This is a genomic window from Hansschlegelia beijingensis, from assembly GCF_014196425.1.
GTDB classification, from domain to species: domain Bacteria; phylum Pseudomonadota; class Alphaproteobacteria; order Rhizobiales; family Methylopilaceae; genus Methylopila; species Methylopila beijingensis.
This window is the reverse complement of the sequence record NZ_JACIDR010000002.1, coordinates 57,309-114,505: the sequence shown is the minus strand read 5'-3', so window position 1 is coordinate 114,505 and position 57,197 is coordinate 57,309. Positions and strand designations below refer to the sequence as shown.

Sequence of the window (57,197 nt, the reverse complement as noted above, 5' to 3'; positions counted from 1 at the left end):
CGCTTTCCGGCGGCTCGTTCTCGCGCGGGGCGGAGGTCGCGACGCTGCGATGGGGGTAGGTGCGGCCGGTCAGATTGTTGTAGGCGACCGCGGAGGCGAGCAGCAGGACCGAGTTCGCCAGCACCGGCCACAGCACGAATTGGTAGCCGAGCTGGCTGATCGCGGGGCCGCCGACCACTGCGGTGAGCGCCACCGCGCCGCTCGGCGGATGGACGCAGCGGAGCGCGAGCATGACCGCGATCGCGCCGCTGACGCCGAGCGCGGCGGCGAGGAACAGGTCAGGCACGAATTTGGCGGCCGTGACGCCGATGACCGCCGCCACGATGTTGCCGCCGATCAGCGACCATGGCTGCGCCAGGGGGCTGGACGGAACCGCGAACAGCAGCACCGCCGAGGCTCCCATCGGGGCGATCAGCAGCGGCAGATTGGCCGCCCCGCCGCCCACCAGAGCGGAGCTCGCGAAGCCCGTGATCGCGATCCCGAGCAGCGCTCCGAACGTGGCGCGAAGCCGTTCCGTGCGGCTGACCGGGGCGAGCGAAGGCGCAAGGCGCCGCATGAGTTCCGCGAGCGGGGGCATCGCTCCTCCTGGAGGCCGCAGGCAGAGAGCCCACGCGGCGCGAGATCGGCGTGTGGCCGGACGGTCATGAGGCGCCGGCGCGGCCGGGCGCTGGACGGCTTCTGGAGAGCTCAGGCGGCGAGCAGTTCGTCGGCGGGACCGAAGAACTCGTAGTGGATCCGCGATGGGGGCACGCCGTGGCTGACGAGCCCGTTCACGAAGGCGCGCAGGAAGGCGCGGGGCCCGCACAGGAAATAGTCCGCGTCGTTCAGCGGCGTGTGGCGGGCCAGCCAGTCCGGCGTGACCAGGCCGGCTTCGTCATAGGCCTCGCCCTGCACGTCCTGCGCGCGCGGCTTCTCGTAGAAGAAGGTCGTGCGGATGCGGCCGCCGGAGGCTTTCGCCAGCGCCCGCACCTCGTCGCCGAGCGCGTGGGTCGCGCCCGACATGGCGCCATGGACGAAGTGGACGGCATGGCCGGCGCTCTGCCGGGCGAGCGCGCCCAGCATGCTGACCATCGGGGTGAGGCCCACGCCGCCGCTGACCAGCACGACGGGCCGCTCGGCGGTCTCCGGCAGCACGAACTCGCCTGCCGGGGCTGCAACCTTCAGCCGGTCGCCCGGCCGCGCTTCCTCATGCAGCCAGTTCGAAGCGGCGCCCTGAGGCTCGCGCTTGACCGAGATGCGGTACCCGTCATCGCCAGGCGCGGAGGAGATGGTGTAGTTCCGCTTCAGCGGCGCGCCGCCCGGAACCGCCAGCCACAGGGTCAGATACTGCCCGGGCCGGTGCGCAGCCGTCTTGCCGCCGTCGGCGGGCTTCAGCACGAACGAGGTGATGACGTCGCTCTCGCGACGCTTCTCGGCGACGACGAAATCGCGCCACCCGACCCAGCCGCCGGGCGCAGCGGCGTGCTCGGCATAGATCTGGCTCTCGCGCCCGATCAGGATCTCGGCGAGGAACCAGTAGGCCTCTCCCCACGCCGCCAGGATCTCGGGCGTGGCGGCTTCGCCGAGGACGTCCTTGATCGCGGCGAGCAGCGCCTCTGCGACATGCGGATAGTGCTCGGGCAGGATGTTCAGCCCGACATGCTTCTGGGCGATGCGCTCGACCGCGCCGGCCAGGGCGCCGAGATTGTCGATGTTCTGGGCATAGGCCAGCACGGCCCCCGCAAGCGCCTGCGGCTGCGAGCCGGTCTCGCCGTGATGCGACTGGTTGAAGAGCTCGCGGATCTCCGCGTTCTGGAACAGCCGCTCATACATCCGCCGGGTGATGTCGAGCCCATGCGCCTGCAGGGCCGGGACGGTCGCCTTGACGAGGCTGATCGTCGGCCCGCTGAGTTCTCTTGCCATTCGCTCCCCCGAAAGATGTGCCGCCCGCACATCTTCTAGAGGCTTGGATAAAAGGTGTAAAGCCAATATACCTTCAACAATGCGCCTCACGCTCCACACCGACTACGCCCTGCGCGCGCTGATCTATCTCGGCCTGCGCCACGATCGGCGCGTCTCGATCCGGGAGATCGCGGAGGCGCACCGGATTTCCGAGAACCACCTCGTCAAGGTGATCCACAAGCTCGGCCGCGGAGGCTTTGTTCAGACCGCGCGCGGCAAGGGCGGCGGCCTCCGGCTGGCGCGCGCTCCCGAGGAGATCAGGGTCGGCGACGTCGTTCGCTTCACCGAGGAGGACCTCGCCCTGGTGGCCTGCTTCCAGGCCGACGGTCCGGGCTGCGCGCTGATCAATGTCTGTCGGCTCCAGGGCCTTCTGTGCGAAGCGCTCGGCGCCTTCATGGCCGCACTGGACGGCAAGACGCTGGCGGACCTGATCGGGGGCGCGAACCGGCCCGCGATGGAGGCCCGTCTGAGCCTCGCGGCGTCGGTCGTGGAGACGCCTGCGCTGCACGCCGCGCCCTGACGACCGACCGTTGGGGGAGGCGTCAGCGCCGCCGCGCTGCGGCGATCGCGGCGCCGAGCCCCGCGAACAGCAGGGCGCCCGCGGCCACCACGCCGACCCGGACCGCATTGGCGGCCATGAGCGGCGCCCCTGCGGTCGCCTCCGCGGAGAACGATCCCTCCGTGCGATGGCGGCCCGGAACGGGCTCCTGCAGGTTGTCGCGGCGGTCCGGCGCGATCGGCTCGTCGCTCTGCTGGCCCTCGACGGCCCTGGCCAGATAGCGATCCATGAACCCCGGCAGGACCGCGTTGCCCAGAACCGTGAGCGCGGTCGTCCAGCCGATCCAGTAGTCGGAGCGGTTCCCGTGGGCGGCGCGGAACACCGCCTCGGCAATGAGTTCGGGCTGAGTGGGAGCGCCCATCGGCCGCGGCGCTTTCTCGAGATGGGCGCGGGCCCACCCGAACTGCGGCGTGTTGACGGCGGGGAGATCCACCATCACGAGCCGCACGGCGGACCTGTCGTGGATCAGTTCTGAGCGCACGGATTCGGTGAAGCCGCGGATCGCGTGCTTGGCGCCGCAATAGGCGGACTGCAGGGGGATGCCCCGATAGGCGAGGGCGGAGCCGATCTGGATGATCGTGCCCCGATCCCGCACGCGCATGCGCCGGAGCGCCGCCATCGTGCCGTGCACGAAGCCCAGATAGGTCACCTCGGTCACGCGCCGGAACTCCTCGGGCGTCATCTCGCCGAAGCGGGAGAACACCGTTTCCATCGCGTCGTTGATCCAGATGCGGATAGGGCCGAGCTCCGCCTCGATGCGCTCGGCGGCCGCGAACATCGCCGGGGCGTCTGCGACGTCCGCCGCGATCGGCAGGGCGTGTGCGCCGCGACGCGCGCATTCCTCGCGGAGGTCCTCGAGCGCTGTCGCGTCGCGCGCGATCAGCCCGAGCCGGAAGCCCGCTTCGGCGAACCGCACCGCGATCGCCCGCCCGACGCCTGCGCTCGCGCCCGTCACCACGACGACCGGCCCGTTTCCCTGGTTCATCACCGCCAACCCCGTTGCAAGAGGTTGGGGAACACCGTGACCGTCAGTCGGTTCCGGCGCTTCCGCCGTCCGGAAGCCCGGCGCCTTCGAGGAGCGGGCGGGCGGCCGCGAGTTCCGCGCCCATCAGGTCCATGAACGCCCGCACCCGCGGCGACTGCCGCAGATCGGGATGGGTCAGGATCCAGAGATCGGCCGCGAAGGCTGGGTCCGGCGGGGCGAGCCGGATCAAGGCGGGCCGCGTCTCGGCGATGAAGCATGGGATGTGGCCGACGCCGAGCCCGGCCTCGACCGCCTCGGCGAGGCCAAGCACCGTGTTGGTCCGGTAGCGCAGCCTGGCCTCCGGTATGTTTTCGCGTGCGAACCTGACGACCTTCAGCCCGGTCAGCTCCTCGCCGAGCGACACCCATGGCCGCATCTTGAGCGCGGCGAGGTCCGGCAGCGCGTCAGGGTCCGGGAAGTCGGCCGCCCGCCCGTAGAGCGCCCATGCGATGCGCGCCACCCGCCGCCCGACGAGGTTGTCAGGCGGGCTGTCAGTCGCCCGGATCGCGACGTCCGCGTCGCGCTTGGACAGGTTGAGCGCGGGGTTGCCGATCACGACGTCGAGGCGGATGTCCGGGCACGCCTGCTGGAAGCGCGCGAACAGCGGCGTCAGCAGGTGGATCAGCAAGGTGTCGTTGGTCGCGACCCGGAGATCGCCGGCCGGCGAGATCGCGCGGCCCTCGATGCGCCGGGAGAAGGCCGCGATGCGGTCCTCGACCTCGGCGGCGAGGCGCGTCATCTCCTCGCCCGCCGGGGTGAGCCCGTAGCCGTTGCGGCGCCGCTCGAACAGCGTGACCCCGAGCGTGGTCTCGATCTGGCCAAGCCTGCGAAACACGGTCGAGTGGTTGAGCCCGAGCGCCGCCGCCGCGCCCGGCATGCCGCGCGCCTCGGCGATCGCCTTGACCAGACGCAGATCATCCCAGGAGAGCGAGCGGAACAGGTCGGCCATCTGCGCACCAGTTGAGTTTTCAGCGGATGATTTGCATCAAAGCAGTATCATCACTCTACGCGCAATATGAATCTTGCGCATGATCAAGCTGGAAAGGATGCGAAGCGCGAGCGGCAGGGCCACCTTGCTTTGCACAGGCGCAGACGGCGCCACGACATCGGAGCGCTGCAATGGCTCACAACGGCATCCACCACGTCACCGCGATCGCCGGCTCCGCCCGGCGCAACGTCGACTTCTACACCCGCGTGCTGGGCATGCGGATGGTCAAGAAGACCGTCAATTTCGACGATCCCGGCACGTACCATCTCTACTATGGCGACCGGGACGGCTCCCCGGGCTCGATCCTGACCTTCTTCCCCTGGGCGCATGTCGCGCCCGGCAGGCTCGGCGTCGGCGAGACGCAGGAGACGGCGCTGCGCGTCCCGGAATCCGCGATCGGCTTCTGGACCCACCGCTTCGTCGCCCAGGGCGTGCGGCATGAGGCGCCCGAGACCCGCTTCGGCGAGACCGTGCTGCCGTTCCGGGACCCGGACGGCATGCGGCTCGCGCTCGTGGCGGTCCCGGGCGCCGAGGCGGAGCCCGCCTGGAGCGGCGGGGACGTGCCGGCCGAGCATGCGATCCGCGGCTTCCACGGCGTCAGCCTGCTGCTCGAGGACATCGCCGGAACGGCCGCGATCCTGACGGGCGTGTTCGGCTACGCCGAGGAGCGGGCCGAGGGAGCGACCACCAGGTTCCGGGCCGGCGACGGCATGGGCGACGTGATCGACCTCAGGGCCGCGCCGGGCTTCCTTCCCGGCAGGCCCGGCGCGGGCGCCGTCCACCACATCGCCTTCCGGGCGGCGGACGACGCCGAGCAGGCGGCGATGGCCGAGAAGCTCGCGCGGGTCCACGGCGTCCCGACCACGGAGCAGAAGGACCGCGACTACTTCCGGTCCGTCTACTTCCGGGAGCCCGGCGGCGTGCTGTTCGAGATCGCCACCGACGTTCCGGGCTTCGCGGTGGACGAGCCGGCGGACGAACTCGGGCGGTCGCTCAAGCTGCCGAAGTTCCTGGAGCCGCACCGGGCGCGCATCGAGGCGGCGCTTCCGCCGCTCGCCGACGCGGCGGCGGAGCCGGTCGGCTGAACGTTCCGGCGGGCGCGTCCTGCGCCCGCCGCCTTCTCTCCAGCTTGGGCCGCGGTCGCGGCCGGAGGTTCGCCATGACGGTCGCAGAGACCTTCCGTCACCTTCATCACTTCGTCCCCGCGACGGACCCGTCCCGCCCGCCGCTGCTCCTGCTGCACGGCACCGGCGGCGACGAGAACGACCTGCTCCCCCTAGGGCGGGCGCTGGCCCCCGGCTCGGCGCTTCTCGCGCCGCGCGGAAACGTGCTCGAAGGCGGCGCGCCGCGCTTCTTCCGACGACTGCGGGAGGGCGTGTTCGACGAGGACGATGTCCGCCGCCGCGCGCATGACCTCGCGGATTTCGTCGCCGAGGCGCGCGACGCCTACGGGCTGCAGAAGCCGGTCGCGCTCGGCTTCTCCAACGGCGCGAACATCGCCGCCGCGGTCCTGCTGCTTCGCCCGGAAGCGCTCGCGGGCGCGGCGCTGCTGCGCCCCATGAGCCCGCTCGCCGCCGCGCCGGCCGCGGATCTGTCGGGGACTCCCGTCCTGATGCTGTCGGGCGCGTTCGATCCGATCGTTCCGGGCGACGACGTCGGGAGGCTGGCCGGGACGCTGCGCGCCGCAGGCGCGGAGGTGGATCATCGCACCCTGCCGGCGGGGCACGGCCTGAGCCAGGCGGACATCGCGGCCACCACCGAGTGGCTGGCCCGCTTCTGAGGTCGGCTTCCTGCGGAGGCGCGCGGCCCCTCGGCCGGCGTCTCCGCCTCTTCGCCATGTAACGGAGGCGCGGGACGGCGCGTATCGTCTGAGCTATAATGCCGCGTTACGGGGAAGCCGTAACAGAGGCGACGCGAGATCGCCGCCCGGAGGAAGACATGACCAGAGACTTCGCGCCGCTCGCTGCGGCGTTGTTCGCCGCCGCGCTCGCCGTGACGCCGGCTCTTGCGGTCGATGACGAGGCGGCGCGCGACCAGCGCTGGACCAGTCTGCGTCAGGAAGTCTTCGGCGACCGCAAGGTCGAGGAGACCAAGGACGTCGTGTCGCTAGAGGCTCCGGCGCGGGCCGAGGACGCCTCGCTGGTGCCGATGGCCCTCAAGACAGCGGATCCGGCCTCCATCAAGGGGCTGACGCTGGTCATCGACGAGAATCCGGGCCCGGTCGCCGCGCGCGTCACGTTCGGGCCTGCGGGCGACGCCGGGCTGCTGAAGCTGCGGACCCGCGTCAACACCTACACGAACGTCCACGCCGTCGCGGAGACCACCGACGGCAAGCTGTTCCAGACCGCCCGCTTCGTGAAGGCGAGCGGCGGCTGCTCGGCGCCCGCGGGTACGAGCGAGGCGGAAGCGTTGCGCGGCATGGGCGAGATGCGGCTCAAGGTCCGGGACGAGGTCACGCCGGGCAAGAGCGCCCAGGCGACGCTGATGATCCGTCATCCGAACTTCAACGGCATGCAGATGGACCAGATCACCCGCGCCTACACGCCGGCGCGATACATCAAGGAAATCAAGGTCACCTATAACGACAAGGACGTCTTCACGCTGGAGAGCGACATCTCGCTCTCGACGGATCCGGTGATCGAGTTCGGCTTCAAGCCCGAGGCCAAGGGGCAGATCAAGGTCGCCGCGACCGACACCGAAGACGGCCATTGGGAAAAGACCTTCGACGTCCCGACGCAGAGCAACTGATGTCCGGCCTGTTGCGCGCAGCCCGGCTCGCGGGCGTCGCGCTGGCGATCGCGACGGCGGCGCACGCCGCAGGCGGGCCGGGCTCGGCGCCGGAGCCCGAGGGCCTCTGGACCGGGCCGATGCAGAGCTACACGCCCTCGACGCTCAAGGGCGCGGAGGTCGTGGATGTGGCCCGGGCGGCGGCGCTCATCGAGCAGGGCGCCGTGCTGATCGATGTCGGTCCCGCCGACCGGAAGCCGCCGACGCTGCCGAAGACCGCGGTCTGGGCGCCGCAGCATCGCTCGATCCCGGGCTCGGCCTGGTTTCCGGGCGCGGGGCCGGGAGATCTGTCGCCGGCTCAGGAGGCGACGCTCAAGGCGCGCGTGCTCGAACTCGCCGGCGGCCGGCTCGACCGGCCGATGGTGACGTTCTGCCAACCCGACTGCTGGGGCAGCTGGAACATGGGCAAGCGGCTGCTCGGGTGGGGATTCAAGAACGTGTTCTGGTTTCCGCAGGGTGTCCAGGGCTGGCAGGAGTCCGACCGGCCGACCGCGGTGATCAAGCCGGACTCTGTCTGGGCCGCCGCGGCCAAGGCCGAGGGCGCGCCCGCCGCGCGCCAGTGAGGCGGCTCAAGGAGCGACCCGAATGCTGACCCGCCGCGTGACGCTTCTGGGCGGCCTCTGCGCCGCCCTGTGGTCGGGCGCCGCTCACGCAGCCCCGATCGCGCCGTTCTCCGCCGAGGCGTTCGACGCCGCGCTGAAGCAGGGCGGCCCGGTGCTGGTCCATATCCACGCGGCCTGGTGCCCGATCTGCCGGGCGCAGAAGCCGATCCTCGCCAGCCTTCTGGCCGAGCCGCGCTTCGCCGCCATGAAGGGGTTCGAGATCGACTTCGACGGCGATCAGCCGAGCGTGCGGAAGGTGGAGGCGCGGGCGCAGAGCACGCTGATCGTCTTCAAGGAGGGGCGCGAGGTCGCCCGCTCGGTCGGCGAGAGGCAGCCGGAGTGGATCGAGGATCTGCTCGCGAAGGCGCTCTGACGCGTCATGCTCGCGACGCTCGCTCTCGCCTTCGGGGCAGGCGTGCTGTCGGTGCTGTCGCCCTGCGTTCTGCCGCTGCTGCCGATCGTGTTCGCCGCCGCGGCCTCCGAGCACAGGCTCGGGCCGCTGGCGCTCGCGGCGGGGCTGGCGCTCTCCTTCGTCGCGATCGGCCTGTTCGTCGCGACCATCGGCTTCGCGGCCGGCCTCGATTCCTCTGTGTTCAGATCGGTCGGCGCCGTCCTGCTGATCGCCATCGGCGTCGTGCTGCTGCTTCCGGCGGGCGGAAGGGCTTTCGCGCGCGCCGCCGCGCCGGCCGCCGACTGGGCTGGCGCGCGGCTCGACCGCATGCCCCGCACGGGCGCCGGCGCGCAGTTCGGCGTCGGCCTGCTGCTCGGCGCGGTGTGGAGCCCCTGCGTCGGCCCCACCCTCGGCGCCGCCTCGATGCTCGCGGCGCGCGCCGAGAGGCTGGGGGAGGTGGGGCTCACCATGACCGCGTTCGGCCTCGGCGCCGCCGCGCCGCTGCTGCTGATCGGCCTCGTCTCCAGGGAGGCGCTCATGCGTTGGCGTTCCCGCCTCGCTTCCGCCGGCCGCGGCGCGAGAGCCGTCCTGGGGGCGCTGCTGGTGCTGCTCGGCGCCGGCGTGCTGAGCGGCTACGACAAGACCCTCGAGACCGCCCTGCTGGACCGCTCTCCCGACTGGCTGACCGACCTCAGCACCCGGCTCTAGCGGCTGGAGCCGGCGGCTCCTGTAGCCGAGAAACCTGCCGACCTGGCCGGCTTCGTCGGCGCCACATCGGGAGCGCCGCCGGGCCGCTCGCCGCCCGCCGCCCGCCCTGCGGCGGCTGGGCGCACTAAGACATTGGCGGCATTGCGAAGCTTCGGACCGCTCTCTAGGCTCGCGCCTCATCCGCAAATCCAAGAAGCTTGCCTAACTTGGAATGCCATGACTGAGGCTGCCGAAGCTTAGGCTGCCGGAGGAACGCAGGGGCGCATGAAGAAGAACAAGGTCACCTCGGCCGCGGAGGCCATGGCGCTGATCCGGGACGGCGACGTCGTCACCACCACGGGCTTCGTCCAGAGCTGCATCCCGGAGGCGCTGCACGCGGCGCTCGAGAAGCGCTACGTCGAGACCGGCGCGCCCCGCGACCTGACCCTGATCATGACGGCCGGCGCCGGCGACAGCAAAGGCCTCGGCACCGGCCGGCTGCACCATGAAGGCCTGCTGAGCCGCGTCATCGCCGCGAATTTCGGACGCATGCCGAAGGTCGCCCAGGCCGCGAAGGAGAACCGCATCCGCGGCTACAACCTGCCGCAGGGGGTGATCTCGCAGCTCTACCGCGCCTGCGCGGCGGGCCAGCCGGGGCTGTTCTCGAAAGTGGGCCTACACACCTATGTCGACCCGCGCCATGGCGGCGGCAAGGTGAATACGCTGACCGACGAGGAGATCGTCAAGGTCGTCGACGTCGATGGCGAGGAGTGGCTGTTCTACAAGGCCACCAAGATCGACGTGGCCTTCATCCGCGGCACAAGCGCGGACCCTTCGGGCAACATCTCGATGGAGAAGGAGGCGCTGACGCTCGACTGCCTCGCCCAGGCGATGGCGGCCCACAATAATGGCGGCATCGTCATCGCGCAGGTCGAGCGCATCGTCGACGACGGCTTCCTGCTGCCGAAGGACGTGCGGATTCCGGGCATCCTGGTCGACTGCGTGGTGCTCGCCGACGCCGAGCACCACCGCATGAACTACGGGGTGCAGCACGATCCGGCGCTCGCCGGGCAGATCCGCGTGCCGGTGACCGGCATCGCGCGCATGAAGCTCGACGCCCGCAAGATCATTGCGCGCCGCGCGGCGTTCGAGCTGCCGCCGAACGGCGTCGTCAACCTCGGCGTCGGCGCGCCCGAAGGCATCTCTTCGGTCGCCAACGAGGAGAAGGTCACGCCCTACATCACGCTGACCACCGAGGCCGGCGCGGTCGGCGGCGTGCTGGCGTCCGGCTCAAGCTTCGGCGCGGCCACAAACGCCGACTGCGTGATCGACCAGAACCAGATGTTCGACTTCTACGACGGCGGCGGCCTCGACATGACCTGCCTCGGCATGGCCGAGTGCGACCAGGAGGGCAACGTCAACACCTCGAGCTTCGGCGGCAAGCTCAACGGCTGCGGCGGCTTCATCAACATCAGCCAGAACGCTCGCAGCGTCGTCTTCGCCGGGACCTTCACGGCCGGCGGCCTCGAGGTCGAGATCGAGAACGGCGAGCTGAAGATCCTCAAGGAGGGCCGCTCGCGCAAGTTCCTGAAGCTCGTCGAGCAGAACACGTTCAGCGGGCCCTACGCCAAGCAGCGCAGCCAGCCGGTGATCTACGTGACCGAGCGCTGCGTGTTCCAGCTCACCAAGGAGGGGCTGGAGCTGATCGAGGTCGCGCCGGGCGTCGACATCGAGCGGGACATCCTCCCGCACATGGATTTCCAGCCGATCATCAACAAGCCGATCCTGATGGACCGCCGGATCTTCCTCGACGAGCCGATGGACCTGCTGTCGGACCTGCTCAATCTCAAGCTGTGCGAGCGGGTCAGCTACGATTCCGACCGGAATATCCTGTTCCTCAATCTCGAGGGCTGGCAGGTCCGGCAGAAGAGCGACATCGACGATCTCCGCCGCGTGCTCGTGGAGGCCTGCGAAAAGGCCGGCAAACGCGTCAACTCCGTCGTCAATCATGACGGCTTCCGCATCAGCGAGGCGTTCTACGACGACTATGCGGAGATGATCGAATATCTGATGGAGCACCATTACGCGACGACCACCCGCTACACGACCAACGCCTTCCTGCGGCTTAAGATGCAGGAGGCGCTGAAGAAGCGGGGGCTCGCGCCTCACGTGTTCGAGCGCAAGGAAGACGCTCACGCCTTCCTCGAGCGGCACGACATGTTCAACGCCGCGATGGGCGAAGTCGAAGAGGACAACGAGGCGGCGGCGGCGGCCTGAGGCCGCCGCTCGCGCAAGCCTCAGTCCGGCAGGCCGAAGGCGATCACCGCGCCGCCCTGGCGGAAGCCCCAGATCTGGCTTCCGCCGGCCGCGACCGCGACATACTGCTTGCCGTCGACCATGAAGGCGATCGGCGGCGCGTTGACCCCGGCGCCGCAGTTGAAGCTCCACAGCTTCTCGCCGCTTCGGGCGTCGAAAGCCGAGAAGTCGCCATTGCCCTCGCCCGTGAAGGCGAGACCGCCGGCGGTCGCCAGCACGCCGCCGATCAGTGGCTCATCCGTCTTCTGCTGCCACAGCAGCTTGCCGCCGGCCCTGAGGTCGATCGCCGTCATCAGGCCGTACATGCCGGACTTCGCCGGCTCGATGTTGAAGTAGCGCACCGCAGGCTTGTCGGCGGTCGCCGGAATTTCCTGCGCCCGGTAGGTCGACGGCCAGTGCATCGCGGCCACGAAGGCGATCCCGTTCGCCTCGTCGATCGAGGCCGGCGACCAGTTCACGCCGCCGCCGACGCCCGGCGCGATGACGACGCCTTCCGGCGTGGGCGCCCGGAACATGTTGGACTGGGGGATGAAGGGCTCCGACCGGAACAGCAGTTCGCCGGTCGCGCGGTCATGCACGAAGTACCAGCCGAGCTTGCTCGCCTGTCCGACCACCTCGCGCTTCTTTCCATCCACGTCGAGGCTGAACAGCGAGGGCGGGCTCGCGACGTCGTAGCCCCACATGTCGTGCGGGGTCTGCTGATAGTGCCAGACCAGCTTGCCAGTACGGGCGTTCAGGGCGATGAGCGACGAGGTGTAGAGATTGTCGCCGGGCCGGCTTTCGCCGGCGGCCTGCGGCGAGGGGTTGCCGACCCCGAGGAACAGAACGCCGGTGTTCGGGTCGAGCGCAGGCGCGTGCCAGATCGAGCCGCCGCCATAGCGCCAGGCGTCCTTGTGCTCTGGCGCGGCCGCCTTCTCGGCGGCGATGTCGCGGTCCAGCGGAACGCCGTAGGGCGTGGTCTGGCGGAACGCGCCCTCCCATCCTTGCTGGGTGGTGTCGAACCGCCAGACCTCTGCGCCCGAGGAGGCGTCGAAGGCGGCGATGAAGCCGGGGCGGCCATAGCGACCCGCGACGCCCACCACGGCCCCGAGCGGCGCGCCGGGCCGGTCGCTGTCGAGATGCAGCCCGTAGCCGACGCCGGTGATGCCGATGATGACCTTGCCGTCGAAGACCAGCGGCGCCGAGTTCGCGCCGATGCCGGTCGAGCCTGACACCGCGCCTTTCAGCGCGGGATCGGCCTTGCCGAGCGACGCGCGGTCCTCGGTCGGCTCGGGCTCGCTCGAAGGATCGGCGAGGGACGCGTCCCACACGACCTTGCCGGTCGTCTGGTCGAGCGCGACCAGGCGGGCGTCGACGGTCGCGACGAAGATCTTGCCGTAGCCGATCGCGACGCCGCGGTTCGCCGGCCCGCAGCAGAGCTTCCTCGTCCGCGCCTTGTGCTCGTAACGCCAGATCTCGCGGCCGGTCTTCGCGTCGATGGCCATGACGTGGGAGAACGGCGCGGAGAGATACATGACCCCGTCAGCCACGATCGGCGACGTCTGGAAGGTCGCGGCCGTGCCTGTCTGGTAGATCCACTTCGGCGCCAGCCGCTTCACCGTGCTCGCGTCGATCTGCCGGAGCGGCGAGAAGCGCCGATCCGCGTAGTCGCGGCCGGGCAACAGCCAGTTCGCGGCGTCGGCGTCGGCGGCCAGCAGGCGTGCGTCATCGACTGGCGCGGCCGCCGCGGGCCCGAGCTGCGCGAGAGCGAACACCAGGGGCAGGAGGATCCGGGCGCGGCGACTCACAGACGGCTTCCCCCATTCGCGAACTGCGCAAACCATCGATCAACACGGGCGCCGCGCCAAGCGGGACCTTCGCGGTCCCGGTCGTCATGTGCGATGTTCTGCGGGAGCCAGCCGCAAGACCGCCGTTCAGGAGGCCTCCCGATGCTCACGCTGCTCGCCGCCTTGCTCATCGGCCTCGCGGCCACGTCCGTCGGAGCGCTGCCGTGAGCGCCCGGTTCGACGCCATCATCGTCGGCGCGGGCCAGGCCGGACCCGCGCTCGCCGGCCGGCTGACCTCCGCCGGCATGACGGTCGCTGTCGTCGAGCGAAACCTGTTCGGCGGCACCTGCGTGAACACCGGCTGCACGCCGACCAAGGCCATGGTGGCGAGCGCCTATGCGGCTCATCTCGCCCGCCGCGCCGCGGACTACGGCGTGCATGTGCCGGCCGGCGTGAGCGTCGACTTCGCGGCCGTGATGGCGCGCAAGGACGCCATCTCGGGCAAGTCCCGCGACGGCGTGGAGTCCTGGCTGCGTGGGATGGAGCGCTGCTCGGTCCACCAAGGCCACGCGCGCTTCGTGTCGCCGCGCGAGATCAGGGTCGGCGAGGAACTGCTCGCCGCCGATCGCATCTTCCTCAACGTGGGCGGCCGGGCGCTCACGCCGGACATGCCGGGCCTTGGCGAAATCCAGCACCTGACCAACAGCTCGATCCTGAGGCTGCAGCGCCTGCCCCGGCGGCTCGTGGTCATCGGCGGCAGCTATATCGGGCTCGAATTCGCGCAGATGTTCCGGCGCTTCGGCAGCGAGGTGGCGGTGATCGAAAAGGGGCCGCGGCTCGCAAGCCGCGAGGACGAGGACGTCTCCGACGCCATCACGGGCGTTCTCGAGCGCGAGGGCGTCGAAGTGCGGGTGGGGGCGGAGTGCATCCGCTTCGAGCGGCGCGGCGACGATGTCGCGGTCGGGCTCGACTGCGCGTCGGGCGCGACCGAGATCGTGGGCGACCAGGTGCTGCTCGCCATCGGCCGCCGCCCGAACACCGACGACCTCGACGTCGCGAACGCGGGGATCGAGCTTGATGGCCGAGGCTATGTGAAGGTCGACGACGAGCTCAGGACCACGGCCCCCAATGTCTGGGCGCTCGGCGACTGCAACGGCCGCGGCGCCTTCACGCATACGGCTTACAACGACTTCGAGATCGTGGCCGCGAACCTGCTCGACGGCGCTTCCCGCCGGCTAAGCGACCGCATTCCGGCCTATGCGCTCTACACCGATCCGCCTCTCGGCCGGGTCGGACTGACGGAGGCGCAGGCGCGGGCGACGGGGCGGACGATCAGGGTCGGGAAGCGGCCGATGACGCGGGTGGCGCGCGCCGTCGAGAAGGGAGAGACCGACGGCTTCATGAAGATCGTGCTCGACGCGGAGAGCGAGGAGATCCTGGGCGCCGCAATTCTCGGCGTCGGCGGCGACGAGGCGATCCATGGCGTTCTCGACGCGATGAATCTCGGCGCGCGCTACTCCGAGCTCGAGCGCGCCGTGCCGATTCACCCTACAGTGTCGGAGCTCATTCCGACGATCATTCAGGAAGCTTTGCCGTAGGCGGTTGCCAGATGTTCCCGGAACATCGGGAACGAGTTCCAAGGGAATGCGCCAGACCTGCCCGGCGATAATAATAATGTTGTAAATCAGCACCTTAACGTCAGGAATCCGACCTCGCCACATGCGTGTCGGATTGATGGCCACTCTGCGGTCGTTCTAAAAAAATCGTGACTGCCGGGGACAGGCAGGATTGTCGCGTGAGGGGGACTTCGGGGGATGGGGCTTAGAAGATCGGCCGCGCTGTTGGGGACAGTGAGTCTAGCGACGCTCGCGTCGCTTGGGCCTGTCCTGGCGCAGGATGTGGGCGCCACCGCGCTCGAGGAAATCGACGTGATCGGCACCACGCCGCTCGGCGGCGACGATCTGGACCGCGACAAGGTTCCGGCGAGCGTGACGACGCTCACGCAGAGCGACTTCTCCAACATTTCTCAGAGCTCGATCTCGGAAGCGATCGCGCGCAGGGCGCCGTCGGTCAATCTCAGCGACGTGCAGGGCAACCCGTACTTCAAGGACTTCTACTTCCGCGGCTTCGTCGCCTCGCCGCTGAACGGCATCCCGCAGGGAATCGCGGTCTACCAGAACGGCGTGCGTCAGAACGAGGCGTTCGGCGACACCGTGAACTTCGACCTCATTCCCGAGGTCGCGGTCGACCGTGTCGACATCTGGACCAACAATCCGGTGTTCGGCCTGAACGCGCTCGGCGGCGCGCTCAACATCAAGATGAAGAACGGCTTCACCTATCAGGGTCTGGAGACCGAGTTCCTCGCCGGCTCGTTCGGCAAGTTCTCCGGCAACGCCCAGTGGGGCCAGCAGTTCGGAAACTGGGCCACTTACCTCGCCCTGGAAGGCGAGCGTGACGGCGGCTGGCGCGACTATTCGAAGTCGGACGTCAAGCGGGTCTACGGCGACGTCGGCTACAAGGGCGACGCCGCGGAGATTCACCTGAACTTCTCGCTCGCGGACACGAATCTCGGCGTGGTGGGCCCGACGCCGCGCGAACTGCTGGAGCGCGGCGGCCGCAAGAGCGTCTACACCGGCCCGCAGACCACCGACAACCAGGCCGCCCAGCTCAACCTGACGGGCGACTTCGACCTCGGGAACAGCTGGGGGCTGCAGACCAACGTCTATTACCGTCGCTTCAAGCAGAAGCACGTCGACGGCAACGACACCGACGTGCGGCCGTGCGAAGACAATCCGGCGCTGCTCTGCCTCGAGGCCGACGACATCATCGATCCCGAGACCGGCCAGAACCCGGACGAGGATGATCCCCGCCTGATCGTGCGCGACCGCAACGGCAACCCGATCGCCACTCCCGCGGGCTTCGCCGCCCGCCCGGGCTCGATCGAGCGCTCGCGCACCAAGAACCAGACCGTCGGCGGCACCGCGCAGGTCACGAACACGGGTCAGCTGTTCGGCAAGACCAACCACTTCGTGGCCGGCGTCAGCTACGACCACGGCTGGAGCGACTTCAGCGGCTACAGCGAGCTCGGCATCATCCCCGACAACCTGCAGGTGATCGGGACCGGCGACATCTATCACACCACCATTCCGGGCGGCATCCTGCCGTCGGACGTGAAGACCTGGAACAACTATCTCGGCCTCTACGTCAGCGACACGCTCGACCTCACCGACCGGCTGTCGGCGACGCTCGGCGCGCGGCTGAACTACGCGCACATCAAGCTTCGCGACAAAGGCCAGTTCTTCAACGTCGACCTCAACGGCAATCCCGCCGGCGCGGGCCTCGACGGGTCGCACAACTTCACCCGCTTCAACCCGATGGCGGGCCTGACCTACAAGATCACTCCCGAAATGACCGCCTATGCGGGCTACTCGGAGAGCAACCGCGCTCCGACGCCGCTCGAACTCGGCTGCGCGGATCCGTCGAACCCCTGCCAGCTCGAGGGCTTCCTGGTCTCTGATCCGCCCCTGAAGCAGGTCGTGACCCGCACCGGCGAGATCGGCCTGCGCGGCCGCACCTCGAACTTCGGCGGCGTCATGAACTGGAAGATCGGCGGCTACTTCGCTCAGAACCACAACGACATTCTGACGGTTCCTAGCCCGCTGACCGGCCGCGGCTACTTCATCAACGGCGGCAACACCCGCCGCGCCGGCGTCGAGCTCTCGGCCGACTACCAGACCGAGACCTGGGGCCTCTACGCGAACTACAGCTACATCGACGCGACCTTCCGCAAGAACATGATCCTCGGTTCGCCGAACAGCCCCTCGGCTGACGGCCGCGGCGAGATCCGCGTGCGGAAGGGCGACAAGCTGCCCGGCATCCCCGAGCATCAGTTCAAGGCCGGCTTCGCCTTCAAGCCGCTGCCGAAGCTGACCCTGGGCGCCGACGTGGTCGCGATGTCGAGCCAGTACTTCGTGGGCGACGAGTCCAACCAGGAGAAGAAGCTGAAGGGCTACGTGGTCTTCAACGCCAACGCGTCCTATCAGGTCACCGACCAGATCCGGGTGTTCGGCCTCGTCGACAACGTCTTCAACAACAAGTACGCGACCTACGGGACGTTCTACGACAACGACGACATCGAGTTCCTGAACCTCAGGGGCAGCCGGAGCATCACGCCGGCCCGTCCGCGCGGCTTCTACGGCGGCATCGCCTACAAGTTCACCGCGGACGCCACGCCGGTGCTGACCACCAAGGACTGAGCCCAGGCTCACGACCAGCGATGACGAGGCCGGCCCCCTGGGGCCGGCCTTTTTCGTCCTGAACGCCGCGGGCGGCCGCACCTGCCGGCCGCTCCCGGCCTCGCTCCGCGAACACGCGGAGGCTCACAACTCGAGCAGGGCGTAGGGCCGGCCGCCCGGCTTCTCGATGTGGTGGGCGACGTTGAAAACCGGGACCCCGCCGGGGGTGCGCCCCTCGAAGACCCCGCGATGCGCGTGGCCGTGAACCACCGCCTTGACCGGAAACCGGTCGATGATCTCCGCGAGGCGGGACGACCCGAGAAACGGGAAGATCTCGAGCGGCTCGCCCGCGACCGTCTCGGGGATCGGCGCGTAGTGCAGCACGACGAGCGCGCGCTCTGACGAGACCTTGCGCATCGCGTTCTCGAGCCGCATGGCCTCGCCGAGGCTCTCGGCCACGATCGCCTTGATGGCCGGCTCGCCGAACGCGCCCAGCATCGCCTTCCCGAACCCGCCGACGAAGCCCTTCACGCCGACGAAGCCGACGCCCTCGATCTCGGTCGCCTGACCGTCCAGAAGCCGGACGCCCGCCTGCCGCAGGATCGTGGACACCTCATCGACCGCGTCGGACTCGAAGTCGTGATTGCCGAGGACGGCGACCACCGGCACGGAGCAAGCGCGCAGATCCTCGGCGAGCAGCTCCGCCTCGCGGGGCTTTCCGAGATCGGTGAGGTCGCCCGCGAGGACCAGCGCGTCCGCCTCGCGGGAGATTTCCGCGAACAACTCCCTGAAGGAGCTGGTCGCCTCCTCCTTCACGTGCAGGTCGCCGATCGCTGCGACTTTGAGAACGCCGTTGGCCGTCATCGCTTCTCCGCCCCGCTCAGTCGTTCCGCCAGTCGCCTTCGCCGCCGACGTCGGCGAAGCCCCATTCGGCGACGTCGATCGCGTAGTCCACGCGTGAGAACATGCGGCCGCGGCAGACCTTCATCTGCGGCCGCGGGAGCTCGCGCTGCCGCGCCATCCGGCCGAGCAGTTCATCCAGCAGCCAGTCCGGGATGGCGTCCCGCTCGGTCGGGTAACACCATCGGAAGTTGACCAGATGGGCGAGCAGCACCTCCCAGTGCAGCTCCATGTATTTGAGCAGGCGGGACCAATCGATGTCGTCGCGGGCCTTCAGGATGACATGGGCGATGTCAGGCCCGTCATAGCGATGCCGCAGCTGGATGAAGCATTTCGACCAGATCAGCTCTGTCGGGGAGACGATCTTGAGCTTCTGACCGAACAGCTCGACCTGGCGCGCGTGCTCGAACCAGGCGTCGCCGACCGGCATCGTGCCGTTGGCGGAGGCGAAGATCACGTCGAAGAACAGGTCGCCGCGGATCACCTTGCCCAGCCAGCGCTCATCCTCGACGACGATGTCGAAGCCGCGGTTCTTGAAGTGTCCGAGGATGCGCGGAAAGTCGCTCGCCTTGCAGAAAACGTCGAGATCCTTGGTCTCGCGGGTGATCCCCGTATAGGCGCTCACCGCATAGGTCCCCGCCAGCAGGAAGGGGATCGACGCGGCGTGCAGTTCGGCCAAAGCCTCTTCGTAGAACGCGGCCGCGCCGGGCTGCGACAGTTCGGGTTCGGCCTTGGCTACGATCTCACGCACGCGCTGCTCTCTCGTTCCTGTTCGTTCTGCCTGCATCGGGAACACCCGCGCTGCGGGCTGGTTCCCTGGCGCGAGGCGTCGGGCGCAGCCGCCGACGGCCTGCGGCTGTCACCCGCCTGTCAGGGAGCAGCCGTAGAACGCGGGGCGGCGTGGGGTCCGCTCGTCCCGGAGTCGATTTGGTCAGGGTCATCACCTACGGCACGTTCGACCTGCTGCGCGCCGTCCATCTGGACTTCCTGGAGCGAGCGGCCGCGCTCGGCGACGAACTCTATGTCGGCGTCTCGACCGACGCGTTCAGCCGTCTGAAGGGCGAGCGCTGCCTGATCGGCTTCGAGGCCCGCATCAGGCTGGTGGGCGCGCTGCGGTGCGTCAGCGGGGTCATCCCCGAACATGGCTGGGAGCAGAAGCCCGGCGACGTCCAACGGCTCGGCGTCGACATTCTCGGGGTCGGCGGCGAGTGGACCGGCCGGCTGGACTTCCTGCGGCCGTGGTGCAGGGTGGTCTACCTGCCGCGGCCCGGCAGCCTGAGCACGGCGGTCCCGGGCGAGAGGATCAGCCAGCGCGGATCAAGCCCGGTGGTGCTGCCGAAGCCGCAGGAACCTCGCGCGCCGGCATGACGGTCCGGCAGGCGAGCGGGCGGCCGGCGCGAGATCGCGGCTCGCGCTTGTGACGATTTCGTCATACGCACGACACTGCGGCTTGCTTATCTGCGGCCCAACGCATCGGAGAACCGCCAAATGAACGCTCCCGTCCAGAACCGCCCCGAGGCCGTCGTCGAAATCGGCTCGGCGCGTTTCGGCGCCGAGCTGCCGCTGGCGTTGATCGCGGGGCCGTGCCAGCTCGAGAGCCGCGACCATGCGCTGGAGGTGGCCTCCGCGCTGAAGGAGATGACGGACAAGCTCGGGATGGGGCTCGTCTTCAAGACCTCGTTCGACAAGGCCAACCGCACCAGCGCTTCCGCCCAGCGCGGCGTCGGCCTGAAGGCGGCGCTGCCGGTGTTCGCCGAGGTGCGCGAGCGGCTTGGCTTGCCGGTGCTCACCGACGTGCATGACGCGGCGCAGTGCGCGCCCGTCGCCGAGGCGGTCGACGTGCTGCAGATCCCCGCCTTCCTGTGCCGGCAGACGGACCTGCTGCTCGCCGCCGCGGCGACCGGACGGGCCGTCAACGTCAAGAAGGGCCAGTTCCTCGCGCCCTGGGACATGCGCAATGTCGTGGACAAGCTGACGGGCGCGGGCAACCGCCGCGTCCTGCTCACGGAGCGCGGCGTCTCCTTCGGCTACAACACGCTCGTCTCCGACATGCGCGCTCTGCCCGAGATGGCGAAGACCGGCGCGCCCGTGATCTTCGACGCCACCCATTCGGTGCAGCAGCCGGGCGGGCAGGGCACGTCCTCGGGCGGGCAGCGCGAGTTCGTCGCGGTGCTGGCCCGCGCCGCGGTCGCGGTGGGCGTCGCCGGCGTCTTCATCGAGACGCATCCGGATCCGGACCGGGCGCCCTCGGACGGCCCCAACATGCTGGCGCTCAAGGACATGCCGGCGCTGCTGGAGCGCCTGATGGCGTTCGACAGGCTCGCCAAGGCAGGCTGAGGCGCAGCCGGGCGCGGCGCCCGCCGTCTCGCCTCAGGCTTGTCGCAGCGCGAGTTCCGGTTCGACCGGGAGCAGCCGGCGGTCCCAGTCGACGTTCCGCCGGATGATCGCGGCCGGCGCCCCGGCGATGAGAACGTAAGGTTCGTGGAACGACTTGTTCACGAAGGACTTGGCGCCCACGATCGAATTGTCCGGGACCCGCACGCCCTTCGACACGACCGCCTCGAGCCCGATCCAGACATGGTCTCCGATCGTCACCGAGCCCGGCCGGTTGAGCCGCAGCCCGGTCGCCCGGTCGATGATGGAGTGCGAGTCCGAGGTGCGGATCTCGATGCGTTTCGAGAACATGCAGTCTTCGCCGATGGTCACGTCGCAGCCTTCGACGCTGTAGACGGAGACGTTCTGGAACGAGGTGCGCGCGCCGATCCGGACCGTCTGGGCGTCGCCCTTGATGATGATCCGCCCGTTGAGGATGCAGTCGTCGCCGATCATCAGCCGGTTGCGCGAGCCTTTGACGGTGACCTGGAGGCCGGCCAGCTTCCCGCCTGAGCCGAGGTCCAGACGGTTCGACTCTCCGGCGACCGAGATCGCGGAAGGCATCGCGGACCGTTCCCCGCAGAACGTGACCCTGTTGTTCCTCTGGTCGCACTCGTTCACGTGCTCAACGGTCACAGGCGTCTCCTCGAGGCAGGGCTGAAAGTCACTGCGCGCGGCTGCACGCGTCGGCATAGCCAAGCCCCTTGAACGGCATGACGCCGCCTGCGCAGCGCACAGCCGTCGGCGAGGCTTCCTGGCCGTTCAGTTCGTTCGCGGCGAACCCCGACGCCGGCGCCCCGAACGCGAACACATAGCCGTCCCGGCCGGACTGGCAGCGGTTACGGGCCACGACGACGTCGACGACCGGCCGGCCGAGCTTTTCCGAGCGGGGCCCGGTCCCGACCACGGCGCAGGAGCTGGCCGCGCCGCTGATGACGTTGTCGACGAAGCGGTTGCCGTCGTCCTCGATCACCGCCGCGACGCCGACGTCCGAGAAGACGTTCCGGGCGATGATGTTGTCCGGCGCCCGGTCCAGCACGTAGTTGCCGTCGCCGTAATATGGATCTCCGCAGTCCGATGAACTCAGGATGCGGCTTTGCCGCGACGCCGCCCAGACGCCGATCAGCGAGCCCTGGATCGTGTTGTCCTCGATCCGGTTCCGCTCGCTCGGCTTGGTGCGCTTGAAGTTCCTGCCGTGGCCCGACACCATCTCCTGGCAGTTCTTGTAGAGATAGACCGCGCCGCCATTGCCGCGAAACGTGTTGCGGCGGATGACATTGTCGCTCGAGGCGTCGATCGCCACGGCCTCGCGCCGGCCGAGGCCTCTGCGCTCGTGACGCGGGGAGCCCAGGCCGTTCGCGCCAAGTTCGCTGTCTTCGACCGTGGTCCGCATGGACTGCGGCCCGATATAGACTCCGACGCCCGCGTTCCGGCTAAGGTGAGAGCCGGTTATCCGCACGTCCTGAGAGTAGGCCAGGATATAAATCCCGGCGATGTCGTTGTCGGTTGAGGTGACGTTGTCGAGCGTGACCTTCCGGGTGGCCGCGGCGTAGCGCTCTTCCTCCGTATACGTCTTCTCCCGCACCGAGGCGGGAGCTTGCCAGCCGACCGCCACGCCGCTGCTGGCGGCGTTGGCGATGCGGCAGTTCCTGACTGTCACGTCCCGAACTCCGGCCTCCACGCCGATCTCGATGCCGAAGCGATGCCGCCGCCGCAGGTCGATCAGCGCGCCGCGGCAGTCCAGCGCGACGCCGCTCGTCTTCAGGACGATCGGCGCGTCGTAGACGCAGCCTTCGTCGAGCACGATGAGCCGGTCCGAGGTCTGCGGCGGCGGACATGGCGCGGCGTCCGCCGCCTCGGAATGGCCGCTTCGCTCCGCCTGTGCGGTCGCGGGCCAGGCCAGGGCGCACGCTGCGGCGAGGATGGCCGCCGTCGGTCCGCTCGCGACCGGACGGGCAGGCTGGCGATGCTGCGTCGCACCAGGGGTGAACAGATGGCCGGCCTTCATCCGCCCGCCCGCGTTTCCGTCATCAGGTATTTCGCTCCATCCCGCCTAGGATAGTCACGACAGGTTAGATCTCGTAGATGAACGATTTATGACAGTCATGGATATGTAATAAACGCGCCATCGACGACCTTTTCTGGCGTCTAGTCCGAATTGCGCTTGTTTGTGACAGCATCGCCATCTAGTGGGTGAATATAGGCGGTCGCCGAGTGGGTGCGCTTTGCAGCCTTCTCGCGGCGCCCGCCGCCCAGTTCCACCAAGGAGATGGCGCAATGGATATGGCAGTGCAGCAGCCGCTCAGCGCGCGGGCTCCGGGCCGGACGTTCGCTGCTTCCGTGGATTCCGCGCTGCGGACCGTCGACGTCGAGGTCGCGGGCGTCGCGCGCCTCCGGAAGTCTCTTGAAGGCGCGCTGGGGCGGAGCTTTGCGGAGGCGGTCGATCTGATCGGCGACGCCCCGGGCCGAACGATCGTCACCGGCATGGGCAAGAGCGGCCACATCGCGCGCAAGATCGCCGCGACGCTCGCCTCCACCGGAACGCCGGCTTTCTTCGTCCATCCGGCGGAGGCGAGCCATGGCGACCTCGGCATGATCACCACGAAGGACGTGGTGCTCGCCCTGTCCTGGTCGGGAGAGACCGCTGAGCTGCGCGATCTGGTGAACTATGCGGGCCGCTTCAGGGTGCCGCTGGTCGCGATCACGTCGAACGGCCGCAGCGCGCTCGGCAAGGCCGCGAACGTCGCGCTTGTGTTGCCGGCGGTCTCGGAGGCCTGCCCGCATGGGCTTGCGCCGACGACCTCGACGCTGATGCAGCTCGCGCTCGGCGACGCGCTTTCAGTGGCGCTGCTCGAGCGGCGCAGGTTCACGCCGCTCGAATTCAAGCGGTTCCACCCGGGCGGCAGGCTTGGCGGCGTGCTGACCCTCGTCAGGGACGTCATGCGATCGGGCGAGGCGGCGCCGGTGGTGCGCTCCGGCGCCGGCATGGCCGAGGCGCTGATCATGATGTCGGCCAAGAGCCTGGGCTGCGTGGCCGTCACGGACGCGTCGGGCGGGCTCATCGGCGTCATCACCGACGGCGACCTGCGCCGGCACATGGGTCCCCGACTCACAGACATGACGGTGGACGCCGTCATGACGCGGGCGCCGCAGACCATCTCGGGGGAGGAACTGGCCGCCACCGCCCTGAGCGAGATGCAGGCCAATGTGATCTCGGCTCTGTTCGTGGTCGACCAGGGCTCGGAAATCGGGGTCGTGCATATGCACGACCTGATCAAGCTGGGCGTCGCCTGAGCCGTGGCGGACGCTCTCCCAGCCCTGCGCGACTGGTCGGCGCAGGACGGCGCCTTTCCGCCGCCCGCCATGGCGGGACCGGACGCTCTCCGGCCGCAGCCTCGGCCCGCCCTCGTGGGAGCGGTCCCGGCAAGGCGCAGCCGGGCCTCCGCGGTCGCTCGGGCCCGGCTGGAATCGGGCGCCCTCGCGCTGATGAAGGCGAAGGACTTCGGCGCCGCGGAGCGAAGGATCGTCCGCCTCGCGCTGACCGGACCGATCAGCGACATCTGCTATATGGAGTACATCCAGAAGGTCGTTTATCCGCGGCACGCGACCAGGATTTCGGACCTCGCACGCAGTCATCACATGGGCGGTTTCCAATCGCGCATGACGAAAGCTTTCGTGCTGGCGGGACAGGGCGACGTCGCAGGCGCCCGGGATCAGCTGCACGAACTTCTGAAGACCACGGGCCCGAACGCCGATGTCTGGCGCGCTGTCTGGTTCATCTGCCGCTATGGCGGAATGGTCGAGGCCTCCGTGGACGCCGGCCGGCGCTATCTGGAGCTGACGCCCGGCGTCAAATTCCGCTTCGCCAAGGGCCTTGCGCTGGTCGCCGAGCGGATCGGCAAGTTCGGCGTGATGAAGTTCGCGCTGAAGCGCGCGATCAGGGACGCCAAGGAGTGCGAGAAGCAGCCGAAGCTGTTCAAGCGGGAGTATGTGCGGCTCGCGCGGTTCTGGCTCGACGTCTACGAAGTCGATCGCGCCGAGCGCGTGCTGGCGCTGGCGCGCAAACGCAAGCTTTCGGGTGTCGACGACCTCGCCGGGATGCTGGCGCTCGTGCGACGCGAGGCGGGCGGTTGGCTGGACCACGTCGAAGCGGCGCGGCTCGACCTCCAGAGGCGCATCCGGGGCGTGAAGTTGCCGACGCCGCCGGACGCGGTCGAGGTGGTGCTCTCCTCGGCGGCGCTCACCTTCAAGCCGGACGAGAACCGGCTGTTCAGGTCGACGCTGCGCTTCGCTCAGGGCGAGATTCTCGCCGCGGCGCGAGCGACGGGGCGGCCGATCCGTATCCGTTCGAAGCTCGACAGCCAGACCGTGGTCCCGGGCCGGAAGAACAGATGCCTGCTGTCCTATCACACGCAGGACGAGCCGGGTCTGAGCCTGCACTTCAAGGAGGCCTATCACCCCGGCTACATCACGCTCGATCCGAAAGGATATGCGGGCTGGTGTTCAGTCGCCGAACTCGGCCTCGATGATCTCAACCTCGGCGCGATCAGCCTTGAGAAAGCGGAGGCTTTCTTCCAGGAGCGCGCCGGCGCCCTGATCGCCAGGAACATCTCGAAATACGAGCAGCCCGACGCTGCCCGGCAGGAGCTGCCGACGCCGTATCTGTTCGTCGGCCTCCAGATCATCAACGACTCGGTCCAGCGCCTCGCCTATGTGCCGATGCTCGAGATGCTGCAGGAGGTCTCGGACTATTGCCGCGCGAACGGCATGAACCTTGTCGTGAAGCGGCATCCGCTCTGCACCTCGCCGGCGGTGGCGGAGCGCCTCAAGACAGGCGAGCGAACCGGCGAGTTCATCGTCTCCTCGGCCTCCGTCCATGACCTGATCCGCGGCGCGACCGCGGTCTGCGTGGTGAATTCCGGCGTCGGCTTCGAGGCGCTGTTCCACATGAAGCCGGTCTACCTGTTCGGGAAGAGCGACTACCGGCACGCCTGCTTCGAGGTTCGGTGCGCCGGCGATTTCGCGTCGATGTTCCGGGGCGAGCTTCCGTTGCTCACGTCAGCGACGTTGAAGCGCTATCTGTACTGGATCCACCATTCGCATTTCATCGATTGCAGCGACCGGATAACCGCAGGCGCCGAGATACGCGCCAGGGTCCTCGACTATATCGAAAGCAAAAAGAGCGTGAACTTCTTCGGCTCCCTGCGTCGCGCGTTCGCGTCGCGGTTCTTCTAGCCGGCGAAGGCAGTGAGGCGGGGCATCAAACGTGACGGGGAACGATATGATCCGGATGGTCTCCGAGGCGCCTCTCTACAGGCGCGTCCACCAGAAAGCGGATTTCGCGCGACCGACTTTCATCGTGTGCGACGTCGATGAAATGGAGAAGGCCAGCAAGTGGTTCAAAGCCGCGGCGGGCCGCAAGTCCGAGTTCATCGGCGGGCTGCAGGCCCAGCGGAACCTCACCGTGATCGGCAATGTCGACGTCGATCGTCTCCGCGAGCGGCCCGATCTCGCAGTGGTCGCGTTCGGCCGGCAGGTCCGACGCAAATGCATCGCGCTGGCGCTGAACGGGTTCCGTAACGTGCTGTTTCGCGAGGACCAGAAGTATCGCGGCGGCCGGACGCAGTACGATTATCTCGAAAAGAACAAGGCTGCGCTCTCCGAACTGTTCGGGTTGCTGGCGGATGACGAGAGCCGGCGGACCCTGGGCTCGGTGATCCGCCACCGGATTTCTGGCGATCACGGCTATCTGCGGATGGCCGAGTATCCGGAGTACAGCCACCCGCAGGTCCGCGCGCGCGACGGCTACGGCGTGATCGACGCGGGAGCCTATGACGGTCGGACGTCGCTCGACTTCGCGCGGCGCGTGGGGGCCGGCGGCAAGGTCTACGCCTTCGAGCCCGACAAATCGAACGTCAAGCGGATCGAGAAGGTGATCGCCGACGAGCTCACGCCCGAGCACGGCCAGATCGAGATCGTCGAGGCGGCGCTCACCGACAAGGAAGGCTTCGTGCGCCTCAAGGCGAGCGGGTCAGGTTCTTCGAACATCGACGACGACGGCGACGCGATCGTCCGCTCGACGTCGATCGACGGCTTCCTGGCGGAGGATGCTTCGCGCCGTTGCGACCTGATAAGCCTCGACGTCGAAGGGTTCGAGCAGGCGGTTCTGGAGGGCGCTCGCGACACGCTCAACAACAGGCGGCCGATGCTGCAGGTCAGCATCTACCACGCCATGGAGCACCTGTTCGAGATACCGCTGGCGCTCGCCCGGATGCTTCCGGACTACAGGTTCTATCTCGGTCACCACAACAGCTACAGCACGGAGACCGACCTCTACGCGGCGCCCGTCGAGCGGATCGCGAGCTGACCATGCCGAGACGGCTTTCGGGGCCCGCGCCGCTCGCCTTCCCGGCGGGGGTGAAGGCGCTGGTGATGGATTTCGACGGGGTGTTCACCGACGACCGCGTGCTGGTCGACCAGGACGGCCGCGAGGCGGTGTTCGCCAGCCGCTCCGACGGCATGGGGCTCGACCGGCTGCGCAAGCTGACCGCGATCCGCACGCTGATCCTGTCGAAGGAGGTCAACCCGGTGGTCTCGGCGCGGGCGCGCAAGCTGAAGATTGAGGCCCGCCAGGGCATCGAGGACAAGCTGCCCGAGCTCGACCGCTGGCTCGCCGAGAACGGCGTGACGCGCGCCGAGACGGCCTATATCGGCAATGACGTCAACGACCTCGACTGCCTGAACGCGGTCGGCTTCCCGGTCGCGCCGTGCGACGCGCGGCCGGAGGCGCTCGCGGTCGCGCGCCACGTCACCTCCGCGCCGGGCGGCCGCGGCGCGCTGCGCGAGCTCTGCGAGGCGCTGATCCGCGCAGGCGGCGGCGGGCCGGTCGCCGCCGGATCCGCCATGCGGCCTCTTGTGCTGATTCCTGCGCGGCTTGGGGCGACCCGGCTGCCGAACAAGCCGCTGGCGGAGATCGCCGGGGAGCCGATGATCGCGCATGTCTGGCGGCGGGCGAGCGAGGCCGGGGTCGGGCCGGTGGTGGTGGCGACCGATTCGCCGGAGGTCGCCGAGGCCGTCTCGCGCGTCGGCGGCCAGGCCGTGCTGACCCGCGCCGACCACGCCTCGGGCTCCGACCGCATCCACGAGGCCCTGACGGCGATCGACCCGGACCGCGACTTCAACCTCGTGGTCAACGTCCAGGGCGACCTGCCGACGCTCGACCCCGAGGCGATCCGCAGGAGCCTCGTGCCGCTCGAGGAGCCGGAGGTCGAGGTCGCCACGCTGGTCGCCGAGATCCGCCGCGAGGAGGAGAAGACCGCCCCGAGCGTGGTCAAGATGGTGGGCGCGGAGATCGCGCCCGGCCGCTTCCGCTGCCTGTATTTCACGCGCGCGACCGCGCCCGCCGGGCCCGGGGCGCTCTATCACCACATCGGCCTCTACTGTTACCGGCGGGAGGCGCTGGAGCGCTTCGTACGGCTCAAGCCGTCGCCGCTCGAGCTGCGCGAGAAGCTCGAGCAGCTGCGGGCGCTCGAGGCCGGCATGCGCATCGACGCGGTCGCGGTGGACGTCGTCCCGCTCGGCGTCGACACGCCGGAGGACCTCGAACGGGCGCGCGAGATCATGGCGGGAGCCCTGACGGCGTAGCCCGGAGAAGCGGAAGCCGCCGAGCATCGCGGGGGATTGAAGCGCTGACGTCTCCAGCTGATAGTGAAGGTCAGGTTGCTCGCGCCTCTCAGGGGATGCTCATGCTGCTGGATCCCGACGATCTGCGCGATCCGGTCGGCCGCGTCTGCGAGGCGGTCGCCGCGCTGGTCGGCATTTTCCTCATCGCGATCGGTCTCGACCTCGCGGTCCAGCTCGCCGAGATCTGGCTCAGCTGGGCCGCCGGTGAGGACCATCCGGGTGGCCTCTACCGCGCGCGGGGCGCGGCGGCCGAGCTCAGCTAGCGACGGCGGCCGCTCATCCGCCGTCGCTCGTGAGAGGCCGCCCGCGGCGGCTCTCTCGATGGCGGGTTCAGGCGGCCTGCTTGAGCGACTTCATGTCGATCACGAAGCGGTACTTCACGTCGCTCTTCAGCATGCGCTCATAGGCCTTCTCGATATCCTGGATCGGGATGAGCTCGATGTCGGACGTGATGCCGTGCTGCCCGCAGAAGTCGAGCATCTCCTGCGTCTCGGCGATGCCGCCGATCAGCGAACCGGCGAAGTTGCGCCGCGCGAGGATCAGGCTGAACACCGCGACCGCGAGCGGCTCCTCGGGCGCGCCGACCTGGCAGAGGGTCCCGTCGCGCTTCAGCAGCGCGATGTATTCGTTGATGTCGTGGTCGGCGGCGACGCAATCGAGGATGAAGTCGAAGCTCGAGGCGTGCGCGCCCATCTGCTCCTTGTCCTTCGAGATGACGACGTCGTTGGCGCCGAGCCTTTTGGCGTCCTCGACCTTTCCGGGCGAGGTCGTGAACAGGACGACATGGGCCCCCATGGCGTGGGCCAGCTTCACCGCCATGTGGCCGAGGCCGCCGAGACCCACGATCCCGACCTTCATCCCCGGGCCGACCTTCCAGCGCCGGAGCGGCGAGTAGGTGGTGATGCCCGCGCACAGCAGGGGAGCGGCGGCGGCGAGGTCGAGGTTCTCGGGCAGGCTCAGCACGAAGTCCTGATCGCAGACGATCGAGTCCGAGTAACCGCCGTAAGTGTTCTCGCCGGTCTTCTTGTCGACGCCGTTGTAGGTCGCGACGAACATGTTCTCGCAATACTGCTCAAGCCCCTCGCGGCAGCTCGCGCAGGTGCGGCAACTGTCCACCATGCAGCCGATGGCCGCGTTCTGGCCGACCTTGAAGCGCGTGACGTCCGAGCCGACCTCGACGACCTTGCCGACGATCTCGTGGCCCGGAACGCACGGATAGACGGTGTTCTTCCACTCGTCGCGAACCTGATGCAGGTCCGAATGGCACACCCCGCAATAGGCGATCTCGATCTTGACGTCGGCAGGACCGACATCGCGGCGGGAGAAGTCGAACGGCTGGAGCGGCTTGTCGGCGGCGTCGGCGGCGTATCCCGTGCAGGCGAACATGTCGGATCCCTCCGTTTCGTGTGAGCGGCGCGAGGCGTCGTGGGAGCATTATAGGGCGGCCGGCCCCGCCGGTTGTTCGGGCGATGCAAGCGGGTTGCGCGACCTTCGTCCGCGATGTGACGCGGCGGCGCCTTCAACCTCAGGCGGTTTCCAGCGCGTCGGCGTCGATCCGGCGGGGACGGATGATCCGGGACGTTAGCGGGCTTTCGCGAGAAGCGTCGCCCGGCGGTCTGGAGCAGCGAAGGCGGCGACCGCCATGGCGACCGCTGCGTTCGCTTCGGCGGGGAGGTCTTCATCCGTGACCTCGCCCGCGACCCAGAACGACAGGCAGCCGCGGAACACCAGGGCCACCTGATCCGGGAGGCGTTCGACGGCGCTCGTCCGCAGCGAAGGATCGAGCCCGTCGCCACCCCCCAGAGCGAGCGCCCAAAGCGCCCGGGAGCGCGCCCGAACGTCGCCGGGCTCCTCGGTCCATCCGCCGAGAGCCGCCATCATCGCCCTGTTCAGGACAGGCTCCTCGAGCAGGAGGCCGGCGGCGACCGCGACGGCCTGGAGGAGGCGTTCGATCGCGTCGCCGCCAAGCGGGCGGTCGCGCACGCGCTCTGTCATCTGCTCGATCCGCGCGACCGACAAGGCGCGCGCGATCGCGGCCTTGCTTCCGAACAGGTTGAACGGCGTGGCGAAGCTCACGCCCGCCTCGGCCGCGAGTTCCCGCATCGAGAACGACGATGAGGGGTCAGCCCGCATCAGCCGCTCGGCGGCGGCGAGGACTTTCGCCCGGGACGCCAGGGTCCGCGCCTGCGCGCGCGGCGCCTCACTCATTCGTTGTCACCATGGCTCCATCCATTGCAGAACTATATCATGATATAAATATCTCGCCAACGCGCACGGCGCGACCAGCCACTGCCGAGGAATTTTCCGATGTCCCATGAATGCAAGACCTTCCTGATCACCGGCGTCAGCTCCGGCCTCGGCCAGGCCTTCGCGACCGCAGCGTTGCGGGCCGGTCACCGCGTCGCCGGCACGGTGCGCTCCAGCGAGGCCGGGCAGGCCTTCGAGGCGCTCGCGCCTGGACGCACGCGCGCCATTCAGCTCGACATGTCTGATTTCGACGCGATGCCGGCGGCGGTCGCCGACGCCGAGCGCGCCCTCGGGCCGATCGACGTGCTGGTCAACAACGCCGGCTATGGCCACGAAGGCGCCCTGGAGGAATCCACGATCGAGGAGCTTCGCCGGCAGTTCGACGTCAACGTCTTCGGCCCGGTCGCGCTGATCAAGGCGGTTCTGCCGGGCATGCGGAGCCGGCGCCGCGGACGGATCGTCAACGTCACCTCCATGGGCGCCTTCATCACCATGCCGGGCATCAGCTTCTACTGCGGCAGCAAGTTCGCGCTCGACGGCATCTCGGAGACGCTGGGCAAGGAGGTCGCGCCGTTCAACGTGCATGTCACCTCTCTCGCGCCTGGTCAGTTCCGCACGGACTGGGCCGGTCGCTCGATGCAACGCACGCCGCGCAGCATCGCCGATTATGACGCGGTGATGGATCCGGTGCGCGCGGCCAGGCAAGCGAAGAGCGGGAACCAGCCGGGCGACCCGGCCAAGGCGGGCGAGGCTTTGCTCAAGCTCGTCGAGTGCGAGGCACCGCCCGTGCGGCTGTTCCTCGGCGAGGACGCGCTCGCGCTCGTCGCCGGCGAGATGGACCATATGAAGAAGGAGATCGCCGACTGGACGCCTGTCTCGCTCTCCACGAGTTTCGCCTGAGGCTGCGGGCCGAAGCCGGGTTGGACTCTCGGTCGGCGCCGCCGGCGGATTTCAGGGCGTCACCAGGCGCTGGCCGCGCCGTAAGGGTGCTCGAACTGCAGCGCGACCAGCCGGGCGGTCGGTTCTCCATAAGCCGCCCCGATCGGCTCGAAGGTCGCCGCCATCGGTCCGGAGTCCGGAACTGGAACCTCGCGGTCCAGTCGCGCCGGCGGCGAGGGGCTGGGGTGAAGCAGCAGACCGCGCCGCGAGACGACCGTGGCCGGACCGACCGCCCAGGCGGTGGAGAGATAGGTCCTCGACCAGGCGTCGAGGACTGCGCCGAGCGCCAGCTCGTCCACGCCGTCGGCGAGCGGGGCGGCGACCGCCTCGTGCCGCCAGAAGGACAGCCTGTTCCTCACGGTCAGGGCCGCGGCCGCGAACGTCAGGCGAAAGTCCTCGCCGTCGTGGCGCTGGTCCGGCGGCGGAAGCGCGAGTCGGCTCGCGGTCGCGCGCATGACCTCCTCCCCCGCGAGCTCCCGCAGCAGCTGAAGCGTGGCGGGCTCCGAGGCGCTGATCCCCGCGGTCGTGGTGATCGGCCCGTCGGAGATCCAGCGGACATCGCCGCGCCAGCGAACGGCCGGGTGTTTTCGGGCAAGTTCGTCGCGGCTGTACCAGTGGACGACGGCCTCGCGGCCGTCGAGCAGGCCGGCCGCAGCCAGCACTCTCGCGCCGTTGCAGATGGACATGAGGCGGGCGCCGTCCCGGACCCTCGCGCGCAGCCAGTCGGAGCGCGCGGGGTCGTCCTCGACGGTCATCGCAGGGACGATCACGACGTCGGGCGGGCGCGTCTCGAGCGCGTCGAAAGTCATCTGCGGCGTCGCCCAGGCCATGCCTGGCGTGAGCCTGATCTTCTCGGGCGTCGCGGCGACGACCTTGACCTCGACGGCGCCGCTCTCGGCCAGGATGGCATAGGGCGTGAGCAGATCGGCCGCCTCGGCGCCGCGCGCGTCGCCGAGGATCACCACGAAGGGTTTCGCGGCGGCGCTCGCGGCGAACAGAAGGCTCGCGGTCAGAAGTCCGATCAGAGCGCCGGTCACGTCGCGGCATCCGTCTCGTCATCCGGTGAGCCAGCCTAGTCCTGCGCCGCCGCGTCAGGAAGAGGCCTGACCAGGCGGCGCGGTCGAAGGCCCGGCCGCCCCTGCGGCCGGCGTCGTCCAATCTCTTGAGCCCTCGCTCTCAACCGGCTGTCCCGGACATTCCGGCCTCGCCTATGATCGACAGGTCATGCGGATCGCAGCGGTTTCGGACGTGCACGGCAATCTTCCGGCCCTTCGCGCTGTCGTGGACGACATCGCCAGGTTCGCGCCGGATCAAGTGGTCAATCTCGGGGACTGCGCGTCCGGCCCTCTCTGGCCGGCCGAAACCATCGATCTCCTGCGCGAACTCGGCTGGGCGACCGTTCGGGGCAATCACGACCGGCTGGTCGGGATGTCGTCGGACGGCGTCGGACTGGGGCGGTCCGACCGATGGACCTGGGATCGCCTCGGCGCCGAGCAGCGCGCGTGGCTGGCCACGCTGCCGCCGGCGCTGCGGCTCGGGGAGGTTCTGTGCCTTCACGGGCGCCACGACAGCGACGAGGCGTTTCTGATGCATGAGGTTCGCGAAGGACGCATCGTGGCTCTGGACCGTGAGACGGTCGCCGAACGCCTCCGGATCGCGGCCGCGAGGGTCACGCTGTGCGGGCATAGCCACACGGCCGGCGAATGCGTGACGGACGATGGCGCGGCCGCGATCAACCCCGGCAGCGTCGGCTGGCCGGCCTACCGCAACCGGGCGCCCGCCTATGTCTGCGAGGCTGGCGCGCCCCACGCCCGCTACGCTGTTGTCGACGTTCAGGGCGGCCGCGTCCGCTCGGTTTTCCGGGCCGTCGAATACGACTGCGCCGGCGCCGCGGAGCAGGCCGAGCGGAATGGACGGCCCGACTGGGCCCACGCGTTGCGGACGGGGCTCGCTCCGCCCGCCGCGCTCAGGCCGCGAGGAACCTGACGGGCCGAGCCAGGCGAGACGCTTCGTCGCCGGCGTGAACACGCGGGCGCTTGCCCGATCGCCCGCTGCGGAGGGGTTCGCCGCCGATCAATCGAAGTCCTCGGGCGAACAGGTTGAGCCGGCGCAGTCGCTGCGCTGGAAAGGGCGATCGTGCGCCGCCAGCGCCTTGACTTGCCTGGAGCAGGGCAGGAGCGCCCCGCTGAGACTTCTCTGGGTGTACATGCCCACTGCGCCATTATTGCAGATGGATGCTGCCGGCATACTGGCCAAGTTGGGCGCTGTCTTGCCTGAGCTTGGCCTCTATGGGGCATTTCTGGAGTTTATGCTCGGGTATATTATCTGGGTGACAGGTCTGAAGCCCGATACCTACGTATAGGCGGGGCACGCTTGGGTCCTATTTTCCGGGAGCGGTGGCGGCTTACCTGTCTGCCCGGGACGCCATCCGCGAGCGTCGATCATAGGAAGCACTCAAGTGACCCAGGCCTATGTGAACCGGATCGCAAGCGCCACGCCGCCAAATGACGTGCACGGCGCGTTCGTTGATTTTGCGGAGCGACAGCTCGAGGGGACCCGCGAAAGCCGCCTGTTTCAGCGCATGGCGTCCCGCGCTCAGATCGAGCATCGCTGGTCCTTTCTCTCGGCCGACGACCCTCAGGAGAATGGCGCGCTCGACCGCGACAGCTTCTATGTGGTCGGCCGTTTTCCGAGCACCGCCGCTCGCATGAAGCGTTATGAAGCGGACGCTCCGCGGCTGGCCGCCGAGGCGGTGGAGCGTCTCGACCTCGGGCCTGACGCCAAGTCTCTCACCCACCTGATCGTCGTGTCCTGCACCGGGCTCTCCGCGCCCGGCGTCGACTTCGATCTGATCGCGCGGTTCGGCCTCAACACCTCGATCGAACGATCCTCGATCGGGTTCATGGGGTGTTACGCAGCGATCAACGGCCTGAAGCTGGCGCGGCACATCGTGCGGTCCGAGCCCAGGTCGAAGGTCCTGCTCGTCTGCCTCGAACTCTGCACCCTGCACCTGAACGAAAGCCCGAGCCTCGAGCAGCTGCTGTCGTTCCTTGTGTTCGGCGACGGCTGTGCGGCCGCGCTTGTCACCGCTGAGCCTTGGGGGATCTCGCTCGACAGCTTCCATGCCGTGATGGCGCCCGGTACCGCCGAGGAGATCCGCTGGAACATCCGTGACCTTGGCTTCGACATGTTCCTTTCAGGCAAGGTTCCGGCGGAGCTCGGCCATACACTGAAAGACAGCATCGAACGCATCCTGGTCGGTCGGCCGGTCGACGAGATCGACCTTTGGGCGGTGCATCCGGGCGGCCGCTCGGTGCTGGACGCCGTCGAGACGGGCCTCGGCCTTGGCGGCGACGCGCTGTCCGCCTCACGCGAAGTGCTGCGCGCCAATGGCAACATGTCGTCGGCGACAATTCTCTTCGTGCTGGAAGAGATCATGCGCGACGCAGGCGCCGGCCGGCTCGGCTGCGCGCTGGCTTTCGGCCCGGGCCTGGTGGCCGAAACGATGATGTTCCGGACCGCCGGGCGATGACCCCCTTCGACCGCAGGCGGCGGTCCGATGCTGCGGAACTCATGGACGCCGACGATGTCGACTATGACACGTTCCGCGGGTGCCTCTCCGATCTGGCGACCGTGAACCGTATGTCGCTCGGCTACCGGCCGACGCTCGAGTTCCTGCATCGCCTGGCTCGGGACGGAAGATGGCCCAGGGATCGCGCCCTCCGCGTGGTCGATGTCGGCTGCGGCTACGGCGACACGCTCCGCGCGATCGCGCATTGGGCGGCGAAGCGTGGCCTCGCGATCGATCTCACGGGCGTCGACCGCAACCGCTGGTCTGCGCGCGCGGCCGCGGAGGCGACCCCGCAGGGCATGAACATCGCGTGGCGCACCGCGGACATCTTCGACTATCGCCCCGACGACAGCGTCGACGTGATCGTCAGCTCGCTGTTCGCACATCACCTCGACGATACGGCGCTTCTGCGCTTCCTGGTCTGGATGGAGGGCGCCGCCGCGCTCGGTTGGTTCATCAACGATCTCCACCGTCATCAGCTGGCCTTCTCGGGCTTCAAGGCCGCCTCGCGAGCGCTGCGGCTGCACCCCTTCGTCCAGCACGACGGACCCGTGTCGTTCGCGCGCAGCTTTGTCGCGGCCGACTGGCGCCGCATGCTCGCAGAAGCCGGCATACGGCCCGACGCAGCCCGGGTCAGCCGGCGGTTTCCGTTCCGGCTCTGCGTAGACCGGACGAAACCCGCATGACCGCCCGCCATGACGTCGCGGTCGTGGGCGGCGGCCCCGCGGGCGCGGCCTTCGCGGTCGAACTCGCGCGGGCGGGGCGCGACGTGGTCCTGGTCGAACGCGAAGGCGGCCCGCACGACAAGGTCTGCGGAGAGTTTCTGAGCGGCGAAGCGCTCGGCTACCTGGCGGCGCTGGGCGTCGACGTCGGCGCGCTCGGCGCCGTTCCAGTGGAGATCGTGCGCGTTTCGCATGGATCCGTCTCGGCGCAGCGGGCGCTGCCCTTCCGGGCCGCAAGCCTTTCGCGGCGGCGCCTCGACGAGGCGTTGCTCGCCCGCGCCGCCGGCGCCGGCGTTGCGGTCCTGCGCGGATCAGCCGTTCGAGACCTCCGGCAGGTCCTTGGCGGCTGGTCGGCGCGGCTCGAGAACGGGACGGAGTTGATCGCCAGGGAGGCGGCGCTCGCGACCGGCAAGCATGACCTCCGGGGGCGACGGCGCCCGCCTGGCAGGCAGAACGACCTGATCGGCCTGAAGGCGCATTTTCGGCTTAGGCCGTCGGCGACGGCCGAGCTCGCCCGCGCCGTCGAGATCGGCCTGTTCGAGGGAGGCTACGCCGGACTCGAGCTTGTCGAGGACGGGATCGCCAACCTGTGTCTCGTGGTTCGGGCCGAAACGTTCGCCGGGCACGGCCGCGAGTGGGCGTCCCTGCTTGCGGCAGTCATGGCCGCGGCGCCGCGGCTCGGCGAACTCCTGAAGGGGGCCTCGCCCCGGCATGAGCGCCCGCTCGCCGTCGCCCGGATCCCCTATGGCCTCGTGCGACCGGACGCGGAGGACGGCCTTTGGCGGCTTGGCGACCAGGCGGCGGTGATCCCGTCCTTCGCCGGGGAGGGCATGTCGATCGCCCTGCACAGCGCCCGGCTCGCGGCGCTGACGATGCTCGGCGGAGCGGACAGCCAGACGTTCCAGCGCCGCCTGGCCGCGGACGTCACGAGGCAGGTGGGTCTCGCGACGCTCCTCTCGCAGGCGTTGATGCTTAGCGTCGCCCAGACCGCGGGCGCGGCCGTCGCCCGCGTGTTTCCCGCGACGCTCGCGGCCGTCGCCGCGGCGACCCGCATCCGGCCCTCGGCCATCCTGCTTCAGGCGGACTAGCGCCGCTCCGGCGCTCACCCGGCTTTCGCTCACCTCTGCCAAGGAGACCAATCATGATCCGTGAGGCGCTCGCATCCGCGCTTGTCATCCTCTCGACCGGCGCCGCGATGGCTGATCCGGTCGGCGTGTGGAACACGCCAAAGAACCAGGCCCGCGTCCGCGTGGCCGACTGCGGTCAGGCGCTTTGCGCCACGATCCTGTCGCTTCAGGAGCCGAACACTGCGGAAGGCAAGCCGAAACTCGACATCTACAATCCCGACGCCTCGAAGCGGGATCGGCCGATCGTCGGCCTGTCGCTGCTGAGCGGCATGAAGCCCTCGGGCGATCAGTGGCTGGGCCAGATCTACAATCCCGAGGATGGCCGGACCTACAAGGCGTACATGTCTCAGCCGAGCGATCAGAAGCTGAAGGTGCAAGGCTGCGCGCTGGGCGTTTTCTGCAAGACGCAGGTCTGGACGCGCGCCAAGTGAACCTTCGCTACGGCGGAAGCCTGCGGTTCTTGTGATTGAGGCGACCGGTCGAAGCGTTGGCGCGCGTCGACTAGGCCGCCCCGATGGAGGCTCGGCCGTTCCAGCGCCGGATCGCCTGCACGGAGACGCCGAACAGGTCGAGCGCCCGGGCGACCGTCTGGTTGACGATGTCGTCGATCGTCGCCGGGCGGTGGTAGAAGGCCGGCACGGGCGGCATCACGATCGCGCCGTTGCGGGTGGCCTGCGCCATCAGCTCGATATGGCCGAGGTGGAACGGCGTCTCGCGCAGCAGCAGGACGACGCGGCGGCGCTCCTTGAGGCACACATCCGCGGCGCGGACCACCAGCTCGTCATTGTAGCAATGCGCGATGCCGCTCAGGCTCTTGATCGAGCAGGGGGCCACCAGCATGCCGTCCGTCACGTAGGAGCCCGACGAGATCGACGCGCCGATGTCCTTGGGGTTGTGGGTGTGGTCCGCGAGCGCCCGCACGGCGTCGACGCCGAGATCGAGCTCCGCGTTGATCGTCCGGATGCCGGCGACCGTGAGGATGAGGTGGGTCTCGACGCCGACGTCGCGCAGCATCTCCAGCGCGCGGACGCCATAGATCGCCCCTGAGGCGCCGGTGATCGCGACGATGAGGCGTTTCATGCGGTTGATCCGGAGTGGCAGGCGGCCGCGATCGCCGCGACCGCGTCCTGGGCGTCTGCAGGAAGGCCGTCGGCGACGGCCGAGAGGTTGGAGCTCACAAGCGCGGCGCATGGCGCGGAGGGGCGACCGAGCTTGGCCGCGAAACCCTCGAGCGCGTCCAGCTGCAGCAATTCGGCTTCGAGCTCCGCCGCCTTGACCCGGGCCCGGAGCGCCGCGCGCGCGTCGGCCAGCGGCTCCATGGACTTGAGGGCGCGCCGGACGGACCGCAGCGGCCGCACGACCTCCTCGCGCCAGCGGCGCACCGCCTCGGACGCCGCGGCGGCGTCCTGGGGGCCGAGCGCCCGGCCCGCGACAGCGCCGGCCCAGGCCGCGAACAGCACGACGTTCACGTCAAGCCCATGCGCGTCCTGCAGCGTCAGACACGCGGCCTGCACGCCGTCGCCGCCATAGGTCGCGACGGCGAAGTCGCGCAGCGACGGCGCCTCCGCTGGATCGGGCGCGCTCACGAGGCGAGGCTCTCCGTCACGCGGCCGCGCATCTTGCTCTCCCATGCTCGCCGGGCGCGCCGGCCGTGTCGGCGGCCGGGCGGCCGCCCCTCAGAGCCGTACGCCTGCGCGTTCGAGGATCTCCCGGGCCTTCGCCCGCTCCTCGTCGGAGATGACGAGGCGTTCCGCGAAGTCGCGGCCGGTGGGGCGCGTGGCGTCGATGCCCATCTTCGTGAGCGTGAAGTTCTCGGGATCCGAGCTCGGGTCGAGGATCGCGCCCTTGCAGCCGGGCACGAAGAAGATGTCCTTCTCCGCCCGCACGCGGGTCGCGATCGCCCAGAAGACGTCGTTCATGTCGAAGATGTCGACGTCGTCGTCCACGACGATGACGTACTTTGTGTAGAGCTCTGTGCTGAGCGCCGCCATGGCGGCCATCTGCGGCTCGCCCTCGGCGATCTTCTTCAGCGAGATCACCGCCATGAAGGCGCCGCAGGTCGAGTGCGGCACGTGGACGGCCTTGACGTTCGGAATGTTGCGCTTCAGCGCGTTGAGGATCTCGCCCTCGCGGGTGATGCACGAGATCAGGATGTGATCCTTCGCCATGCCGGCGACGACGCTGTGGAACATGGCGTCGCGACGCATCCTGATCCGGTGCGCGACGAAGACGTTCTGGGTGCTCCTGTAGGAGGCGTAGCCGGTGAATTCGCCGAACGGCCCCTCCGGCTCGCGAACGTCGGCGAGGATCTCGCCCTCGATGATGATCTCCGCGCCCGCCGGCACCTCGAGGTCCTGCACGCCGCACCGGGCGAGCCGATAAGGCTCGCCGAACAGGCCGCCGATGATCTCGAATTTCCGCACATGCGGCGGATAGGCGTAGGTCATCGAGCCCATGTAATGGAGCGGATGCACGCCGATGGTGATCGCGGCGGGCAATGACTGGCCCATTTCTTCGGCGCGGCGGTGGAACTCATGCATGCGGCGGCGCGAATGCAGCGACACGCCCAGCCGGTTCTTGCCCTTGAGCATCAGGCGGTGGAAGCCGGTGGTGTCCACGCCGGTCTTCGGATCGCGGGCCGTGATCTGGCCGGCCGTGATGTAGGGCGCGGCGTCGACCGTGAACTGGTGCGGGATCGGCAGCCTCGTCAGGTCGACGTCGTCGCCTTCGAGAACGATGTCGTTCCAGGGGGCTTCGTCGACCGTCTCGCAGGGCAGGTAGCGCTGGCTGCGATCGCGGAAGACGGTCGGAAGATCCTGCTCGGCGACGTCGAGGCACGCCGCGAGGAGCTTGCGGCTCGCCGCCACGTTGGTGACGCAAGGCATGCCCTTGCCGCCGATGTCGTCGAACATGACGACCGGGCTGCGGCCGGCGCGCTCGAGCTCGAACACGATCGAGGTCGACTGGTAGAGAGTCTCGATCCTCCCGGAGATCTGCAGGTACTCGTCGGGGAACCGGTTCCGAACCATGTTCAGGAACCCGCGAAGGCTCTGCCGGTCGGCATTGTCGAAATGGCTCACTTCAACTCCATCGAAGCGCGTCCTGAACAACAGGCGGCAAAACCCAACGCCGCTCGGCCGTCGTGCGGCGCCCAGCAGCACCGGCGGGGCATCCACTGGCGCAGCCGCCATCTGAGGCGCGCAAGAGACATGCGCGCCGCCTGGCTGTGACGATCTAAACCATATCGTCAGCATACTGACGATATGGTTTAGAGAAGAGCCAAGGCGTTCACCTTGGCCTGCTCCTGATCGTCAGCATTGTGAGGATATGCGGGGTCGTCAATCTCGTTTGTTGGGCGCCGCTGCCAAAATAGGGCGCAACCGACCCCGGTGCGGGGCGATGACGGCTGCGTCATAGTAGGGCCGCCTGAGCCGCTCCCGGCCCGAAGGGCCTTTGACTCAAGGGTCTGGAGCCCCTGCGGCCCCAGCCGAACGTGCGCCGGCGGAGAGCCTATTTCGGATGGATCACAAGCCGAAACGACTGTCGGAAGCCGGGGCGACGACTTGCGGACGGAGCGCGCGTTGAACGAGCATGCCAAATCGAAGGCCGAGGGGTTGTTCGCGCGCCCCGGCTTCATGATCCGCCGTCTCCACCAGATCTATGTGTCGATCTACCTTCAGGAGTGCGAGGCCTATGGCACCACGCCGGTGCAATCCAGCGTTCTGCAGGTGCTCCTGATGCGGCCCGGGGCGGACCAGGTGTCGCTCGCAGCGGACATCGGGATTGACCGAACGACGACCTCGAACGTGCTCTCGCGGCTCGAGGCGCGCGGCCTCGTGCGGCGCGAGGCGACAGAGAAGGACCGACGCATCCGCCGGAGCTACCTCACGGAGGCCGGGCAGACGCTGATCATCGAGATGCAGGACGCGCTTGAACGCGCCCATCGCCGGCTCATCGAGCCGCTTCCGGAGGAAGAGCGCCGGTTGTTCATCACCCAGCTGCACCGGCTGGTGGAAGCCAACAACGACGTCGGACGCGCGCTGCTCCGCAATCTCTGACCTTCGCCAGCGCCAACACCGCGGGCGTCCGCATCGGGCGACATCCGTCGGCGAGGACTCCTGAGTAGGAGGCGCCTTCGAGAGGAGACGCTCCGAGACAGGCGCGGGCCGTGCTGCCCGGGACCGCTTGCCTGGCGCGCAGATCCGTCGGTGCGGCCGCCGACCCGCTCCGGAAGCCGATGCATGCTTCGCGTGGCTGGCGGCGACACGGCATTGATCTCCCTCAAGCGGCTTCGCCTTGCGCCGGTTACAACACTCTCTTCGGCGGCCGCGTTCGGCCGACAGAGGTTCCGCTGCAGCACACGTCCTCGGAGAGAATGAACGCCTCCAGCTTGTAGTTGCATTGGTGAGAGCAGGATGATGGACGATCGATTGTCGAGCGATCGGTTGTTACGGCTGCCGTCATGGTTCACGGGGCGGACTTCCGCGCCCCGCGCCAGCAACGTGCGCACCGGGTTCATCCTCTGCGTCTCCATCGCCGCCAGCCTGCTTACGGCCGCATGCGGCGAGAGCGACACGGCCGGCAAAGAACCCCCGTCCTCGGTTCCCGTGCCGGTGGCTGTCATCAAGGCGGCCGAGCGACCGACCAATCCGGGCCTGAGCTTCATCGGCCGCGTCGAAGCCGTCCAGAAGGTCGACCTTGTCGCGCGTGTTCAGGGCTTTCTCACCAAGAGAGCCTACTCGGAGGGGGCGATGGTCAAGGCCAACGACCTGCTCTTCGTCATTCAGCAGAACGCCTATCAGGCAGAACTCAACGCCGCGCTCGCCAATCTCGCGAAGGCCGAAGCCGATGAGTGGAACGCCATCAAGCAGGCGGACCGCGCCCGCTCCTTGATCAAGCAAAACTTCGTCTCCGAGTCGATCCTCGATGACCGCATCGCGGCCGAGAAGGAGGCGCAGGCCGCGGTCGAACAGGCGCGGTCCGCCGTGGAGCAGGCGCAGATCAACTTCGGCTATACGGAGATCAAGGCGCCGTTCGATGGCCGCGTCGGTCGTGCATCCGTGTCGGTCGGCGCCCTGGTCGGACCGAGCAGCGGCACCCTGGCGACAATCGTCAGCCAGGACCCGATCTACGTCACGTTCCCGGTCAGCGACCGAACCGTTCTGCAAGTGACCGAAGGCGACCGCGCGAAGTCGACGGAGAGCGTCGCCGTCCACCTCTTCCTGTCGACCGGCGCGGAATATCCCGAAACCGGCACGATCGACTACACCGGCGTGAAGGTCGATCCGAACACCGACACCCTGACCTTGCGCGCCGTGTTTCCAAATCCGCGCGGCGCGCTCATCGACGGGCAGTTCGCCCGGGTGTTCGCCCAAAGCAAGGATCCCGTGGAAGCTCTGGTCATCCCGCAGAAGGCGGTGCTGACCGACCAGGGCGGCAACTTCGTCATGCTGGTGGAGGACGGAAAGGCGGTGCAACGGCGCATCACGACCGGCGCAAATTTCGGCGCCGACGTGGTCGTGCGGGAGGGTTTGAAAGCGGGCGACGAGGTCATCGTCGACGGCCTCCAACGTGTGCGCCCCGGCGTCGCCGTAGACCCCGCCCCGGCCAGCGAGTCTTAGCGATGCGACGAGTCGATTGAGCGCCGACGAGGCAGGAACAAGAAAGGCCCGCGATGCTGTCGGCCGTATTCGTTGATCGTCCCCGCCTCGCCATCGTTATCGCGATCGTCATCACGCTCGCCGGGCTGATCGCCATGCAGCGCATCCCGGTCGCGCAGTTTCCCGACATCCTGCCGGCCCAGGTCTCCGTCACGGCGAATTATCCTGGCGCCAGTTCCGAGGTTGTCGAGAACACGGTCGCTCAAGTCATCGAGTCGCAGGTCAACGGCGTCGACGGCATGATCTACATGTCGTCGACCAGCGGCAATGACGGGTCGTACACGCTGAACGTGACATTCGCGCTCGGCACCGACCCGGACATCGCGACCGTCAATGTCCAGAACCGGGTCCAGCTGGCCGAAAGCAGCTTGCCGACGGAAGTGACGCGCAGCGGTCTCAGCGTCAGAAAACAGTCCCCGGCGTTCCTTCAGATCGTCACGATCTACTCGCCGGACAAACTCTATGACGAGCTCTTTCTGAACAATTTCGCCATCATCAACGTCGTCGATCCCCTGGCCCGCGTGCCCGGCGTCGGCGAGGCGCAATCCTTCGGCGCCCTCAATTACAGCATGCGCATCTGGTTCCAGACGGATGTGCTGGCGAGCCTCGGCCTGACCCCGTCCGATCTTATCAGCGCGATCGAGAGCCAGAATGTGCAGGCGGCCGTCGGCCGCCTCGGCGCGCCGCCGATGCCCGACCAGCAGCAGCTTCAGCTCAACCTCGTGACGCAGGGCCGCCTCGTCGACGTCCGCCAGTTCGAGGACGTGGTCATCAAAGCCAAGACCAGCGGCGCCCAGATCCGCCTGAAGGACGTGGCGCGGATCGAACTCGGCGCCCAGTCCTATGACACCGTCGGCCGGCTCGACGGGGCTCCCGCGGCCGTGCTCGGCGTGTTCCAGGCGCCCGGCTCGAACGCCGTCGCGGCGGCGGAAGGCGTGCGCAAGGAACTGGAGCGGCTCAAGCAGTCCTTTCCGGAGGGGATCGACTACAAGATCACCTATGACACCACGGTCTTCGTGTCGTCATCCATCCAGGAGGTGATCAAGACGCTGCTCGAGGCCTTCGCCCTCGTGATCGTCGTCGTGTTCGTCTTCCTCGGAAACCTGCGCGCCACCCTCATTCCCGCCATCGCCGTCCCGGTGTCGCTGATCGGCACGTTCGCCGTGCTGCTGGCCATCGGATACTCGGCGAACACGATCTCGCTCTTCGCCATGATCCTTGCCGTCGGCATCGTCGTCGATGACGCCATCGTGGTGGTCGAGAACGTCGAGCGCGTCATGACCGCGACCGGGCTCCCGGCCAAGGAAGCCACCAAGCTGGCGATGAAAGAGATCACCGGGCCGATCATCGCGATCACGCTGGTGCTGCTGGCCGTCTTCGTGCCCGTGGGGTTCATCCCGGGCGTCGCCGGAAAGTTCTACGGCCAGTTCGCCGTGACCGTCACTGTCGCCATGCTCATATCGGCGGTGAACGCGCTCACGCTGAGTCCGGCGCTCTGCGGCGTCTTCCTGAAGCACGGGCATTCGGACAGTCTTTACAGCCGGGCCATGGGGAAGGTCAGCGCCTTTATCGAGCGCATCAGCGACGGATACGGGAGCATCGTCCGGCGTCTCGTGCGGGTCGCGGCCCTGTCGCTGCTTCTGGTGGCGGTGTTCGGCGGCGGCGCATACTGGCTGGACAGGACGGTGCCGGGCGGCTTCCTGCCGGAAGAAGACCAGGGTCTGTTCTTCGTGCAGATCAACCTGCCGGCCGCCGCCGCGCGCAGCCGCACCCAGAGCGTCGTCGAGCAGGTCGGCGAGATCACGCAGGCGGTGCCCGGCGTCGCCAGCATCACCGCGGTGATCGGGCGAAGCTTCATCGACAGTCTTGCCGAATCCAATTCCGGCTTCCTGATCGTCACCCTGAAACCATTCGCGGAGCGCCTCGGTCCGAACCTGTCCGTCTTCGACATCCTGCGAGAGGTGCGAGAGAGGACGGCCGGCATTCGCGACGCGCAGATCCTGCCGATCAACATGCCGCCGATCATCGGCCTCGGCACCGGCTCGGGCTTCCAGTACGAACTGGAGGACCTGAGCGGGAAATCCCCCGCCGACCTCGCTTCCGTCGCCGGCGCGATGACGATCGCCGCCAACCAGAACCCCAGCCTGGACCAGGTCTTCACCACCTTCTCAGCCGCCACGCCGCAGATCCGCCTCAACATAGACCGCCAGAAGGCGCTCAATGTCGGCGTAGATGTGAACGACATTTTCAATGTCCTGCAGGCGACATTGGGCGGATACTTCGTAAACTACTTCAACCGTTTTGGCCGCAGTTGGCAGGTGATCATCGAGGGCGAAGCCCAGGATCGCCGAACCGTCGAGGACATCTATCGGATTTTCGTGCGCTCGAGCAGCGGCGACATGGTTCCGCTTCGCGCATTGCTTGACGCCGAAGAGACGGTCGGGCCGCAGTTCATCACCCGCTACAACAACTATCGCGCCGCCATGCTCATGGGGAACCCTGCGCCGGGCGTCAGCTCCGGCCAGGCCATCTCCGTCATGGAGCAACTCTCGAGAACGACCCTTCCGGCCGGCTACTCCTACCAGTGGACGGGCACCGCCTATCAGGAACTCGAAGCGTCCGGACAGACCGGCGTCATCCTCGGGTTTGCGGTGCTGTTCGCCTATCTTTTCCTGGTCGGACTCTACGAAAGCTGGAGCATCCCGCTCGGCGTGCTGCTGTCGGTCAGCGCAGGCCTGCTCGGCGCTATGTTGGGGCTGCGCCTCACCGGCCTCGACAACGACATCTATGCCCAGATCGGCATCGTGGTGCTCATCGGCCTTGCGGCGAAGAACGCGATTCTGATCGTCGCCTTCGCCAAGGACCGCCGCGAGGAAGGCATGTCGATCGCCGAGGCCGCCATCGTCGGCGCACGCCAGCGATTCCGGCCGGTGATGATGACGAGCTTCGCCTTCATCCTTGGCCTCGTCCCGCTGGTGACGGCGGTCGGCATCGCGGCAGCCAGCCGCCGCGCCGTCGGCACGTCGGTTTTCAGCGGCATGGTCGCCGCCTCGCTCATCGGCATATTCCTGGTGCCGATGCTTTACGTGCTGCTGGAACGAACGCGCGAATGGTTCCACGCAAAGGTCTTCCGGGCCCCGCTGCATTACGCGCACAAGCCGGCGCCGGGCGAAAACGGCGACGGCGCCGCCGAGAGCAAGGCGCCGGTCTGATGACCTCGTCGGCCCTATGCCGCAGATCCGGTTGACCGGTCGCGTGTGGGCCGGGGCTCGAGCGGCGGTGAATGGAATGGCTCACATCGCCCTGATCACCGCGGCGCCCTGGCGGCCTCGCCGGTCGTCGCCGCAGCTGAAGGTTCCCTCTGCCCTTCCTCCAGGCCGGCGAACGCCCCCAAGACCGCTCAGACCTTGGCTGCCGCGCGCCTGGCCCGTGCGAGCGCGATCACTGCGGACAATCCGAGATGCCGTCTGATGTCCCTGGCGCGAAAACGCCGCCTTCCAGCAGCGCGGACCATCCGCGCGCCGTCAGGCGCCAACCGGTGATCGTAAGCTCGATCAGCCTGTGCCGATGGAGTCTGGACAGCACCGCTCCGTCGAACGGGTTGCACAAATTCCTTCGCGTTATGCGCGCCAACGCTTCACGCTCAGCCAACCCTAATCGCATGCTACGCTCCCGAGGACCGCTAGAACGGTCTCGGGCCGGCTTGGTTCCCGGCTCGGGGAGCGACACCGGCGCCCGGTTGTCGATCGCCGCTGAACTGTGGCCCTGTATCGGCGTGAGTTTCTGCCCCCTGAAGCTGGGTCAACGGCGTCGATCCCGGCATGCGGGTGGCCGGGGCTAGCTCGTGCGGGTTCTTGAGGCGCAGCTCTCGTTGAAAGTCTGCTATGTCGCTTCGGCGCAGCCGATCTCCAAAGGGAACGGTCGCGCGCCCAGAAGCTCAACGCGGAGCCCGGATCCCGCCGCTCGGGGTGCGGCCGCGAAACTCCGCCCCGACCGGAACGCGCTCGCCAGCGTCCAGTCGCCGGCTGAACGCCCGGCTCGAAGCGGCTGTGAGGCCTGAACCGGACTGCGCCGATGTGCAATCTCTACAGCGTCACCAAGGGCCAGGCGGCGATCCGCGAGCTGACGAAGGCTCTCGTCGACCGCACCGGCAACCTGCCGCCGATGCCCGGGATCTTTCCCGACTATCCTGCGCCGATCGTCCGCAACGGCGCCGAAGGCCGCGAACTCGTGCTTGCCCGCTGGGGGATGCCGTCCTCCAGCCGCGCCATTTTCGAGGCGACGAAGAAGCGCGCGGCGGCGCTGGAGAAGAAGGGGCGGCCGGTCGACTTCCAGGCGCTGCTGAAGGCGGAGCCGGACATTGGCGTGACCAACATCCGCAATGTCGCCTCCCAACACTGGCGGCGGTGGCTTGGGACCGAGCACCGCTGCGTCGTCCCGATGACGTCCTTTTCCGAGTACGAGCGCGGCCCCGCCGGCAAGATGCGGCCTGTGTGGTTCGCGCTCGACGAAAGCCGGCCGCTCTGCGTGTTCGCCGGACTCTGGACCAACTGGAGCTGCGTGCGGAAGAAGTCGGAGGGGGAGGTGACCTGCGACCTCTACGGCTTCCTCACGACAGAGCCGAACGCCGTGGTCGCTCCGATCCACCCGAAGGCCATGCCGGTTATCCTCATCACTCCGGAGGAGATCGACGTCTGGCTCCGGGCGCCCTGGGATGAAGCGAAGGCGCTGCAGCGGCCGCTGCCGGATGACGCCCTCATGGTCGTGGCGCGGGGCGAGAAGCAAGACGGGCTGCCCGAGGCGGCGTGACCGCTCCCGCCAGCCTCTTCAGTCCGCCGTCGCGCTTCACCCAAGCGCATCTCCGGCGAACACGCCCGGCGGATCCTGCGCGAGGGCAGGGGATGCGAGCAGCGCCAGGCGAGGAGAACGCGGAGTAAGCCTGCGGCGCAGGCCACGTCGCCGTCAGGATGCGTGGCGTGAGGGAGTATCGTCGGACGCGGTTTTGATGACGGCAAGCTCCGCTCATCCTGCAGCCCGTTCCGGCCGCGCTGAGGGCTGGCCCCGATGCGAGCGTGCGGCCCGTGTGGCGGGACGGCTTTCGGCCGAGCGGCCCCCGCATTGGTGACGCGCGCTCTTCCATGAGGGAAGATCCGCGCTTCTGACCGCTAGAACGTTCCGCCGCGGCTGCTGACCTGCTAAGCGGGTCGCCATGCGCCTCCTTACGCTCATCGCCGCCGTCCTGATCGCCGCCGTTCCGGCCGCCGCGCTGGAGATCCGGACCGCTGCCGGTTCCGTCGACGTCGCCGCGGATCCCAAGATCGTCGCGGTCTTCGACATCGCGGCGATCGACACCCTCGAGCGGCTCGGCGTCACGCCGGACGGGATTCCCGACCAGCTTTATCTTCCGCAGCTGAAGCCGCTCACCGCCAAGGCGAAGCGCGTCGGCACTTTGTTCGACCCGGACCTGGAGGCGCTGAACGCGCTTTCCCCCGACCTAATCATCGTGGGCGGCCGTTCTTCCACGCGCGCCGAGGCGGCGCGGCAGGTCGCGCCGACCATCGACATGACGATGACTGGCGACGATCTGCTCGCCGAGGCGCGCGAGCGGCTCGACGACTATGGGGCGCTGTTCGGCAAGGCGCAGGAGGCGGCGGCCGCCAAGGCCGAACTCGACGCGAGCGTCGCCAAGGCGCGAGAGGCTGCGGCCGGCAAGGGCACGGCGCTTGTGCTGATGACCAACGGCCCAAAGATCACCGCCTATGGACCGGGCTCCCGCTTCGGCTGGATCTACGCCGCGCTCGGACTGAAGCCGGCGACCGTCGGTCAGGCCGCCGCGGGTCTCCATGGCGAGGCGGTCTCGTTCGAGTATGTCGCCAAGGCTGACCCCGACTGGTTGATCGTCGTGGATCGGGCGGCCGCGATCGGCTCCAACGAGGGAAGCGCCCGCGCGACGCTCGACAATGAGCTGGTCGCCGGCACGAAGGCCTGGCGCAAGGGCCAGGTGGTCGAGCTGCCCGCCGCCGACGCCTATGTCGCGGCGGGCGGCGTTCAGGCCATGGGCCGCATCCTCGCTCAGCTCACCGACGCCTTCTCCGCCGCCAAATGACCGCCGCCGCCGCGCGGCCGCTTGGCGCAGGGGCGGCTGCAACGATCCTCATCCTGCTCATCGCGGCGAGTCTGGCGGTAGGCGTCGGCGACGTCCGCCTGCACCAGCTGACGTCCGATGCGGAGGCATGGCGGCTGATGCTGGCGAGCCGGCTGCCCCGCACCCTCGCGGCGCTGCTCGCCGGCGCCGGCCTCGGGGTGGCGGGGCTCGTGATGCAGGCGCTGGCGCGTAACCGCTTCGTCGAGCCGACCACGGCCGGCACGGACCAGAGCGCCGCCGCCGGCGTGCTGGTCGCCACCCTGTTGTTTCCCGCGGCCTCTCTGCCCGCCAAAACGCTTATCGCGAGCGGGGCGGCGCTCGCCGGGACGTCCCTGTTCCTCTCGGTCGCGCACCGGCTGCCGCCGAACCAGCCCTTCCTCGTGCCGCTTTTCGGGCTCGTCTACGCGGCGGTGCTCGGGTCCGCGACGGCGTTCGTCGCCTGGCGCATGGACCTCATCCAGTTCTACGAAATCTGGACGCGCGGCGAATTCTCCGGGGTCCTGCGCGGCCGCTACGAGCTGCTGTGGATCAGCGCCGCCATGGTGGCGCTCGCCTTCTGGGCCGCGGACCGGCTCACCATCCTGTCGCTCGGCCGAGACGTCAGCGTGGCGCTCGGCCTCGACTATGAGGGGATGATGCGGCTCGGCCTCGTCATCGTCTCCGTGATTTCCGCCCTCACCGTCGTGGTGGTCGGCGCGATCCCCTTCGTCGGGCTCGTCGCCCCGAACCTTGTGACGCGCGCGCTCGGCGACGACCTCAGGCGCGCCGCCCCCTGGACCGCGGTGGTCGGCGCGAGCCTTACGCTCGCCTGCGACTTGATCGGCCGGCTCGTGCGCTTCCCCTACGAGATCCCGGTCGGCGTGGTGGTCGGAATCGTGGGCGCGGCGCTGTTCCTCTGGCTGCTGTTCGGACGGCGGGCCCGTGGCTGACCGGAGCGGCGTCGCGATCGCGGCCCTGATCGCCGCCGCTTTGCTGGCCGCCGCGGCCTATCTTGCGCTCGACCTCAAGGGAAACATCGCGTTCGCGCTGGAGCTCCGGGCGAAGCGTCTCGCGTCGCTCGCCACCGTCGCGGTCGCGGTCGCGACCTCCACGGTTGTGTTCCAGACGCTGACCGCGAACCGGATCCTGACGCCCCAGATCATGGGCCTCGACGCGCTCTACGGCTTCGGCCAGACCGCGCTGGTGTTTTCGCTTGGCGGCCTCGGCTACGCCACGCTCGATCCGCGGCTGAAATTCGCCGGCGACGCGACCTTGATGGCGGCGCTCGCGCTCGCGCTGTTCCTGCCGATGCTCAGGGCGCGCCTCGACATGACGCTGATGCTGCTTGCGGGCGTCGTCATGGGATTCCTGTTCCGCAGCCTGAGCGCGCTGCTCGCGCGGTTGATGAACCCGAACGACTTCGCCATCGCGTCCGCCGCAGGCTTCGCGAACTTCTCCGTGGTGCGCGGCGACCTGCTGCTTGTCGGCGCGGTCGTGACGGCCGTGTGCGCCGTGATCGTCTGGAGGTCGCGGCACATCCTCGACGTGCTGGCGCTCGGACAGGACCATGCGACCGGACTGGGGCTCGAATGGCGGCCGACGGTGGGCGCGCTGCTTGCGCTCGTGTCGGCGCTGGTCGCCGTTTCGACGGCCCTGGTCGGCCCGGTGGTGTTTCTCGGCCTCGTGGTGGTGGCGCTCGCTGAACGGCTCGTCGGGACGCGCCGACACGCGGTGCTTCTCCCGGCCTCCGCGCTTGTCGCCGTGACGGCGCTGGTTGGCGGCCAGGCGGCGCTGCAGCACGGGCTTGGCGGCGCGGGCGAACTCGCCATGGTGGTCGAGTTCTTCGGCGGCCTGCTGTTCCTCGTCCTCCTGATCGCGAGCGCGCGGCGATGATCCAGATCGAGAACGTTTCGCTCGTCCGCGGCGGCGCGAAGATCCTCAGCGACGTCAGCCTGCACATCCCCGAAAAAGGGCTCGTGGCGATGGTGGGGCCGAACGGGGCGGGCAAGTCGAGCCTGCTGTCCTTGATCGGGCGCCTGCAGCCGCTTCAGAGCGGGCGCATCAGCGTCGCGGGTCTTCCGGTCGACGCGACGCCGAGCCGCGAGCTCGCCAAGATCCTCGCGATCCTGCGCCAGGATCCCGCCCCCGCGAGCCGGCTCAAGGTGAGGGAACTGGTCGGCTTCGGTCGCTTTCCGCACAGCCGCGGCCGCCTCACCGCGGAGGATCGCGCAGTGGTCGACGCCGCGCTCGCGGATTTCGCCCTCACGGCGCTCGCCGACCGTTTCGTGGAGACGCTCTCGGGCGGGCAGCGCCAGCGCGCGCTGGTCGCGATGGCTCTCGCGCAGGACACGCCCGTGCTGCTGCTCGACGAACCCCTCAACAATCTCGACATGCCCAACGCGCGTGACCTGATGCGGCGCCTGCGCAGGGTCGTGGATGAGCGCGGCCGGACCGTGTTGGCCGTGCTGCACGACCTCAACCACGCGGCGGCCTATGCCGACCGCATCGTGGCGATGAAGGACGGCGGGGTGGCGGCCGACGGGTCGCCCCGGGACCTGCTGACGCCCGACATGCTGGAGAGCGTGTTCGGCCATCGCATGCGCGTGGCCGAGATCGACGGCGCTCCGGTCGTGCTCCACCACCTCTGAGCGCCATTATCAGGGGATATGTAGTTTAGAACTGTACAAAATCAATAGTGCGCAAGTCGATTGACGGGCGGTGTGGAATACCGTCTATCATTCTCTCAGCTACTGAAGAACTGTTCGGAAGATCCCGCCCATGAAACAGGGAGACGCTTCGACGCGCGCGTCCGCGGGCGCGGGGTTCGCCCTCGGCGCGCCGGGAGAAGAACTCCGCCGGCTCTACGTGGCCGAAAGGGCGCGCATCGGGCGGATCGTCCGACGCATCACGGGCAGCCCGGATTCCGCTGAAGACCTGGTGCAGGACGCCTTTGTGAAGCTCAGCGGCCGGAACGTCGGCCAGGCCGACGTCGGGCTCGTGGTGCGCACCGCTCAGAACCTCGCGCGGGACGCAATGCGGGCGGAGCGGGTGCGGGCGGCGTATGCCGACGAAATCCGGCCGGAGCAGATCGCCGGCGCGCCGGCGGCGCCCGACGAGGCGGCAGCGCGCCGGCAGGAAATCAACGATCTGTTCGAGGCGCTGAAGAGCCTCCCGCGGCGCACGCAGCGGGTGTTCCTGATGAGCCGGCTCGATGAGATGAGCTATCCGCAGATCGCCCGGGAACTCGGCGTCTCCCTGTCCACCGTGGAGAAGGACATGGCGTCGGCGCTCGAATTCTGCCGAAGGTGGCGCAGCAGGCGCGAGTGAATTTTTGAGGCGCCGGCGGTTCAGAGGCGTTCCGATGTAAAGATGCGGGACGAATCTGGAAGTGACTTTGAGCATGGTTGAGTCAGGGACCGAGGGCGACCCCGGGGAGCGGGCGGCGCAGGACGCGATCGCGTGGTTCGTGCGCCTCAACGATCCTCGTGCGAGCGAGGCTGACCGGCGGGCCTTCCGCGCCTGGATCGAGGCGGATCCCGAGCACGAACGTGCGATGGCTGAGACCACGGCTCTGTGGGGCGATCTTGCGGCGCCTGCCGCGCGGCTCGGACATGGCGGCTGGTACCGGGAGCGATCGCGGCAGCGCCAGGGGTTTGGAAGGCTCGCAGCTCTCGCGGCCTGCGCCGCTCTGCTGGTGACGGGCGCGGCGCTATGGCGGGACCCGGGGCTGGTCGACCGCGCCTTCGCCGACCACGCCACCCGGCCCGGAGAGCGCCGCGACGTCGTCCTCGCCGACGGCACCCGCATGCTCCTCGACGGCGACACCGCGCTCAGCGCCGCGCTCTCGGCGACCCGACGCGACGTGACGCTGATCCGCGGCCGCGCCTGGTTCGACGTCGCGCCGGACAAGACCCGGCCGTTCGTCGTTCGCACCGGCGCGCTTGACGCGCAGGCGCTCGGAACCGCCTTCGCGGTCGACCATGACGTCGACAGCGTGACGGTCGAGGAGGGGCAGGTGGCGGTGCTCGCAGGAGGCGAGCAGGTGACGCTGCGCGCTGCGGAGCGCACCGCGCTCGCGGCCGGCGGCGGGCTCGATGCGCCCTCCCGGATCGATCCCGCGGCGGCCGCGGCCTGGCGGCGCGGGCTCGTGGCGTTCGACGCCGCGCCTCTGAGCGAGGTCGCAGCCGAACTCTCAAGGCTGGAGGCAGGGCGCGTGATCATCGCCGGCGACGACCTCCGTCGGCTCAGACTGTCGGGATCCTTCCGCGCCGACGACCCGTCGGGAATCCTCGAGGCGATGCGGGGCGCGCTGAGCCTCAAGATCGTCCGCCTGCCGGGCCTGGTGACCCTCATCTATCGCTGACGAACTATTTTACGGGGTTCGTCAGCTCCGCCCGTTCACGCCTAGGGGGCCGCTTGTCGGTCGGGTCGCGTTCGGGGTTTCGGTGTGATGAGGATTTCGAGAACGGCCGCGCTGGTCAGCGGCGGCGCGTTGATGTTGGCCGTCGGCCTCGCGAAAGCCGAGACCGGGCCGAAGCGCCAGTTCGAGATCCCCGCGAAGCCGCTGCTGACGGCGCTGACGGACTTCACGACGGTCACGGGCGTCCATGTCGTTCGGCCGGGCGGCGCCCGCCTCACCGGGCGAAGCCGGCCCGTCTCGGGCGCGCACGACGCCGAGGGCGCCTTGCGCGCGATGCTGGCGGGAACCGGTCTGTCCTACGAATTCACCGACGCGAAGACCGTCGTGCTGCGCTCGATCTTCGATGAAGCCCAGCCGGTGCAACTCGCCTCCGAGGGCGCGACGCAACTGCAGGACCTCTGGGTCGTCGGTCAGCAGGCGAGCGACGCTGATTTCACGCCCGGCGCCTTCACGATCACGGCCGCGGACATCGCCCGCAAGAACCCGACTGATCTTCAGGACCTGTTCGCTGGCGAGCCCGGGGTGCAGGTCGGCAGCCCGGTCCCGATCTCGCAGAAGGTCTATGTCCGCGGCGTGGAGGAATCGAACCTCGCGGTTTCGATCGACGGCTCCGCGCAGAACAACAAGGTCTTCCATCACAACGCCACCACCTACATCGATCCCGGACTTCTGAAGCAGGTGCGGGTCGATCCCGGGGTGGCGCCGGCGGACGCCGGATTTGGCGCGCTCGCCGGCTCGATCGCCTACGAGACAAAGGACGTGGCCGACCTGCTCGGGCGCGACGGCGACGGATACGGCGCGGAGGTGAAGGGCTGGTTCAACTCCAACGGGGGCGTCTTCGGCAACTCGGTCACCGGCTACGGCAAGCAGAACGGCTTCGAGGCGCTGGGCTATTTCAACTGGGCCGACGGCGGGCGCTACAGGAACGGGCACGGCGACAAGGTGGCCGGCACCGCGACCCACCTGCTGAGCGGCCTCGGCAAGCTCGCCTATGAGGCTCCGGACGGGCACCGCTTCGAGGTCAGCCATGAGCGGGTGCATGACGACGCAGTGCGCCCGTTCCGACCCAATCTGGGATCGGTGGGGCGGCCCGGCGAACCGCCGACGCGCGATTTCAGGCTCGACCGACAGAACACAGTGTTCAACTACACCGACACCTCGCCGGAAGGCTGGTGGAACCCCAAGGTCGTGCTCGGCTACAGCGCCACGAAGGTGAAAGTGCCGACCTTCGTCCGCAATCCGGGCTCCGGCGCGTTCGAGGAGGCGTACGATTCCTCCGGGAAGACCAGCAGCCTGAACGGCAAGGCGGAGAACAAGTTCACCTTCGCGCTCGGCGACGTGACGGCCGGCGTCGATTTCCGCCACGACCGCGCCCGCTACTGGGACACGAACTACAGCGCCCGCGAGAAGATGACCAATGTCGGTCTCTACGCCCAGGCGCGGCTGGAGCCGATCGAGCGCGCGCGGCTCTCCTTCGGCGGCCGGGTCGACCACCAGCGTTTCGAGGGGACCAACGACGGCGACGGCGCGGAGAAGAACCACACCGGCGTCAGCGCCAACGTCACGGGCGAGTACGACCTCATCAAGGACCTGCTGACCGCCAAGGCGGGCTATTCGCATGTCTGGGCGGGCATTCCGCTTGCCGAGAACTTCATCCTGAATCCGGCCTGGATCTACCGAAACGCCGACGGCAAGCTCCGGGCCACAACCTCCGACAACTACTCGGCGGGCCTCGTGCTGAAGCGCAACGGCTTCTCGCTGGAGGGCAACGTTTTCCGGACAAAGATCCAGAACGCGCGGAACGCCAAGTTCTCGAACGCCTATGACTACGATTTCGGAGCTCCCGGATACGGCCCGGTCCCCGGCGCGACATGGGCGCCCGACCTCGCGACGCGCGGCTTCGAACTCGGCGCAGGGTATGAGTGGGAGACGGGCTTCGTCCGCGTGAAGTACGCCCACATCGACGTGGACATCAACGGACGCCGTGGCGACTCGGACGCCGGCAACTACATCGCCACCCCCGTCGGCGACATCATCACCATCACGGCTGCGCACACCTTCGTCGACTGGAACGTCACGATCGGCGGCGACATCGAGATCGCGCCGAAGTACGACCGGGTCGGCCGCGACGCGGTGACCGGCGTCCGGTACCCGAGCTACGCCGCCTACGAGGTCGTCAACGCGTTCGTCGAGTACAAGCCGCAGCTCAAATACGAGACCACGCTCCGGCTCGACGTGAAGAACATCCTCGACGAGAACTATTCGAGCCGCGCCACCTACGGCTCGGAGTTCGGCAACGTCACCCCGCTTTACGAGCCGGGCCGCTCCGTGCTGTTGACGGCCGCCGTGAAGTTCTAATCAGCTCGCTGACGGACACGCCCGCTCCGCGCGGGCGTGTCCGCTGGAGTTTTCGCGAATGACCGTCTCCGCCGCCTGCGCCGTGCCGACCGCGAACGCGTCGCGTTACCTCGCGCAGCTCTGCAGCCACTGGCGGCACAAGCTTGCGGTGGAGGCGGAGGGCGACCGCGCGCGCGTCGTGCTGCTGAACGACGCCGTCGTGACGCTTGAGGCCTCGCCGGAGGCCGTCAAGGTCGCGATCACCGCCGGGACGCCCGCCGACATGGCGGCCGCCAAGGGCACGGTGACGCGCCACCTCGACCGTTTCGCCTGGAGGGAGGCCCCGCTCAGCTTCGCCTGGCGCGACTCCGCCGGCTGATCGCGGGTTTTTCCTGAACGTCCTTTCCCGAACGGCGCGGTCACTCTTGCGGCTCAGGCAGCGTCGGCTCAAGGTCCGGCAAGGCGTCCTCTTCACCCTGAGGCGCCGCACGACCTCGCCGCCCTCCTTCGTGAAGCCGTCCGTCAGCGGCGCGCTCTCGGGGCAACTTGGGCAAGATCGCGAAGCCATGCGCGGCCGCCAGCGAGCGTCGCCGAATAGACCGCGGCGCCCAACGCTTCGCCGACCGCAGTGTGCATGCCGGCGAAACGCTCCCGCGGTGCGCCTGTGGGCGACGCCACGACGATGCAGTCGGTGCCGGTGCCGGTGACGAGCGCTCCGTTGCGACGGAAGCCGAGCTCGATGACCGCCGCGGTCCGGGCCTGCGTCGCGATCGAAACGGCCTCGATGAGCGCCGCCTGATCGAGCGGTCTCGAGACATGAACCAAGATGTTGATCGTGCCGACCGGGGCGAGGTCCGTGCGCGCCGGCTGCCCCACGCGCCCCGCATTGCTCAGGCCGACGGTCGCGAGGCACGAGCAGACGACGTCGTCACATACGGCGTCGGCCGCATGATGCCGGGCGACGTCGCGCGAGGTGAGAAGACCTATGGCCTCCCGATGTCCTGCCTCGACGAGCCACGTGTCGAGCAGCGCCGCGGGATCGACGTCGAGAGGCAGGTCGGCATCGCGCACCTCGCGCCACACGACGGCGTCGGCGTGCTGAAAGCCTGGCCGATTTAGCGACCAGCTCAGGATCGACTGTGGCGCGTCGAACAGGGCTGCAAGGATGGGACGATCAAAGACGATCCGGAAAGCTCGGTCGGCGCGTTCTGGATCGTTCATCTGGAGGCTAGCCATCGCTGGGTCGGGACGCGAAGGTCCGTGCGAGCGCCTTCTAACGATTTTCCGAGCCCCCGCCAGCGCGCCCACGCTGCGGACAATGCGGGGCTTGTCCGCCGAGCCGGTCGTCACGAAACCGCGCGACAAGGCCCTGCAGCCGGCGGGCCGTTTGGCGCGCCTCCTCCGGATCGCGCCTGCCGACCGACGCCTTGAACTCGGTCCGGCCATAGATCTCGGCGAGCCCGGCGGGTAGCGTCCCGGCATCCGGTAGAGGCCGGTTTTCGGATGTCTGGTCGGTCTGATCAGTGCAACGCCATCGTGGGCGCCACCCGTGTGTGCCACACCGACGTTACGAGGCCGTTGATCTCTCAGGGACTTGCTCGGAACTCAGCGTTTGTTCCGAGTGGTGGCGGAGAGGGTGGGATTCGAACCCACGGTACGGTTACCCGCACAACGGTTTTCGAGACCGTCCCAATCGACCACTCTGGCACCTCTCCGCAGCAGGCGAGCGTCGATGGCGGGTGAGATACACGCCACGCCGCGATGGCACAAGCGGCAAGACCAGGGGGGACGGCAGGCG

51 protein-coding genes and 1 tRNA gene (1 of these 52 only partly in view) are annotated in these 57,197 nt (G+C 68.7%); 35 read left to right on the top strand and 17 right to left on the bottom strand.

Annotated elements, in window-relative coordinates; genetic code table 11:
- Both GGR24_RS06870 and hmpA read right to left on the bottom strand, forming a co-directional pair.
- Positions 1-577 carry the start of an HPP family protein gene (locus GGR24_RS06870; RefSeq protein WP_183394609.1) on the bottom strand. Its footprint begins 599 nt before the window's first position, so only the first 577 of its 1,176 coding nucleotides appear in the window; its start codon is at positions 575-577; its stop codon lies off the left edge, out of view.
- Positions 578-687: 110 nt separating this feature from the next.
- Positions 688-1,902: an NO-inducible flavohemoprotein gene (gene hmpA / locus GGR24_RS06865; protein WP_183394608.1), complete on the bottom strand. Its 1,215-nt coding sequence runs from the start codon at positions 1,900-1,902 to the stop codon at positions 688-690.
- 79 nt (positions 1,903-1,981) lie between these two features.
- On the opposite strand from hmpA, the gene GGR24_RS06860 reads away from it, so the two are divergent.
- Positions 1,982-2,461, top strand: a complete 480-nt coding sequence (locus tag GGR24_RS06860) for an RrF2 family transcriptional regulator (protein WP_183394607.1) — start codon at positions 1,982-1,984, stop codon at positions 2,459-2,461.
- A gap of 22 nt (positions 2,462-2,483) precedes the next feature.
- On the opposite strand, the gene GGR24_RS06855 is transcribed toward GGR24_RS06860, so the two are convergent.
- Both GGR24_RS06855 and GGR24_RS06850 read right to left on the bottom strand, forming a co-directional pair.
- Positions 2,484-3,485, bottom strand: coding sequence for an SDR family oxidoreductase (locus GGR24_RS06855; RefSeq protein WP_183394606.1), 1,002 nt, complete (start codon positions 3,483-3,485; stop codon positions 2,484-2,486).
- A 43-nt stretch (positions 3,486-3,528) separates the two neighbouring features.
- On the bottom strand, positions 3,529-4,473 hold the full coding sequence (locus GGR24_RS06850; RefSeq protein ID WP_183394605.1) for a LysR family transcriptional regulator: 945 nt from the start codon (positions 4,471-4,473) through the stop codon (positions 3,529-3,531).
- 170 nt (positions 4,474-4,643) lie between these two features.
- Between GGR24_RS06850 and GGR24_RS06845 the strand changes: the two genes are divergently transcribed.
- From GGR24_RS06845 to GGR24_RS06815, 7 genes are all read left to right on the top strand, one after another.
- Complete coding sequence (locus GGR24_RS06845; RefSeq protein ID WP_183394604.1) at positions 4,644-5,597, top strand: ring-cleaving dioxygenase; 954 nt, start codon at positions 4,644-4,646, stop codon at positions 5,595-5,597.
- Between the two features lie 74 nt (positions 5,598-5,671).
- The gene (locus tag GGR24_RS06840) at positions 5,672-6,292 is read left to right on the top strand and encodes an alpha/beta hydrolase (protein WP_183394603.1); all 621 of its coding nucleotides are present in this window, start codon (positions 5,672-5,674) and stop codon (positions 6,290-6,292) included.
- A gap of 158 nt (positions 6,293-6,450) precedes the next feature.
- Positions 6,451-7,260: a quinoprotein dehydrogenase-associated SoxYZ-like carrier gene (locus GGR24_RS06835; RefSeq protein ID WP_183394602.1), complete on the top strand. Its 810-nt coding sequence runs from the start codon at positions 6,451-6,453 to the stop codon at positions 7,258-7,260.
- Positions 7,260-7,862, top strand: a complete 603-nt coding sequence (locus GGR24_RS06830) for a rhodanese-like domain-containing protein (protein WP_183394601.1) — start codon at positions 7,260-7,262, stop codon at positions 7,860-7,862. Before GGR24_RS06835 ends, GGR24_RS06830 begins: the two co-directional genes overlap by 1 nt.
- 22 nt (positions 7,863-7,884) lie before the next feature.
- Positions 7,885-8,274: a thioredoxin family protein gene (locus GGR24_RS06825; protein WP_183394600.1), complete on the top strand. Its 390-nt coding sequence runs from the start codon at positions 7,885-7,887 to the stop codon at positions 8,272-8,274.
- Between the two features lie 6 nt (positions 8,275-8,280).
- Complete coding sequence (locus tag GGR24_RS06820) at positions 8,281-9,000, top strand: cytochrome c biogenesis CcdA family protein (protein ID WP_183394599.1); 720 nt, start codon at positions 8,281-8,283, stop codon at positions 8,998-9,000.
- Between the two features lie 264 nt (positions 9,001-9,264).
- Positions 9,265-11,256: an acyl CoA:acetate/3-ketoacid CoA transferase gene (locus GGR24_RS06815; RefSeq protein ID WP_183394598.1), complete on the top strand. Its 1,992-nt coding sequence runs from the start codon at positions 9,265-9,267 to the stop codon at positions 11,254-11,256.
- A gap of 20 nt (positions 11,257-11,276) precedes the next feature.
- Here the strand turns inward: GGR24_RS06815 and GGR24_RS06810 are convergent, their stop codons facing one another.
- Entirely contained in the window at positions 11,277-13,082 is a 1,806-nt protein-coding gene (locus GGR24_RS06810; RefSeq protein ID WP_343066218.1) for a pyrroloquinoline quinone-dependent dehydrogenase, read from the bottom strand.
- A 203-nt stretch (positions 13,083-13,285) separates the two neighbouring features.
- Here GGR24_RS06810 and GGR24_RS06805 point away from each other — a divergent pair, with 203 nt between their 5' ends.
- Together GGR24_RS06805 and GGR24_RS06800 are read left to right on the top strand one after the other, a co-directional pair.
- Positions 13,286-14,659, top strand: a complete 1,374-nt coding sequence (locus GGR24_RS06805; protein ID WP_183394596.1) for an FAD-containing oxidoreductase — start codon at positions 13,286-13,288, stop codon at positions 14,657-14,659.
- A gap of 300 nt (positions 14,660-14,959) precedes the next feature.
- On the top strand, positions 14,960-17,317 hold the full coding sequence (locus tag GGR24_RS06800) for a TonB-dependent receptor (protein WP_343066217.1): 2,358 nt from the start codon (positions 14,960-14,962) through the stop codon (positions 17,315-17,317).
- A 123-nt stretch (positions 17,318-17,440) separates the two neighbouring features.
- Here GGR24_RS06800 and GGR24_RS06795 read toward each other — a convergent pair whose 3' ends face one another.
- The gene (locus GGR24_RS06795; RefSeq protein ID WP_183394594.1) at positions 17,441-18,160 is read right to left on the bottom strand and encodes a metallophosphoesterase family protein; all 720 of its coding nucleotides are present in this window, start codon (positions 18,158-18,160) and stop codon (positions 17,441-17,443) included.
- A gap of 16 nt (positions 18,161-18,176) precedes the next feature.
- Positions 18,177-18,983 carry a nucleotidyltransferase family protein gene (locus GGR24_RS06790; RefSeq protein ID WP_183394593.1) on the bottom strand — a complete coding sequence of 269 codons (807 nt, stop codon included), beginning with the start codon at positions 18,981-18,983 and terminating at the stop codon, positions 18,177-18,179.
- Positions 18,984-19,123: 140 nt separating this feature from the next.
- Between GGR24_RS06790 and GGR24_RS06785 the strand changes: the two genes are divergently transcribed.
- Positions 19,124-19,564 (top strand): adenylyltransferase/cytidyltransferase family protein, encoded by a 441-nt coding sequence (locus GGR24_RS06785; RefSeq protein ID WP_183394592.1) that lies wholly within the window; start codon positions 19,124-19,126, stop codon positions 19,562-19,564.
- A 120-nt stretch (positions 19,565-19,684) separates the two neighbouring features.
- On the top strand, positions 19,685-20,533 hold the full coding sequence (gene kdsA / locus GGR24_RS06780) for a 3-deoxy-8-phosphooctulonate synthase (protein WP_183394591.1): 849 nt from the start codon (positions 19,685-19,687) through the stop codon (positions 20,531-20,533).
- Positions 20,534-20,566: 33 nt separating this feature from the next.
- Here kdsA and GGR24_RS17840 read toward each other — a convergent pair whose 3' ends face one another.
- Positions 20,567-21,205 (bottom strand): DapH/DapD/GlmU-related protein, encoded by a 639-nt coding sequence (locus GGR24_RS17840; protein WP_183394590.1) that lies wholly within the window; start codon positions 21,203-21,205, stop codon positions 20,567-20,569.
- A 28-nt stretch (positions 21,206-21,233) separates the two neighbouring features.
- Positions 21,234-22,577 carry a right-handed parallel beta-helix repeat-containing protein gene (locus tag GGR24_RS06770; protein WP_183394589.1) on the bottom strand — a complete coding sequence of 448 codons (1,344 nt, stop codon included), beginning with the start codon at positions 22,575-22,577 and terminating at the stop codon, positions 21,234-21,236.
- A gap of 275 nt (positions 22,578-22,852) precedes the next feature.
- On the opposite strand from GGR24_RS06770, the gene GGR24_RS06765 reads away from it, so the two are divergent.
- From GGR24_RS06765 to GGR24_RS06745, 5 genes are all read left to right on the top strand, one after another.
- Positions 22,853-23,863 (top strand): KpsF/GutQ family sugar-phosphate isomerase, encoded by a 1,011-nt coding sequence (locus GGR24_RS06765; protein ID WP_183395191.1) that lies wholly within the window; start codon positions 22,853-22,855, stop codon positions 23,861-23,863.
- 192 nt (positions 23,864-24,055) lie between these two features.
- Positions 24,056-25,804 carry a capsular polysaccharide export protein, LipB/KpsS family gene (locus GGR24_RS06760; RefSeq protein WP_183394588.1) on the top strand — a complete coding sequence of 583 codons (1,749 nt, stop codon included), beginning with the start codon at positions 24,056-24,058 and terminating at the stop codon, positions 25,802-25,804.
- Positions 25,805-25,835: 31 nt separating this feature from the next.
- On the top strand, positions 25,836-26,936 hold the full coding sequence (locus GGR24_RS17835) for an FkbM family methyltransferase (RefSeq protein WP_183394587.1): 1,101 nt from the start codon (positions 25,836-25,838) through the stop codon (positions 26,934-26,936).
- 536 nt (positions 26,937-27,472) lie between these two features.
- Positions 27,473-28,213, top strand: a complete 741-nt coding sequence (locus tag GGR24_RS06750) for a 3-deoxy-manno-octulosonate cytidylyltransferase (protein ID WP_183395190.1) — start codon at positions 27,473-27,475, stop codon at positions 28,211-28,213.
- A 101-nt stretch (positions 28,214-28,314) separates the two neighbouring features.
- Complete coding sequence (locus GGR24_RS06745; protein ID WP_183394586.1) at positions 28,315-28,515, top strand: hypothetical protein; 201 nt, start codon at positions 28,315-28,317, stop codon at positions 28,513-28,515.
- A gap of 67 nt (positions 28,516-28,582) precedes the next feature.
- On the opposite strand, the gene GGR24_RS06740 is transcribed toward GGR24_RS06745, so the two are convergent.
- Together GGR24_RS06740 and GGR24_RS06735 are read right to left on the bottom strand one after the other, a co-directional pair.
- Positions 28,583-29,638, bottom strand: a complete 1,056-nt coding sequence (locus tag GGR24_RS06740; RefSeq protein WP_183394585.1) for an NAD(P)-dependent alcohol dehydrogenase — start codon at positions 29,636-29,638, stop codon at positions 28,583-28,585.
- Positions 29,639-29,833: 195 nt separating this feature from the next.
- Positions 29,834-30,460, bottom strand: a complete 627-nt coding sequence (locus GGR24_RS06735) for a TetR/AcrR family transcriptional regulator (protein ID WP_183394584.1) — start codon at positions 30,458-30,460, stop codon at positions 29,834-29,836.
- Between the two features lie 99 nt (positions 30,461-30,559).
- Between GGR24_RS06735 and GGR24_RS06730 the strand changes: the two genes are divergently transcribed.
- Positions 30,560-31,399, top strand: a complete 840-nt coding sequence (locus tag GGR24_RS06730) for an oxidoreductase (protein ID WP_183394583.1) — start codon at positions 30,560-30,562, stop codon at positions 31,397-31,399.
- Between the two features lie 59 nt (positions 31,400-31,458).
- Here the strand turns inward: GGR24_RS06730 and GGR24_RS06725 are convergent, their stop codons facing one another.
- Complete coding sequence (locus tag GGR24_RS06725; protein ID WP_210286082.1) at positions 31,459-32,475, bottom strand: DJ-1/PfpI family protein; 1,017 nt, start codon at positions 32,473-32,475, stop codon at positions 31,459-31,461.
- 187 nt (positions 32,476-32,662) lie between these two features.
- Here GGR24_RS06725 and GGR24_RS06720 point away from each other — a divergent pair, with 187 nt between their 5' ends.
- From GGR24_RS06720 to GGR24_RS06700, 5 genes are all read left to right on the top strand, one after another.
- Positions 32,663-33,424: a metallophosphoesterase family protein gene (locus tag GGR24_RS06720; protein ID WP_183394582.1), complete on the top strand. Its 762-nt coding sequence runs from the start codon at positions 32,663-32,665 to the stop codon at positions 33,422-33,424.
- Positions 33,425-33,896: 472 nt separating this feature from the next.
- Entirely contained in the window at positions 33,897-34,970 is a 1,074-nt protein-coding gene (locus GGR24_RS06715; protein WP_183394581.1) for a type III polyketide synthase, read from the top strand.
- A complete protein-coding gene (locus GGR24_RS06710; RefSeq protein WP_183394580.1) occupies positions 34,967-35,695 on the top strand; it encodes a methyltransferase domain-containing protein in 729 nt (242 codons plus the stop codon). Before GGR24_RS06715 ends, GGR24_RS06710 begins: the two co-directional genes overlap by 4 nt.
- Complete coding sequence (locus GGR24_RS06705) at positions 35,692-36,819, top strand: NAD(P)/FAD-dependent oxidoreductase (RefSeq protein ID WP_183394579.1); 1,128 nt, start codon at positions 35,692-35,694, stop codon at positions 36,817-36,819. Before GGR24_RS06710 ends, GGR24_RS06705 begins: the two co-directional genes overlap by 4 nt.
- Positions 36,820-36,872: 53 nt before the next feature.
- Positions 36,873-37,289, top strand: a complete 417-nt coding sequence (locus tag GGR24_RS06700) for a DUF2147 domain-containing protein (protein WP_183394578.1) — start codon at positions 36,873-36,875, stop codon at positions 37,287-37,289.
- Between the two features lie 70 nt (positions 37,290-37,359).
- Here the strand turns inward: GGR24_RS06700 and GGR24_RS06695 are convergent, their stop codons facing one another.
- From GGR24_RS06695 to GGR24_RS06685, 3 genes are all read right to left on the bottom strand, one after another.
- Positions 37,360-37,938 carry a UbiX family flavin prenyltransferase gene (locus GGR24_RS06695; protein WP_183394577.1) on the bottom strand — a complete coding sequence of 193 codons (579 nt, stop codon included), beginning with the start codon at positions 37,936-37,938 and terminating at the stop codon, positions 37,360-37,362.
- Entirely contained in the window at positions 37,935-38,444 is a 510-nt protein-coding gene (locus GGR24_RS06690; RefSeq protein ID WP_343066216.1) for a TIGR02444 family protein, read from the bottom strand. Before GGR24_RS06690 ends, GGR24_RS06695 begins: the two co-directional genes overlap by 4 nt.
- Positions 38,445-38,534: 90 nt before the next feature.
- Entirely contained in the window at positions 38,535-39,938 is a 1,404-nt protein-coding gene (locus GGR24_RS06685; protein ID WP_183394575.1) for a UbiD family decarboxylase, read from the bottom strand.
- 501 nt (positions 39,939-40,439) lie between these two features.
- Between GGR24_RS06685 and GGR24_RS06680 the strand changes: the two genes are divergently transcribed.
- The 12 genes from GGR24_RS06680 (at position 40,440) to GGR24_RS06625 (ending at position 55,778) form a co-directional block, all read left to right on the top strand.
- Positions 40,440-40,916 carry a MarR family winged helix-turn-helix transcriptional regulator gene (locus GGR24_RS06680; protein ID WP_183394574.1) on the top strand — a complete coding sequence of 159 codons (477 nt, stop codon included), beginning with the start codon at positions 40,440-40,442 and terminating at the stop codon, positions 40,914-40,916.
- A gap of 357 nt (positions 40,917-41,273) precedes the next feature.
- Entirely contained in the window at positions 41,274-42,479 is a 1,206-nt protein-coding gene (locus GGR24_RS06675; RefSeq protein ID WP_281375318.1) for an efflux RND transporter periplasmic adaptor subunit, read from the top strand.
- Positions 42,480-42,532: 53 nt separating this feature from the next.
- A complete protein-coding gene (locus GGR24_RS06670; protein WP_183394573.1) occupies positions 42,533-45,730 on the top strand; it encodes an efflux RND transporter permease subunit in 3,198 nt (1,065 codons plus the stop codon).
- Between the two features lie 862 nt (positions 45,731-46,592).
- Complete coding sequence (locus GGR24_RS06665; protein WP_183394572.1) at positions 46,593-47,327, top strand: SOS response-associated peptidase; 735 nt, start codon at positions 46,593-46,595, stop codon at positions 47,325-47,327.
- Between the two features lie 400 nt (positions 47,328-47,727).
- On the top strand, positions 47,728-48,624 hold the full coding sequence (locus tag GGR24_RS06660; RefSeq protein WP_183394571.1) for a siderophore ABC transporter substrate-binding protein: 897 nt from the start codon (positions 47,728-47,730) through the stop codon (positions 48,622-48,624).
- Positions 48,621-49,592, top strand: coding sequence for an ABC transporter permease (locus tag GGR24_RS06655; RefSeq protein WP_183394570.1), 972 nt, complete (start codon positions 48,621-48,623; stop codon positions 49,590-49,592). Before GGR24_RS06660 ends, GGR24_RS06655 begins: the two co-directional genes overlap by 4 nt.
- The gene (locus GGR24_RS06650) at positions 49,585-50,535 is read left to right on the top strand and encodes an iron chelate uptake ABC transporter family permease subunit (protein WP_183394569.1); all 951 of its coding nucleotides are present in this window, start codon (positions 49,585-49,587) and stop codon (positions 50,533-50,535) included. Before GGR24_RS06655 ends, GGR24_RS06650 begins: the two co-directional genes overlap by 8 nt.
- A complete protein-coding gene (locus GGR24_RS06645) occupies positions 50,532-51,290 on the top strand; it encodes an iron ABC transporter ATP-binding protein (protein ID WP_183394568.1) in 759 nt (252 codons plus the stop codon). The genes GGR24_RS06650 and GGR24_RS06645 overlap by 4 nt, the downstream gene beginning before the upstream one ends.
- Before the next feature lie 130 nt (positions 51,291-51,420).
- A complete protein-coding gene (locus GGR24_RS06640; protein ID WP_183394567.1) occupies positions 51,421-51,969 on the top strand; it encodes an RNA polymerase sigma factor in 549 nt (182 codons plus the stop codon).
- A gap of 73 nt (positions 51,970-52,042) precedes the next feature.
- Positions 52,043-53,005, top strand: a complete 963-nt coding sequence (locus tag GGR24_RS06635; RefSeq protein WP_183394566.1) for a FecR family protein — start codon at positions 52,043-52,045, stop codon at positions 53,003-53,005.
- 87 nt (positions 53,006-53,092) lie between these two features.
- Positions 53,093-55,420: a TonB-dependent receptor gene (locus tag GGR24_RS06630; RefSeq protein ID WP_183394565.1), complete on the top strand. Its 2,328-nt coding sequence runs from the start codon at positions 53,093-53,095 to the stop codon at positions 55,418-55,420.
- A 58-nt stretch (positions 55,421-55,478) separates the two neighbouring features.
- Positions 55,479-55,778: a DUF2218 domain-containing protein gene (locus tag GGR24_RS06625; protein ID WP_183394564.1), complete on the top strand. Its 300-nt coding sequence runs from the start codon at positions 55,479-55,481 to the stop codon at positions 55,776-55,778.
- Between the two features lie 143 nt (positions 55,779-55,921).
- On the opposite strand, the gene GGR24_RS06620 is transcribed toward GGR24_RS06625, so the two are convergent.
- Both GGR24_RS06620 and GGR24_RS06615 read right to left on the bottom strand, forming a co-directional pair.
- Positions 55,922-56,764 carry an adenosylcobinamide amidohydrolase gene (locus GGR24_RS06620; protein WP_246398142.1) on the bottom strand — a complete coding sequence of 281 codons (843 nt, stop codon included), beginning with the start codon at positions 56,762-56,764 and terminating at the stop codon, positions 55,922-55,924.
- Between the two features lie 260 nt (positions 56,765-57,024).
- A tRNA-Ser gene (locus tag GGR24_RS06615) sits at positions 57,025-57,114 on the bottom strand.
- Between the last annotated feature and the right edge of the window lie 83 nt (positions 57,115-57,197).

Bases quoted from the DNA above. Each gene is read 5' to 3' on its own strand.
- hmpA (WP_183394608.1), bottom strand. From the start codon at position 1,902: ATGGCAAGAGAACTCAGCGGGCCGACGATCAGCCTCGTCAAGGCGACC.
- GGR24_RS06860 (WP_183394607.1), top strand. From the start codon at position 1,982: ATGCGCCTCACGCTCCACACCGACTACGCCCTGCGCGCGCTGATCTAT.
- GGR24_RS06855 (WP_183394606.1), bottom strand. From the start codon at position 3,485: ATGAACCAGGGAAACGGGCCGGTCGTCGTGGTGACGGGCGCGAGCGCA.
- GGR24_RS06850 (WP_183394605.1), bottom strand. From the start codon at position 4,473: ATGGCCGACCTGTTCCGCTCGCTCTCCTGGGATGATCTGCGTCTGGTC.
- GGR24_RS06845 (WP_183394604.1), top strand. From the start codon at position 4,644: ATGGCTCACAACGGCATCCACCACGTCACCGCGATCGCCGGCTCCGCC.
- GGR24_RS06840 (WP_183394603.1), top strand. From the start codon at position 5,672: ATGACGGTCGCAGAGACCTTCCGTCACCTTCATCACTTCGTCCCCGCG.
- GGR24_RS06835 (WP_183394602.1), top strand. From the start codon at position 6,451: ATGACCAGAGACTTCGCGCCGCTCGCTGCGGCGTTGTTCGCCGCCGCG.
- GGR24_RS06830 (WP_183394601.1), top strand. From the start codon at position 7,260: ATGTCCGGCCTGTTGCGCGCAGCCCGGCTCGCGGGCGTCGCGCTGGCG.
- GGR24_RS06825 (WP_183394600.1), top strand. From the start codon at position 7,885: ATGCTGACCCGCCGCGTGACGCTTCTGGGCGGCCTCTGCGCCGCCCTG.
- GGR24_RS06820 (WP_183394599.1), top strand. From the start codon at position 8,281: ATGCTCGCGACGCTCGCTCTCGCCTTCGGGGCAGGCGTGCTGTCGGTG.
- GGR24_RS06815 (WP_183394598.1), top strand. From the start codon at position 9,265: ATGAAGAAGAACAAGGTCACCTCGGCCGCGGAGGCCATGGCGCTGATC.
- GGR24_RS06795 (WP_183394594.1), bottom strand. From the start codon at position 18,160: ATGACGGCCAACGGCGTTCTCAAAGTCGCAGCGATCGGCGACCTGCAC.
- GGR24_RS06790 (WP_183394593.1), bottom strand. From the start codon at position 18,983: ATGCAGGCAGAACGAACAGGAACGAGAGAGCAGCGCGTGCGTGAGATC.
- kdsA (WP_183394591.1), top strand. From the start codon at position 19,685: ATGAACGCTCCCGTCCAGAACCGCCCCGAGGCCGTCGTCGAAATCGGC.
- GGR24_RS06770 (WP_183394589.1), bottom strand. From the start codon at position 22,577: ATGAAGGCCGGCCATCTGTTCACCCCTGGTGCGACGCAGCATCGCCAG.
- GGR24_RS06765 (WP_183395191.1), top strand. From the start codon at position 22,853: ATGGCAGTGCAGCAGCCGCTCAGCGCGCGGGCTCCGGGCCGGACGTTC.
- GGR24_RS06760 (WP_183394588.1), top strand. From the start codon at position 24,056: ATGAAGGCGAAGGACTTCGGCGCCGCGGAGCGAAGGATCGTCCGCCTC.
- GGR24_RS06750 (WP_183395190.1), top strand. From the start codon at position 27,473: ATGCGGCCTCTTGTGCTGATTCCTGCGCGGCTTGGGGCGACCCGGCTG.
- GGR24_RS06745 (WP_183394586.1), top strand. From the start codon at position 28,315: ATGCTGCTGGATCCCGACGATCTGCGCGATCCGGTCGGCCGCGTCTGC.
- GGR24_RS06740 (WP_183394585.1), bottom strand. From the start codon at position 29,638: ATGTTCGCCTGCACGGGATACGCCGCCGACGCCGCCGACAAGCCGCTC.
- GGR24_RS06735 (WP_183394584.1), bottom strand. From the start codon at position 30,460: ATGAGTGAGGCGCCGCGCGCGCAGGCGCGGACCCTGGCGTCCCGGGCG.
- GGR24_RS06730 (WP_183394583.1), top strand. From the start codon at position 30,560: ATGTCCCATGAATGCAAGACCTTCCTGATCACCGGCGTCAGCTCCGGC.
- GGR24_RS06720 (WP_183394582.1), top strand. From the start codon at position 32,663: ATGCGGATCGCAGCGGTTTCGGACGTGCACGGCAATCTTCCGGCCCTT.
- GGR24_RS06710 (WP_183394580.1), top strand. From the start codon at position 34,967: ATGACCCCCTTCGACCGCAGGCGGCGGTCCGATGCTGCGGAACTCATG.
- GGR24_RS06705 (WP_183394579.1), top strand. From the start codon at position 35,692: ATGACCGCCCGCCATGACGTCGCGGTCGTGGGCGGCGGCCCCGCGGGC.
- GGR24_RS06700 (WP_183394578.1), top strand. From the start codon at position 36,873: ATGATCCGTGAGGCGCTCGCATCCGCGCTTGTCATCCTCTCGACCGGC.
- GGR24_RS06695 (WP_183394577.1), bottom strand. From the start codon at position 37,938: ATGAAACGCCTCATCGTCGCGATCACCGGCGCCTCAGGGGCGATCTAT.
- GGR24_RS06675 (WP_281375318.1), top strand. From the start codon at position 41,274: ATGATGGACGATCGATTGTCGAGCGATCGGTTGTTACGGCTGCCGTCA.
- GGR24_RS06670 (WP_183394573.1), top strand. From the start codon at position 42,533: ATGCTGTCGGCCGTATTCGTTGATCGTCCCCGCCTCGCCATCGTTATC.
- GGR24_RS06665 (WP_183394572.1), top strand. From the start codon at position 46,593: ATGTGCAATCTCTACAGCGTCACCAAGGGCCAGGCGGCGATCCGCGAG.
- GGR24_RS06660 (WP_183394571.1), top strand. From the start codon at position 47,728: ATGCGCCTCCTTACGCTCATCGCCGCCGTCCTGATCGCCGCCGTTCCG.
- GGR24_RS06655 (WP_183394570.1), top strand. From the start codon at position 48,621: ATGACCGCCGCCGCCGCGCGGCCGCTTGGCGCAGGGGCGGCTGCAACG.
- GGR24_RS06645 (WP_183394568.1), top strand. From the start codon at position 50,532: ATGATCCAGATCGAGAACGTTTCGCTCGTCCGCGGCGGCGCGAAGATC.
- GGR24_RS06640 (WP_183394567.1), top strand. From the start codon at position 51,421: ATGAAACAGGGAGACGCTTCGACGCGCGCGTCCGCGGGCGCGGGGTTC.
- GGR24_RS06635 (WP_183394566.1), top strand. From the start codon at position 52,043: ATGGTTGAGTCAGGGACCGAGGGCGACCCCGGGGAGCGGGCGGCGCAG.
- GGR24_RS06630 (WP_183394565.1), top strand. From the start codon at position 53,093: ATGAGGATTTCGAGAACGGCCGCGCTGGTCAGCGGCGGCGCGTTGATG.
- GGR24_RS06625 (WP_183394564.1), top strand. From the start codon at position 55,479: ATGACCGTCTCCGCCGCCTGCGCCGTGCCGACCGCGAACGCGTCGCGT.